Source organism: Mycobacterium sp. 236(2023) (genome assembly GCF_029623955.1).
Taxonomy (GTDB): Bacteria; Actinomycetota; Actinomycetes; order Mycobacteriales; family Mycobacteriaceae; genus Mycobacterium.
Genome location: NZ_JARSBP010000012.1, coordinates 1 through 57,671, shown reverse-complemented (window position 1 = coordinate 57,671; position 57,671 = coordinate 1). Strand labels below are relative to the sequence as shown.

Below are 57,671 nucleotides of genomic sequence, written 5' to 3'. Positions count from 1 at the left end.
ACGTTGGTTTCGCCGAGTGACGGCAGCACCCGCCCGATGTGGCGCAGAAACGCCGAGTTGGGTCCGACCACGAGCACGCCGTGGCTCTCCATCCGTTTGCGCTGGGTGTAGAGCAGATACGCGACGCGGTGCAGCGCGACGACGGTCTTGCCGGTGCCGGGACCACCTTCGATGACGAGCACACCGGGGTGATCCATCCGGATGATCGCGTCCTGTTCGGCCTGGATGGTGGCGACGATGTCGCGCATGCCCTCACCGCGCGGCGCGTTCACCGCTGCGAGCAGGGCCACGTCGCTGGAACTGCCTCGCTGGCCTTCGGTTTCGTCCGCGCCGGGCCTACCGAACACCTCATCGGTGAAATCGATGAGACGGCGTCCGATGCTGCGGAACTGCCTGCGCCTGCGCATGTTCTCCGGGTGCGCACCCGTGGCGACGTAGAACGCGCGGGCGGCGGGGGCGCGCCAGTCGATCAGCAGCGGTTCGTAGTCGTTCGTATCGTCGAGCACGCCGAGGCGGCCGATGTAGATCCGCTCCCCGTCGACGCTGTCGAGGCGGCCGAAGCAGAGACCGGCATCGGCGACATTGAGCCGATCCATCTGGGCGGAGGTCGCGCGCACCTCGGCGTCGCGATCCACCAGGGTCCCGCCGTCCTGGGCATCGACGGGAGCCCCCAGCGCCGCGGCGTACCTGCGCTTGACCCGCTCGCGCTCGGCATCGACCCGCGCATACAGGGCTTCGATGTAGCTGCGTTCCGACTGCAGCTCGGTGTCGTAGTTCGTGTGCATCATCTGACTTGACATGTGCCCCTTAGCAAATTGCGCGACGGCTGCGATTTTACAGCGGGTTGCTTGACAGCATGTCGAACATATGTTCGCATAGCTTATGCGTTGGGCGGGGCAGGCAATCGACGTCGACGACGGCGCGCTGCCCGGCCTGCAGCGTATCGGTTTGGTCCGCAGCGTCCGGACGCCGCAGTTCGAGGGCATCACCTTCCACGAGGTGCTCTGCAAGTCGGCGCTGAACAAGATCCCCGCCGCGTCGATGCTGCCGTTCAAGTACACGGTGAACGGTTATCGCGGATGTTCGCACGCGTGCCGATACTGTTTCGCCCGGCCCACCCACGAGTACCTCGACTTCGACTCCGGTCGCGACTTCGACAGCCAGGTGGTCGTGAAGACCAATGTCGCCGAGGTCCTTCGCCGCGAACTGCGCAGGCCGTCGTGGACGCGGGAAACCGTTGCGCTGGGCACGAATACGGACCCCTATCAGCGTGCCGAGGGCCGCTACGCGCTGATGCCGGGCATCATCGCCGCGCTGGCCGATTTCGGTACCCCGTTCTCGATTCTGACCAAAGGCACGCTGCTACGGCGGGACCTGCCGTTGCTCACCGAGGTGGCGCGCCGGGTCGATGTCAGCGTGGCGGTCTCGCTGGCTGTCGGCGATCCGGAGATCCACGATCGCGTCGAGCCGGGCACGCCGACGCCTGCGGCGCGGCTCGGTCTGATCTCGGCGATCCGCGACGCAGGCCTGGACTGCCACGTCATGGTGGCACCCGTCCTGCCCATGCTCACCGATTCCGAGGAACACCTGGACGACCTGCTGGGCAGGATCGCCGCCGCAGGGGCGACCAGCGTCACCGTGTTCGGGCTGCATCTACGGGGCAGCACCCGCGGCTGGTTCATGGACTGGCTGGCGCAGGCCTACCCCGACCTGGTCGGGCAGTACCGGCACCTCTACCGGCGCGGGGCCTACCTGCCGGCGGAATACCGGTCGATGCTGGCGCAGCGCGCCGCCCCGCTGGTGGCCAAGCACGGATTGGCGCGAGACGGTCGCGCGTTCCGTGAGGCGCCCGCCTCCGCACCGCCCGCCGCAGCGGAGGACGCGTTTCAGCCGGCCCTGTTCTAACTCTTGTTGCGCTTGACCTCATTGAACGGAACACCACGGTCGGCGGCCGCCTCGCGCGGGAAGCCGAGAATGCGTTCGCTGATGACATTGCGGGCCATTTCCGAACTGCCGCCGCCAAGGGAGCCGGTCTGCCGGGACAGGTACCGCACCCCGATCTCCGCGAAGTCGCCGAGGGCCGGATCAGCGTCGGAGCCTTCGTCGATGACGCCCGCGGTGCCCGCGATGGCGAGCGCGGTGTCGACCTCGAGCTCAGTGGTCTCGGCGTGGAAAAGGCGGATCAGCGTGCCGGCGTTCGGTGGCAGCGAGCCGTTCGAGATCGCATGGAACACATGGTCGATGAGCTGTTCCTTGACGATCCGGCGGGTCAGGGCGCGGCCGGCCAGGTCCTGGATGCGCGGATCGTCGCCCTGGCCCGTCGCCTCAGCGAGGCCGACGTGGTCGGGCGGCATCTCGCTGGCGTTCTCGGCGGCTGTGCCACTGGCGAACTCGGAACCTCCGCCGACGGCTCGGCGTTCGTGGTGCAGCTGGCGAGTCGCGACCTCCCAGCCCTTGTTCACCTCGCCGACGACGGCGTCCTCACCGAGTTCGAGGCCGTCGAAGAACTCCTCACAGAATTCCTCGTTGCCGTTGACCTCCTTGATTCGGCGCATGGTGATGCCGGGGGAGTTCAGCGGCACGAGGAACATCGTCAGGCCCTCGTGTTTGGGCACGGTCCAGTCGGTCCGGGCCAGCAGCAGGCCGTAGTCACCGGCGAAGGCACTCGTGCTCCAGGTCTTGGCGCCGTTGATGACCCACTTGCCGTCCTGGTGGTCGGCTCGGGTGATGACGCCCGCCAGGTCGGATCCGCCACTGGGCTCGCTGAGCAGCTGAACCAGGATCTCGTCACCGCGGATCGCCGCCGAGATGCGTTCGCGTTTCTGGGTTTCGCTACCGACGTCGAGGATCGTCGCGGCGCAGATCGTGAACGTCGGGACGTTGAGGATCAGCGGCATCTCGTAGCTGCGGCACTCGGCGTTGAATGCCCGCTGGTAGGCGTGGTCCAAGCCCAACCCGCCGTACTCGCGCGGGAAGCAGATTCCGGCGAACCCGCCCTCGTGCAAGCGCTTCTGGAGTTCCTTTGCCCGATCCCAGGACTCCTGTTCTGCGCGCACCGAGAACGGCGGGTGCTCGGGATCGATGCGCGGCATGTTCTCGGCCAGCCAGTTGCGGGCGCGGGCCGCGAACTCGGCCACCGACTCGGTCGTCTGTGCGGACGTCACAGTGTCGGTCATGCCGGAACCTCGGCCTTCTTGCTCAGTTGGTAGACAGCGCGGTGATGGTCTTCGGGCGATCCGAACACGGCCCGGTACAGCGCCACCCGGCGCAGATAGAGGTGCAGGTCGTGTTCCCAGGTGACGCCGATGCCGCCGTGCAGTTGAACGCACTCCTGCAACATCACCGGGGCACGCTCGGCGACATAGGCTTTCGCGACGCTGGCCAACATCGGGGCCTCCGGTGAGCGCTCTGCGACCGCCTTGACGGCTCCGGCCGTGGTGCCGCGGCACGCCTCGAACCAGAGCTTCATGTCGGCGGCGCGGTGCTTGAGCGCCTGATACGACGACAGCGGCCGCCCGAAGCTGTGCCGGTCGGACAGCCATTGGTTGGTCATCGCCAGCACCGAGTCGAGGATGCCGACGATCTCGGCGCACTGCAGGACCAGCGCGATCTGCCGCTGACGTTCGATGATCGCCGCGGTCTGCTCGGCGGTGCCGACGGCAGCGGACTCGTCCACGTCGACGCTCTCGAATTGCATTCGCGCGTAACGTTTCACCATGTCGACGGAGTTCTGGGTCGTGACGGAGACGCCCGGCGCGTCCGTCGGCACCAGGAACTGACGCAGCTCACCGTCGCATGTGGCCACGACCAGCACAGCATCGCAGTCGGTGCCCGCCTCGACGCGATCTTTGACGCCGTCGATGCAGTACCCGGAGTCGGTGCGGGTCGCCGTGGTGGCTGCCTGCGCGGGGGTGAACGGACGCCGAGGTTCGTACACCGCCCACGATGCGATCAGCTCGCCGGCGATCAGTCTCTCGATCGAATCCTCGTGTCCCTCCGGCGCTTCGACGAGACCCGCCAGGACGACGCTGACGGGATGCAGCGGGCCGGGCGCGACAGTATGGCCGATCTCCTCGGCGACCAGCGCAAGGTCGGCCACGCCGTCTCCGGAGACACTGCCACCGCCCAGATCCTCGGGCACGAGCAGGCTGGTCCAGCCCAGTTCGGCGGCGCGCTGCCACCATTCGCGCTGAAACGACGTACCCGAGGCGTGCAGGCCGCGCACATGCGTCAGGGACGCCTGTTTCTCCAGGAAGGTCTGGGTGGTCGAGGCGAACAGCAGCTGTTCCGGATTTGCCAGGTCGGTCATACGAGTTGTTCTGCCTCTCAGGCGATGACGAGTGCGGGCACGTCGGGTTTGTAGACGACCTTGTTGTCCACCCCGAACAGATCAACCATGTTCTTGCCCATCACCTTTCGGACGCCCTCGTCGTCGAGGCCGTGAGCCTCGAGATCGGAGACCAGGTTGATCGGGTCGGCGAGGCCTTCGGGATGCGGCCAGTCGGAGCCGAAGATCGTGCGGTCGATACCGCACAGTTCGGAGATCTGCTTGAAGTCGTCCTCCCAGAACGGCGCCACGTAGACGGCGCGCTTGAACGCCTCGACGGGATTCTCCGGAAATGCCTGCGGCATCTTGGAGTACACGTCTTCGAACTGGTGGAACAGGTACGGCACCCAGGATGCGCCGTTCTCGATAGACAGGATGCGCAGATCGGGATTGCGTGTCAGCGCGCCGTGGCACACCAGCGCTGCCATGCTGTCCTCGATCGGACGCTTGCCCATCGACACCATGCGGAATGCCGTCGGCTTGAATGGCAGGTACTCGTCGGCGGGTTCCCAGTCGTTGAGGTATTCGGCGTACCCGCTGTCGGAGGCGTGCATGGCCACGGGGATGCCGGCTTTGACGCAGGCCTCCCAGAATGGGTCGAACTCTTCGGTGCCGAATGACCGCGTGCCGCGGAACCCGGGGACCGGTGCGGGCCGGACCAGGACGGTCTTGGCGCCCCGCTCAAGACACCATTCGAGCTCTTCGAGGGCGCGGTCGACGATCGGCAGCGTGATGACCGGCGTCGAGAAGATTCGGTCCTCGTAGTTGAATTGCCAAGTCTCGTACATCCATTCGTTGAGCGCATGGACGATGTCGTGGATGAGCTCGGGATCGTCTTTGAGGCGTTCTTCGACCAGCGAGGCGAGCGTGGGGAACATCAGCGTGTAGTCCAGGCCGAGCCCGTCCATCACCTCGAGGCGGGCCTCGGGGTTGCGGAATGCCGGGATCGCCTTCATCGGCTTGCCCATGACCTCGCGGAAGCTCTTGCCACCGCTTCCGTGTCGGAAGTACTCCTCCTGGGCGCCCGGGCGGGCGACCACCTCGAACGTCGGGTTCGGGATGTAGTCGCTGATGTGGTTGCGCACCATGATCTTGGTGCGGCCGTGAACGTCGATGTAGTCGATGACGCCTCTGCGCTTGTCCGGAAGGAACTTGGTCAGCGCTTCCTTGGGTTCGTAGAAGTGGTTGTCGGCGTCGAACACCGGATAGTCGAGGATGCGTGACGGCATGGTGGGCTCTCCTGGCGCGTCGTATTTGCATGAAGCGGTAATGGCATTACCGTTAGTGGTAACGACATTACCACGCGGAAGTGTAACGACGCCAGACCGTGTTTTAGCTGTTCAGCGGGCTATCGCGCCAGCCCGCGCAGGCAGAACGTGTGCACGTGGATTCCCTCGATGGGCACATCGTTGAGCTCCGCGCCGAGGTCGCGCATCCGCAACGCGCCCAGCACCGTCTGCATCAGGATCGCCGCGTCGGTGTCGACGTCGAGGTCGGCCCGGAACGCGCCCTCGGCGATGCCGCGTCGCAGGATGTCGGCGATCAGCCGATGCAGCGGAGTCAGCACCTTGGCGAACTCTTTGGGCCGCGTCTCGAGCAGATGATCGTTGTAGTAGGTCAGCCCACGGTTGATGCTGTCCTGCGTGCTCGACTCCGCGGGGGCACTGATCCGCTCGATCAGCAGCCGCAGCGCATCGCCACTGGACAGCGAATCGGCCTCTACGCGCCACCGTTCGGTGGCGTCGGCCATGATCCGCTCGACCAACGCAAGCAGCAGTTCGTCCTTCGTGGCGAAGTGTTGATAAAAGGATCGCAGGGAGGTCTTCGACCGCTCGACGACCTCGAGAACCGTGAAATCGGTGCGGCCGGTCTCGCCCAGAATGTCCAGCGCAGAGCGCATGAAGCGATTGGCGCGGGACTCGGTGTCGGTGGCGGCGAGCGCCTTTGGTTGAGACTTGGCAGCCATCGCGCACCACCCTTTCCTGTCCGGATCCCCGATGGTAATGACGTTACCGCTTTCGGGGAACCTCAGTTACTGTTCTCTCCGACGGTCACCGAGTGGAGGCGATGAGCACATGACACAGGCGCAATGGACGGTCCAGGCACTGCTCGACCTGTTCGATGCCGAATCGGCGGGGGAGGCCACTTTCACGGCGCAGACGGGTCCGGCCGGTGAGGACGAACGCCAGGTCGTCGAGGGCACCCAGGTTCTTGCGCAGTCGATTGTGGCTGCGGCCAAGCGATTTCCGGATAAATCGATCCGGTCGGTCTACTCGGTGTTCGCGCGGGCCGTCATGGTGGCGGCCGGCCCTGTCGAGTTGGAGATCGACGTGGTCAGCGAAGGCCGTTCCACGGCAACGGCCATCGTGACGGCCAAGCAGAACGGCAAGCGGTGCATCACCACGACGGTGCTCGCCGACGTGCCGACCGACGACGTCATCCGCCACCATCTGCCCAAACCCGACGTGACGGCACCGGCCGACTCTAACGAGTCGCCGATGCCGATGGCGGGGCGTGAACTTCGCCTCGTCGACGTCGTCGACGTCAACAGCCCCGACGAGGTCGGCCCGCCCGAGTTGTATGCCTGGTTGCACTACGACCCGATTCCGTCGCGGGACGATCTGGCGAAGGCGTTGATCGCGTATTTCACCGGACACCTTGGTATCTCGACGACGATGCGGGCGCATGAGGGCATCGGGACAAGCCAGTCGCATGTCACCGTCTCGACTGCGCCGATGACGGTGTCGGTCAGCTTCCACGAGCCGGTGCGCTGGGACGGTTGGCTGCTCTACACCCACGAGAGCACGCAGGTCGGCGCGGGCATGTCCTATGTCCGGGGTGCGGTGCACACCGAGGAAGGTGAGCTGATCGCATCGTTCACCCAAGATGCGCTGATCCGCCCGCTGCGCACCACCGACACTGCGATCAAAGAGCAATCGCGGCTCTAGGCGAGCGCCGACCGCAGCACGTCCAGCGGAAGGCCGCCGAGATCGAGGGCGCGGCTGTGGAAGTCCTTGAGGGACACGCCGCGGGCCAGCGTCTCGTCGCGTAGTTGCTGCCAGATGCGTTGGCCGATGGCATACGACGGCGCCTGGCCTGGCCACCCCAGGTAGCGGTCCAGCTCGAATCGAAGATTCTCCTCGGCCATGGCGCTGTGGGCCTGCAGGAACGTCCACGCGCGCTCGGCGTCCCAGACGCCGCCGTCGGGTGCCTTCAAGCCGCAGTGAACGCCGATGTCGATGACCACGCGGGCAGCCCGGAAACGTTGGGCGTCAAGCATTCCCATCCGGTTACCGGCATCTTCGAGCCAGCCCAGCTCGGCCATCAGGCGTTCCGCGTAGAGCGCCCATCCCTCGCCGTGGCCGGACACCCAGCAACCCAGCCGCCGCCACCGGTTCAACTGGTCGGCCAGCACGACCGCGCGGCCGATCTGCAGGTGATGTCCCGGCACACCCTCGTGGAACACCGTGGTGGTCTCCTGCCAGGTGTGGAACGTGTGCACGCCTGGCGGTACCGACCACCACATCCGTCCCGGCCGGGACAGATCTTCGGACGGCCCGGTGTAGTAGATCCCGCCGGTCTGCGTCGGCGCGATCCGGCACTCAAGATTGCGCAACTCAGGCGCGATGTCGAAGTGTTTGTCGGCCAACGCTTCCACGACGCGGTCGGAGAGCTCCTGCATCCACTGCTGCAGCGCGTCGGTGCCGTGGACGAGGTAGCGGTCCTCGGTGTCGAGCCGGCGCAACGCCTCGGCCGCCGGCGCACCCGGATACAGCCGGTTGGCGATCTCGTCCTGCTCGGCGACGATGCTGCGCAACTGGTTCATTCCCCAGTCGTAGGCTTCGTCGAAATCGACGGCGGCACCGAGGAACGTGCGCGACATCACCGCGTACGCGTCACGCCCGCATCCGTCGACATCGCGGGCGTGCGGACCGATTTCGTCGCGCAGCAGCGTCGTCAGCGACGCGTAGGCATTCGCGGCACCCTCGGCGTGCTGGCGGATTTCGGCCGCCAACATGGGATTGCCGGGTGCGGAGTCCGCCACCATGTCGATGAAAAGGTTGGCGATCTGTCCCGCCTGCTGGATACCACGGCGCACCTGCCGGGCAGCTGGAGCATGGCCCGAGGCGGCAGCCTTTCTCAGGGCGTCGGCGTACCCGGCAACCCGTTGCGGGATCACGGCGAGCCGCCGGCCGAACGTGGCCCAGTCGTCCTCGGTGTCGGTGGCCATCAAGTCGAACACGTCGCGCATCGTCTGCAGCGGCGAGGCGATGACGTTCAGTTCGCCGACATCGAGCCCTACATCGTGCATGTCGACGAGGACGCCGAGCCGCTCGCGCATCGCGGCGATGGTCACGACGTCGACGGCGTCCGCGGGTTGGGTCGTGTCGAGTTCGCGCAGCGCGGACTTGGCGGCGTCGACCCTGGCAGTCACGCCTTCGGGCGAGTAATCGGTGATTTCGTCATCGTGGCCTGCGATACCCGATTCCGTTGCCGCACAGGGATCGAGGGCAGCCGACACATCGAGGTACCGCTCGGCGAGCGCATCGACCGCGGTGGTCGGCCTACCCAAGGTTGTTCGTCGCGAACGTGTCGCACTTGGCCGGATCTCCGGTCTGATAGCCGGTGGTGAACCACTTCTGCCGCTGCTCGGACGATCCGTGTGTCCACGATTCCGGATTCACCCGACCCGTGGCCGCCTCCTGGATCCGATCGTCGCCGACCGCTGAAGCGGCCGACAGCGCATCGGCGATGTCTTTGTCGCTCAAGGGATTCAGAAAGGGCACGTCGGTGCCTTCCTGATTGGTGATCGACGCATAGTGGGCCCACACGCCGGCGTAGCAGTCGGCCTGCAGCTCGGTGCGGACACCGCCGCCGGTCGGGCCGGTCGGGTCCTGTTGGGCGCGGCCCAACACGCCCTGGAGATCCTGGACGTGGTGGCCGAACTCGTGAGCGACGACGTACTCCTCGGCAAAGGGCCCACCGCTGGACCCGAATTGGTTCTTGAGGACGTCGAAGAAGCCGGTGTCGAAGTACGCGGTCTGGTCGCCGGGGCAGTAGAAGGGGCCGACGGCGCTGTCGGCGAAACCGCAGCCGCCGGTGTCGACGCCTCCTTCGAACAAGCGGACATGGGGTCGCGTATACCCCGGCATCAGGTCTGCCCACACTCCGTCGAGTGAATTGCCGGTGGCGACGACACGACATTGGACGATGTCGTTGGCGTCGGCGCCCGTCTGGCACTGGCTCAGGTCGAACCCGGGTGCCTCGACGCCCTGGGTGTCCATCTGCTGCTGTGGCAGCACCGAGCTGGGGTCGACGCCGAGGAACAACGCGACGACGACGATCACCAGCCCGCCCAGGCCGCCGCCGATCGCGATTCCCCGCCCTGGGCCGCGGCCGCCGCCACTGCTCGATGTCGTGCTGGTGTCGATTCGCATGCCTTCGTTGAAGGTCATCGCGCCACCTCCGATCGATGCTCGCAGGCCCGGCTGGCGTCCAGGCGAGTCCAGCTTCGCACACTAGGATTTCGGTGTGGCCTTCGTCGAGGGAGATGTCGCCGGAGATTCGGTGGTTCTGTCCACTCCCTCAGGGGACCTCCGGGGCGACACCGAAGGCGGCATCCGGGTGTGGCGCGGTGTTCCGTATGCAGAGCAGCCGGTCGGGGAGCGCCGGTTCCTGGCGCCGGAGGCGCTGAAACCCTGGGCGGGAGTACGTGACGCGACCGAGCACGGGCCGCTGCCTCCGCAGGCGAAGTCGTTCGTCGGTGGTGGGCGCGACGACCCGAAGCAGCGTGACGAGGCGTGCCTGACGTTGACGGTGTGGTCGCCGGACACCACTGCCGCGTTGCCGGTGATGGTGTGGATCCCCGGCGGCGCGTTCGTCTACGGAGCCGGGCAGTTCCAGCTGTACAACGGGTCGCGGCTGGCCGCCAACGGTGACGTCGTCGTGGTCAATGTGACGTACCGGATCGGGGTGTTCGGCGGGTTCGAGCTGAGCGACCTCGGTGACGGATTCGACGACAACCTGGCGTTGCGCGACCAGATCGCAGCACTGCGCTGGGTGCAGGACAACATCGCGGCCTTTGGCGGGGATCCCGACCAGGTCACGGTGTTCGGGGAGTCGGCGGGGGCGACGTCGGTGCTGGCGTTGATGGCCGCGCCCGCGGCGGCCGGCTTGTTCCACCGCGCGATCGCGCAGAGTCCGGCGTTGCCGTTGATCGCCGATCGGGAGTTCCGCGCGGCCAACACGCATGAGTTCGTGCAACGGCTGGGGGTCGATGTCGCCGAGGTGAAATCTCTTCCCCAGCGCCAATTGCGCCGAGCCGCCGGGATCCTGCAGTTGAAAAGCGCCAAGACCACGCCGACGCTGGCCTACGGACTGACGCACGGGACGGACTTGCTGCCGCTGGAACCCGTGGAGGCCGCCCGGCAGGGCCGAATCGCGCGTGTGCCGTTGATCATCGGCACGAACAGCCACGAAGCGTCGATGTTCGCGTGGACGAAGCCGCCCATGCTGCCGACCACGCAGGCTTCCATCGACGGCTTCTTCGACAGGGTGGCACCCGACGCCAAACAGCAAGTGCTGCAGGCATATCCGCAGTATCCCCGGCGTGGCGCGCTGATCGCGCTCGGCTCCGACGCCATGTTCGGTGGTCCGGCCTGGGCGTTCGCCGACGCCTACGGTGAGCACGCGCCGACGCGGATGTACCGGTTCGACCACTTCGGGCTGAGCCTGCGCATGCTCGGGCTGGGTGCCACGCACGGCAGTGAGATCGTGCACATCCACCACAGCTACGCGTCGTTCATCGGCCGCAAACTGCACCCGCTGGGCCGTCGCATCCAGCCCGACGTCGGACGCCGGATGCAACGCACCTGGCTGGATTTCGCCCGCGACACCGAGGACGTCGACGCCGACCACTGGCCGCTGTACGAGACCGGCGAACGTCTGACCCGTCTGATCACGTCCACCCGCGACGTCGTGTCGTCGGATCCCGACAGCGACCGGAGGTCGGCCTGGTCGGCCGTTTACTAGGCGGAGTCGGCGGACGCGGTGAATCTCTCGTCGGTGTACGTCCGCAGTTTGTGCAGGAAGCTCTGAAACATCCGGCCCATGACCGGCCGCCCGACGAACAAACCGAACCGGCCTGCGAGGCCGTTCGGTTTCATCGCCATGATCCAGGTGAGGTGGCACCCTTGCTCGGTGGCGACGATGCGATAGTCCTCGGCGAACGCCGAGATGCTGCCGGTGGTCGACGCGTTGAAGCGGAAAGCCATGCGCGTGAACGGTTCCCATGCCAGAAAAACTTCGTCGCCGGTGATCCCGCCGCGCATGTCGACGGTGCGGGTGGTGCCGATGCCGCGTGGTTCCGGGCTCGTCCAGGCGACCTTGGTGATGACGCTGGCCCACTGCGGCCACGACGTCTCGTCGGCGAGGACCTCGAAGAGCTGTTCGGGGGTGATCGCGAGGTCGACCGTGCTGACGAACCGGTAGGGGGCGGTGTCGATGAAATCGAGGCCGACGCGCTCGCAAGCATGCATGGCCATACACGTTAGGGCATGGTGGTTGGTCTGCACCCCGGGCGCTGCCCGGCAGGGCGAATCGCGCGGATCCTGCCCCTCTAGACTGGTCACTCGCCGCGATGCTTTCCCCGTCGCTGCCGCTCGCCCCCGGTCCATCCACGAGGAGTTTTTGTGCTGCGCACCCGCACCGCCGGTTCATTGCGACCTGCCGATGCCGGTCAGACGGTGACGCTGGCCGGTTGGGTCGCGCGTCGCCGCGACCACGGCGGCGTCATCTTCATCGACCTTCGGGATGCGTCGGGGGTGGCGCAGGTGGTGTTCCGCAGTGGTGAGGTGCTCGAACAGGCGCATCGCTTGCGTTCGGAGTTCTGTGTCGCGGTCACCGGCGTCGTCGAGATTCGTCCTGAGGGCAACGCGAACGCCGAGATTCCGACCGGCGAGGTCGAGGTCAACGCAACATCGCTGACGGTGCTGGGTGAGAGCGCCGCGCTGCCGTTCCAGCTCGACGAGACCGCCGGCGAGGAAGCGCGGCTGAAGTACCGCTACCTCGATCTGCGCCGCGAGGTGCCGGGCAACGCAATTCGGTTGCGTTCCAAGGTGAATGCCGCAGCACGCGGTGTTCTCGCCGAGCATGACTTCATCGAGATCGAGACGCCGACGTTGACGCGGTCCACGCCGGAGGGTGCGCGCGACTTCCTGGTGCCCGCTCGTCTGCAGCCCGGATCGTTCTATGCCCTGCCGCAGAGTCCGCAGCTGTTCAAGCAGCTGCTCATGGTGGCGGGCATGGAGCGGTACTACCAGATCGCGCGCTGCTACCGCGACGAGGATTTCCGAGCTGACCGCCAGCCCGAGTTCACGCAGCTGGACATGGAGATGAGCTTCGTCGAGGCCGACGACGTCATCGCGGTGTCCGAGCAGGTCCTGCGGGCGATCTGGGCGCTGATCGGTTACGAGCTGCCGCTGCCCCTGCCGCGGATCAGCTATTCCGAGGCGATGCGACGCTTCGGTTCCGACAAGCCAGATCTACGGTTCGGCCTCGAACTGGTCGAATGCACCGATTTTTTCAAGGACACGACGTTCCGGGTGTTCCAGGCGCCCTACGTCGGTGCGGTCGTCATGCCCGGCGGCGCGTCGCAGCCGCGGCGCACACTGGACGGCTGGCAGGAGTTCGCCAAGCAGCGCGGCCACAAGGGGTTGGCCTATGTGCTCATCGGCGAGGACGGCGAACTGGCCGGTCCCGTCGCCAAGAACCTGACCGATGCCGAGCGCGACGGACTGGCGGCCCACGTCGGCGCCAAGCCGGGTGACTGCATCTTCTTCGCGGCGGGCACGCCCAAGGCCGGCCGGGCGCTGCTCGGTGCCACGCGCATCGAGATCGCCAAACGCCTCGATCTCATCGACCCTGCGGCCTGGGCGTTCACGTGGGTCGTCGATTGGCCGCTGTTCGAACCCGCCGACGATGCGGCCGCGTCCGGCGATGTGGCCGTGGGCTCCGGCGCGTGGACCGCGGTGCACCACGCATTCACGGCGCCGCAGCCGGCATCGGAGGCGACGTTCGACACCGATCCGGGCACCGCGCTGGCCAACGCCTACGACATCGTGTGCAACGGCAACGAGATCGGCGGGGGTTCGATCCGTATCCATCGCCGCGACGTCCAGGAGCGGGTGTTCGCGATGATGGGCATCGACAACGCCGAGGCCCAGGACAAATTCGGATTCCTGTTGGACGCCTTCACTTTCGGTGCCCCTCCGCACGGCGGCATCGCCTTCGGCTGGGACCGCATCGTCGCGCTTCTGGCCGGACTGGACTCCATCCGCGAAGTCATCGCGTTCCCGAAGTCCGGCGGCGGTATCGATCCGCTGACCGAAGCGCCGGCCCCGATCACGCCGCAGCAGCGCAAGGAATCGGGCATCGACGCCAAGCCGGGCAACAAGGATGGCGCCAAGGGCGCGTAGTCACCGGATTCCGGGGACGCACCACGGTACGATCCGCGCGTGCAGCCCGACGCGGAGCCGGCCCGTTCGCGATCAGGCCGCAGAACCGTCCTGACGACGGTGCTCGCCATCGTTGCGATCTACATCGGATCGCTTGTGGGCTACAACGTGCTGGACCCGCCGCCACACCACTTCGAGTTCTCCGAATCGGCGGTCACCGGTGAAACGGTGGTCATCATCAGGCTGCGCGACGTCGCGGCGGCCGAGAACAACCTGCTGGTCGACGTTCTCGTCCATCCCGGAACCGACCTGCAGATCGCGGCGGCCGGCCCGCCGCCGGTGTACACCGTCCGCCTCAGTTCGTGGACCGAGACGGGCAAGCTGATCTACGTCCACGACGATCTGGTGGGCAACGAGTCGAGTGCGACGCTGGTCGCTGTCGGAGACCCGGACACCTACCCGCTGGACCACTACTCGACCGACACCATCGGGGTGCAGTTGTCAGTCGGCACCGGGTCGGAGCAGCGCCGTATCGACGCTCCCATCGTTGTCGCGGGAAATGTCAACGGGTGGAACATCGTTGGTGAGATGGGCACGCTGGACGCCTCCGAGGGAGAGCTGCAGACCGTGCTCTTCTCGATGGAGCGGACGCGCGGCGCGCTCGCGGTGGACATCGGCATCCTGCTGGTCCTGCTCGCGCTGCCCGCGACAGCTCTGTTCGTGGCCATCGAGATGGTGCGCAACCGGCGCAAGTTCCAGCCGCCGTTCATCACGTGGTTCGCGGCGATGCTGTTCGCCGTCGTCCCGTTGCGTGGGTTGTTGCCGGGCAATCCTCCCTCGGGCGCCTGGATCGATCTGGCCATCGTGGTCTGGGTGCTCACCGCCCTGGCCGCCGCGATGGTCCTCTTCATCGCCGCGTGGTGGAAACAGACCAAGGCCGAACCCGGAATACTCAACCCGCACGAGAAGCTGGACAAGAAATGACAGATTCGCAGGATGCCGCACCCATGTCGGACACCGACAAGGCGAAACTGGTCGCCGACACTGCGGCGCTGGACGACTTCAACCGCAACATCGTCGAGGAGTTCCGCGCCAACGGCGGCAAGGTCGGCGGCCCTTTCGAAGGCGGCACGCTGTTGCTGCTGCACACCACCGGCGCGAAGTCGGGCAAATCGCGGCTCTCGCCATTGGCCTACCTGATGATCGACGGCAAGATGATCATCGTCGGCTCGTATGCCGGTGCGCCGAAGCATCCGGCCTGGGTGCACAACCTGCGAGCCACCCCGAAGGCATACATCGAGGTCGGCACGGAGGCCTATGACGTCGACGTCCGCGAGCTGCCCGATGACGAGCGCGAGGCGACGTACCCGAAGCTCGCCGCGCTCGCGCCCGTCTTTTCCGAGTACCAGGCCAAGACCGAGCGGGCCATCCCGCTGTTCGAGCTGACCCGGGCCTAGGGCTTCTCCCCAACGTGGGGCTTATGTACGCGAATTCGTGTAATTGCGTACACACGCCCCACGTTCGGCGGGCTCAGAGCCGTTCGATGATGGTGGCGTTGGCCATGCCGCCGCCCTCACACATCGTCTGCAGCGCATAGCGTCCGTCGCGCTGCTCCAGGGCGTTGACCAGCGTCGTCATGATGCGCGCGCCGCTGGCGCCGAGCGGGTGCCCGATGGCGATCGCGCCGCCGTTGACGTTGGTTTTTGAAAGAAGGTCGGAGTCAGATCGTCCGCCGATTTCTTTCGCCCAGGACAGCACCACGGGCGCGAATGCCTCGTTGACCTCGAACAGGTCGATGTCCGAGAGCTTCAGGCCCGAACGCGCCAGCACCTTCTCGGTCGCCGGGATGACGCCGGTCAGCATGTACAGCGGGTCGGAACCGACCGCGACCGTCGTGTGGATCCGCGCCAGCGGACGCAGACCGAGCCTGCGGGCCACCGCGCCGCTGGTGATCATCACCGCGGCACTGCCGTCCGACAGCGGCGACGAGTTGCCCGGCGTGATCTCCCAGCCGATCTGCGGGAAGCGCGTGCCGATCGCCTCGTTGTAGAACGCGGGCTTCAGCCCGGCCAGCGTCTCCACGGTCGTGTCGGGGCGGATGATCTCGTCGTGGGTCAGCCCCGCGACAGGGGCCAATTCGTTGTCGAAGAGCCCGTCCTTGGTTGCCCGGGCCGCCTTCTGGTGGCTTTCGGCGGAGAACTCGTCGAGCTGGGTGCGCGACAGGTTCCACTTGGCCGCGATCAGCTCGGCGCTGATGCCCTGGGCCACCAGGCCGTCGGGGTAGCGCGCGGCCATGTCGGCACCGAACGGGTTGCTGCCCGGCAGCACCGACGATCCCATCGGGACACGGCTCATCGATTCCACGCCGGCTGCGATGACGATGTCGTAGGCCCCGGCGAGCACGCCCTGGGCGGCGAAGCTGATCGCCTGCTGGCTGCTGCCGCACTGGCGGTCGACGGTGGTGCCGGGCACGGTCTCGGGGAAGCCGGCGCCGAGCAGCGCGTTGCGGGCGATGTTGACGGCTTGGTCGCCGACCTGCGTCACAGCGCCTGCGATGACGTCGTCGACCTCGGCCGGGTTCACGCCGGTGCGCTTGATGAGTTCACGCAGGCTGTGGGCGAGCAGGTCGGCGGGCAGCACGTCATGCAGTGCGCCGCTGGCCTTTCCCTTGCCGACGGGTGTGCGGACGGCACCGACGATGACGGCGTCGCGGTCTGAATATTCAGCCATGTTCTTCTCCTAGGCGACTCGGCGCTGAGTACTGCTCTCTATACTTAGATGTAACACCTAGGTTTAGTCGGAACAACCCAGCCGTGGAGTGATGTACATGACAGTCCTGCAAGGCGTGCTCGCCGATCGCACGAAGTGGTCAGCCGTCGGCCGCTGCCCGATCGAGAAGACGATGGCGCTCGTCGGCACCAAATCGGCGATGCTGATCATGCGTGAGGCCTACTACGGCACCACCCGGTTCGACGACTTCGCGCGGCGCGTCGGCATCACCAAAGCGGCGACGTCGGCGCGGCTCTCGGAGCTCGTCGACGCCGGCCTGCTCACCAAACAGCCGTACCAGGAGCCGGGCCAGCGCGTCCGCGATGAATACGTGCTCACCGAAGCGGGGACGGAGTTCATGCCGGTCGTGTGGTCGATGTTCGAATGGGGTCGCAAGCACCTCGACGACACCTCGTTGCGGATGACCCACCTGGGCTGCGGAGCCGAGGCGAGCGTCGAGATCGTCTGTGCCGACGGCCATCCGGTTCCGCCTGAGGAGCTGGGGGTGAAGCTGATCAGGCGGAACCGCGACGAGCCGTGATCACATGAGGCCGGCGCGGAACTCCCTGGCGGCTCCCATGAGCTCTTCGACGCGAGACTTCTCGGCGGCGTTGGCGAACACGCCGTCCTTCTTGAAATAGGTGCCGACGACGGCACCGTCGGCAATGCCGAGCTGCGTCGCGACGTTCTCGGCCCGCACACCGGTGTTGACGAACACCGGAACGTCCCCGGCTGCGGACTTGACGATCCGCAGCGCCTCGGTGTCCGTCGGCGCACCCGCGGTGGCACCCGAGACGCAGATCGCGTCGGGCAGCGTCGCGAACACCGTCGTCCTTGTGATCGACGCGAGGTCACGGTCGGCGAGGTACTGCGCGGACTCCGGGACGATGTTGAACAGCAGCTTCACATGGGATCCGCCGACGCGGGCGCGGTGCCGTGCGACCTCGCCGACGTTGGTGTTCCACAGCCCGAAATCGCTGGCGTACACGCCGGTGAAGATCTCGCGCACGAACTTCGCGCCGGTGGCGACCGCGAGGTCGATCGACGCGCGGCCGTCCCACAGCACGTTCACGCCGTAGGGCACCGAGATGTCGGGCAGCAGTTCGCCGATGATGCGGGCCATCGAGATCGCCGTGATGGGTTCGGTTTTCGTCAGGTACGGGAGGCTGAACTCGTTGCTGATCATGACGCCGTCGACGCCGCCGCTCTGCAGCGCTTCGAGTTCGGTGCGCGCCCTGTTGACGACGGCGGCGATGCCGGCCGCGGAGTCGAATCCGGGATCGCCCGGCAGTGCGGACAGGTGGAGCATGGCGATGACGGGCTTCGTGACGTTGAAGACCTCGTCGAGCCAGGTGGTGGTCACTGAAGGTGCCTTTCTCTAACAGGTGAATCGTGGTGCGGGCGTGGTCAGTCCATGTAGGCGCCGCCGTTGACGGCAAGGGCCTCACCGGTGATGAAGCGGGCGTCGTCGGAGAGCAGGAACGCCACGGCTCGGGCCACGTCGTCGGGCTGCTCCAGTCGCCCGAGCGGGGTGTCGGCGATCATCATCGCCCGCACCCCGTCGGGCGTGGCGCCACGCAGCGTGGCTTCCCACTCCAATTCCCGTGACTGCATCGGCGTTTCGACGAAACCGGGGCAGACGCAGTTGACGGTGATGTTGTGCTCGCCGAGTTCGTAGGCCATGGCCTGGGTCAGCCCGACCACGCCGAACTTCGAGGCGACATAGTCCGACAGATAGGGCACGCGACCCTGCTTGCCCGCCATCGACGCGGTGTTCACGATCGCGCCCGGTTTCCCGGCCCGGACCATTTCCCGCGCGGCAGCTTGGCCGCAGACGAACACGCCCTTGAGGTTGACGTCCATTGTCTGGTCGTAGCGCTCGATCGGGGCATCGAGAAAACGGTGCATGAACGAGATTCCTGCGTTGCTGACCCACGCGTCCAACCCGAACCGCTCCGCGACATCGGCAGCCACGTCGGCGGCGGGCACGACGGCGGTGACGTCCAGCTGCGCAGATTCGTGGCCGGCAGCCGGATTCGGCAGTGCCGCTGCCACTTCCGCGGCCGCCCCGGCGTCGATATCGGTCACCACCACCCGCCAATCGCGTTGTGCGAGTGTGTTCGCGATCGCCCGTCCGATACCGGAACCCGCTCCGGTCACCACGACAGTTCTCGTCATTTGTACTTCTCGTTCCTATCTCGTTGTGTCAGCCGCCGACACGACGGCCGGTGGTGGGGTCGAAAAGGTGGATGGCTCCAGGGCGGGCGGCGAGATCGACGGGGGCGCCTTCACTGATCCCGGCCAGTCGCGGGGTCTCGACCACACTGGTCAGTTCGGTGCCGCGGGCGTCGATCGTGACGATCGCGCGGGGGCCGAGATGCTCGATGAGGACCACCCGCGCGGCCGCGTCGCCGCCCGCGACCGTCGGCACGAGATCGTCCGGTCGCACCCCGAGGGTCACCGGGCCGGCGGTGGCAGCGGTGTCAACGGTCAGGCTGAAGCCGCCCGCGTGAGTGAACGTGGTGCCCGAGAGCGTGCCGTCGACGAGGTTCATCTTCGGGCTGCCGACGAAGGCCGCCACGAATGTGTCTGCGGGACAGGCGTACACCTCCTGCGGGGTGCCCTGCTGAGCGATGCGGCCGTCGCGCATGACGACCATGCGGTCCGACAGCGTCATCGCCTCTTCCTGGTCGTGGGTGACGTACACCGACGTGATACCGAGGCGCCGCTGGATCTGCAGCAGTTCCGTGCGCGTCTCGACCCGCAGCTTGGCGTCGAGGTTGCTCAGCGGTTCGTCGAACAGGAAGACCGACGGCTCGCGGATGATGGCGCGGCCGATGGCGACGCGCTGCTGCTGACCGCCACTGAGGTCTTTGGGCTTGCGGCCCAACAGCTTTCCCAATCCCAGGGATTCGCCGATCTCGGCGGCTCTGGCCAGCGCCTCGCGCCGCGGGGTCTTGGTGGCACGCAGCGGGAACGCGATGTTCTCCGCCACCGACAGGTGCGGGTACAGGGCGTAGTTCTGGAACACCATCGCGATGTCGCGCTCACGCGGCTCCATATTGGTGACGTCGCGGTCGCCGATGGTGATGGTGCCCGACGTGATGCTCTCCAGACCGGCCAGCATCCGCAGCGACGTCGACTTGCCGCACCCCGACGGCCCGACGAGGACGGTGAACGAGCCGTCGGGCAACTCGAGGTCGAGATCGCTGACGACAGAGGTGGTTCCGTACGCCTTGGTGACGCCGGAGAAACGGACTTGCGCCATGTGCCTTCCCTAGAACTTCACCGCGCCACCGCTGATGCCCTGCACCAGCTTGCGCTGGATGAAGAAGCTCGCGATGACGACCGGGACGACCGCGATGAGGATCGCAGCGCTCATTGAGCCGATCTGCACCCCGCGGAATGTGTTGAACCCTGCGATGGCCACCGGCAGGATCGCGGCTTTGCCCGGGGCAAGGATGAGTCCATAGAACAGGTCGTTCCAGGACAGCGTGAACCCGAAGATGGCGGCCGCGCCGATGCCGGGGAGTACCTGGGGCAGCACCACGAGGCGGAACGCGGCGAACCGCGTGAAACCGTCCACCTGGGCCTGCTCCTCCAGCGACCGGGGGACCGCTTCGAAGAAGCCGATCAGGAACCAGGTCACCACGGGCAGAACGAAACTCAGATGCGCGAAGATCACCGGGACCAGCGTGTCGGTCAGGCGCAGCGCGTACGCCATCGTCAGGAACGGAAACACCAGCACCGCCGGTGGAAGCACCTGCGCTGCGAGCATGCCGAACCGTGTGAGTGTGCCACCGGCCCGGTAGCGCGCGATCGCGTACGCGCCCATGCTGCCGACCACGACGCTGATACCGACCGTCACGAGCGCCACCACCGCGCTGCGGCCTGCGGCGCCGAGAATCCCCGAGGCGAGCACGTTCTGCCATGCGGAGAAGTCGGGCGTGAACGACAGCAGGAACGGATCGTTGAGCTGCTCAGGCGTTTTCACGCTCGCCAGCGCGATCCACACGATCGGGAACAGCACCGAGATTCCGGCGGCCCACAGCAGGGCCGACCGCAGGACGGTGAGGAGAGCGGACCGGTTCATCGCTGTCCCTCCGCCCGGGCTTTGTCCATCCGGCGAAACGCGATGACGATCACCGCGAGGACGAGCACCAGTACGACGAACGCCATCGACGATGCGGATCCGAGCCGGAAGAACTGGATCCCGGTCTGATAGATGAAGTACTGCAACGTCTCTGTCTCGGTGCCGGGTCCACCCCTGGTCGTCGCGAAGACGTACTCGAAGACTTTCATCGCGTCGAGTGACCGCAGCAGGATCGCGACGACAAGCACCGGCGCCAGCAGCGGCAGCGTCACGCGCCGTAGGACATACAGTCCGCCTGCGCCGTCGACGCGTGCGGCGTCCAGCGGTTCCTTCGGGATCGACTCCAGGCCGGCGAGCAGCAGTAGGACCATGAACGGCGTCCACTGCCACACGTCGATCAGAGCCAGCGTGAACAGCGCCTTGCCCGGTCCGAAGAAGTCGTAGGAGATGCCGATCGTGTCCAGCATCGCCGGGATCGCGCCGAGTTGGTCGTTGAGCAGAAACCGGAACGTCAGCCCGACGGCGATGGGCGTGATGAACATCGGGGCCAGCAGCATCGAACGGGTGAGATCCTTCGCCCACTTCTGCTTTTGGAGAGCCAGTGCGATCGCCAGGCCGACGGCGAGCTCGAGGCCGACGGCGATGGCGACGTAGAGCGCCGTCGTGCCGAAGGCGTTCCAGAACGCCCCGTCTTCGAACGTGGCGACGAAATTGTCAGCACCGACTATCGCCGGGGTTCCGCGATCGGTGAGCTTGTAGTCGGTGACGCTCAGGTACGCCGCATATCCCAGTGGGAAACCGACCACCCCGACGAAAAGGGCGACGAGGGGGGCGACCATACCGTGCTGAAATCGCATGCCGGATTTCATAGTTGGTCTCGCTCCTTTCGTGGGGTGGTCGGTTTCCGGATCGGGGGGCGGCTAGCCCTGGATCTTCTCCGCTTCGGCCTGAGCGGCAGCGAGTGCGTCGTCGACGCTCTTGGTGCCGGCGACGGCTTCGTTGAGCTCGGTGCCGACGGCCTGGATCATCTCTTCGCCGCTGGGGCCCTGGCTCAGTGGCGCGGCGTTGTCGAGTAGCTGCTCGACGGTCTTGTAGTACTCCTCGCCGAACTGGCCCTGCAGGACAGCCGGATCCTGCAGCGTGCTCTGCCGGATCGCGGCGCCGCCCTTCTCGGTACGCACAACATCATTGGGCTTGGCGGTGATCCACGAGACGAACGCCCACGCGGCATCCGGCGTGGCGGAGTTGCTCGGGATAGCCCAGCTCCACGAGCCCAGTACCTGCTTGCCGCCGGGGATGGTCGCGAGCTTGATCTTGCCTGCTGCGGGGCCCGAACCCGGCTCGTTGAGCGCCGGCAGCTGCCAGTTGTAGTTGATCATCGACGCGGCCTGGTTCGCCGACACCGACCGCTGAGCCTCGTCCATGCTCCAGTTCAGGCTGTTGGCGGGTGCGGCGGTGTTGTAGGTGTCGATGTAGGCCTCGAGTGCGCGCTTGGCCTCAGGCGTGTTCAGCGTGATGTTGCCGTCGGCGTCATAGATCGAACCGCCGGCCGCGAAAAGCCAGTTGCCCCACTCCTCGAAGATCTTGTAGCCGCGCTGTGGCTGCATCGCGATGCCGGCCCGGTCGCCGGACTTGAGCGCCTTGCTGGTGGCGACCAACTCGTCGAGTGTGGTGGGCACCTGCTGGTTGGCCGCTGCGAGATCGTCGGTGTTGTAGAGGTATCCGAGCGCGTAGTTGTAGAACGGCACACCGTAGCGGGCGCCATCGACAGTGGTGATGTCGGTCAGCGGCTTGAAGAAGTCGGCGGCGTCGTAGTCCGGCGTGCTGTCGATGCGCGCGTCGAGGGGCTGGAGGAACTTGGCGTTGGCGAAGTCCACCATCCACGGGTTGTCGGCGACGATCAGGTCGTAGGTGGGTGAGGACGACTGGAATGACGACACCAGCTTGTCACGCATCTGATCGAAGGTCAGCGATTCGATGTCGATCTGGACGCCGGGGTACTCCTTGTTGAAGTCGGCGACCATCGACTTGACGATGTCGGTGTCCGGCACGTTCTCCATCAGGATCCGCACGGTGCCCGACACGTCGGCGGACACCTCACCGGTTCCGGTGGCCTCGGCCTGCTCGGGACCGCCGGAGCCGGCACATGCGGACAACAGGAGGGCGGGGACGGCGACGGCGGCGACAAGCGCGGCGCGGACGCGTCCTCGCCGCGCTGATGTGGGGTTTTTGGCGAATCTCATGGGGCGAGTGTTCCTTTCATCGGGTGGTGCGGGCGATGGTGTGGGAGATCGGGGTCATGGCGATGCCGAGTTCGCGCCATGTCGCATAGGCGAGGTCATAGGCGTCGACACGGTCGGGATCCGGGGTGAAGGGCTCGTCGAGGGTGACGAAACGGGCGGCGTCGGACCAGTCGTCGAGCGCCCCGATGCCGATGGCGGCGATCACTGCGGCGCCGAGGGATGCCCCCGGATGGCCGCTGACCGGATGCATCTCGGTACCGAGGACATCGGCGTGGATCTGCTTCCACAGAGTCGATTTCGAGCCGCCGTTGGTGATCATGACGCGCTCGAACGGGATGCCGATCTGTCCGAAGACATCGACGTGGTGCCGGAACCCGAACGCGATGGCCTCAAGCACGGAGCGGTACATGTCGGCACGGGTGTGTCCGAGATGCATTCCCGCGAAGACCCCACGCAGATCCGGATCGTGGATCGGGCTCTTCTCGCCGAGAAAGTACGGCAGACAGAAGATCTCGGCAGGAGGCCGCGAGGCTGCCTCGTCGTCGAGCGCCGTCAGATCAGCGCCCCCGACGAGGGCCTGGAACCAGCGGATCAGACTGCCGCTGGTGGCCATGCATCCGTTCGGCAGCCAGTGTCCGGGCACCGGATGGGCGTCCAGGTACAACCGGGCGTCGGTGACCGGGGTGTCGCTGGCGACCAGGATGTCGCCCGCCCCACCGAGTTTGACGAGGGCATCGCCGGGATTGTTGACTCCCGCGGCGTAGGCGGACAGCACGTGGTCGGCACCGCCGACGACGAGCGCGGTGCCGGCCCGCAAGCCGGTGGCCTCAGCGGCGGCCGCGCTGAGCTCGCCGAGGTGAGTACCCGGACGATGGACGGGCGCCAGTGCCCTCGGGTCGAGTTCCGCGGCGACCAGCACGGCCTCGGCGACGTCGCCGTCGACGGTGAACAGGCCTGACTCCAATGCCCAGTTCTGCTCCACGTGTACCGGGGCGCCGAGCGCCGACAGCACCCAGTCGTAAGAACCGACCCAATGGGCGGTGCGCCTGTACACGTCGGGTTCGTGGTCGCGTAGCCACACCATGGTCGGCGCGACGGACTGCTGGGTCATCGCGGATCCGGTCAGCGTCACCAGATCGGTTTCCGACAATTTCGCCGCGAGATCGGCGACCTCGCGGTGCGCCCTGGCGTCATTCTGAAGGATGGCGCGCCGCAGCGGGTTTCCGGTGTCGTCGACCGGGATGACGGCGGGCACCATGCCCGAGGTGGCGACGGCGCCGATCTGCTCGGGTGCGACTGCGCTGTGCGACAACACTTCCCGGATGGACTCGACGACGTTGCGGTACCACTGCGCTGTGTCGGCCTCGGCGAAGCCGGGGGCGGGGGAGTGCAACGTGGTTTCCCGTGACGCGGTCGCGACGATCCCGCCCGCGGTGTCGAGCAGCACCGTCTTGGTGCCCGTGGTGCCGATGTCGATGCCGACGGTGTAGAAGCTCCCGCTCGTGTGAGAAGTCACAGTGCGCTCACCTCGGCCGAATCATTCTGTCCGGCAACGCAGATGACCTCGACTCCCATGCCGCGGGCAGCCACCAGCGCGGGATGGTCGGGTTCGCCGTCGCTGACGATCGTCTGGATCTGCGACAGCGCGGAGATGCTGACGAACGTGACCCTGCCGAGCTTGCTCTTGTCGGCGGCGACGATGACCCGGTCTGCGCGACGGCTGGCCGCGCGCTTGACCCGGCTTTCGGCCTGGTGATAGTCGGAGATCCCACGTTCACTGTCGATGCCCGCCACACCCATGACGTAGGTGTCGCAGTTGTAGTTGGCGAGAGTGTCCTCGGCGCTGGGCCCGATGAGGCTCAGCTCGCCGGACCGCAACTCGCCTCCGGTGAGCACGACGGTGGTGTCGGGTTCGTCCACCAGCGCCAGCGCAGCGAGGACGCTCGGCGTCACGACCGTCAGGCCCAGACCGCGCCCCTTCAGAGAGTTGGCAACGGCCAGGGCGGTGCTCCCGGAGTCGAGGATCAGCGTCTCGTTCCGGCCGATCAGGTCGGCGACGACGTCGGCGATGTGGATCTTCTCCTGGGCGGCGTCGGCCATCCGGGTCGCGAACGACGGCTCGGTGTCCTTGCCCTGCACGGCGATTGCGCCGCCCACCACCCTCCGGAGCACGCCGAGCGTTTCGAGTGCTTCGACGTCACGCCGGATCGTCATCTCGGACACGTCGAACTCCGTAGCCAGGTCCGCGAAATTGATCTCCCGGGCGGACCGAACGCGCGCTTCGATCCGGTCCCTACGGGTTTTCACGTCAACGGCCACCAAGCCACCAGACCCTCACCTGTTGAAAATTCACAGATATCCGCCAGCTTTGGCGGGTTTTGGCGCCGCATCGGCGTCAGTCATGTGAATCTATAACACGAAGTTGTGGAGTGCCCACATTTAGCCGCCATCGGTTCATTTCCGGTGCACCAGGCGGTTACCGTGCGCCGGTGCTGCATTTGCGGGTGATCACTCCCAACGACCTGCGTGAAGATGTGCTTGCCGTGCTCCGCGACGAGGTAGGTGTCGCCAACATCGCGCTGCACCCCGACGCGGCGCTGGAACCGGCAGGCGACGAGATCACCGCCGACATCGCCAGGGAATGCGCCAACGGCGTCATCAAGGCGCTCAAAGCCCTCGACGTTCAGCACCGCGGCGCGATCACCCTCGAAGTGCTCGACACCATCTTGTCGACACGAGCGCACCGGGCCGAGGATGCGGCGGCCGGCGATCCGGCCGACGCGGTGGTGTGGGACGAACTCATCGGTCGCACTCGCGAGGAAGCCACGCTGTCGGTCACCTTCGTTCTGTTCCTGACCCTGGCGTGTTTGCTCACCGCCATCGGCGTGGTGACCGATTCGACCGTCACCATCGTCGGGGCGATGGTGCTGGGACCCGAGTTCGGCCCGCTAGCCGCGCTGTCGGTCGCCCTCGTCCAGAGACGCATGGTCCTCGCCCGTCGGGCCGCCACGGCGTTGGTCGTCGGCTTCCCGATCGCGATGGGCATCACCGCGTTGGCCGCCTGGGTGGCGGAGAGCTTTGGCTGGATCACGCTGGACAGCGTCGCCCACGTCGAAGAAGTCGACTTCATCTTCGAAGTCGGCCCTCTGTCGTTTGTCGTGGCGCTGCTCGCCGGAGCGGCAGGCATGCTCTCCCTAGTCTCGGCCAGGTCGGCGGGGCTGGTCGGCGTCTTCATCTCCGTCTACACGGTCACGGCAGCCGGATTCGCCGTCGTCGCCGCGACAGTCGGCGCATGGGACGTCGCGGCAAAATCGGCGCTTCAACTGGTCGTCAATCTCGCAGGCATCGTGCTCGCGGGCGTGCTGGTGTTGGTGTTACGTCCCCGCGGCAATCTCATCCCGCGCAGAGCGCAGACCTGACGCGATCTGCGTCGCACTGTCCGGTGTGGTGGGATTTACCGCTATGGGTATCAAGGTGGCCCTGGAGCACCGCACCAGTTACACGTTCGACCGTCTCGTCGAGGTCCATCCGCATGTCGTCCGACTGCGGCCGGCCCCGCACTCGCGCACGCCCATCGAGGCGTACTCGTTGCAGGTCGAACCGGCCGATCATTTCGTCAACTGGCAGCAGGACGCCTTCGGAAACTTTCTGGCACGGCTGGTGTTCCCGACCCGCACCCGCAGCCTGACCATCACCGTCGGCCTGATCGCCGACCTCAAGGTCATCAACCCGTTCGACTTCTTCATCGAGGAGTACGCGGAGACGTTCCCCTTCGAGTATCCGAAGAGCTTGCTGGAGGACCTGAAGCCCTACCTGCGGCCCGTGGACGAGGATGGCGAAGGGTCCGGCCCCGGCGACCTGGCGCAAGCCTGGGTGACGAATTTCTCCATCGCCGCGGGCACCCGCACCATCGACTTCCTCGTCGCGCTCAACCGCGCCGTCAACGCCGACGTCGGCTACTCGCTGCGGATGGAACCGGGCGTGCAGACGCCCGACTTCACCTTGCGCACCGGGATCGGATCGTGCCGCGACAGCGCCTGGCTGCTGGTGTCGATTCTGCGCCAGATGGGTCTGGCCGCGCGCTTCGTCTCCGGCTACCTCGTGCAGCTGACATCCGATGTCGAAGCCCTCGACGGGCCGTCGGGGCCCGCCGCCGACTTCACCGACCTGCACGCCTGGACCGAGGTGTACGTCCCCGGCGCCGGCTGGATCGGCCTCGATCCCACCTCCGGGCTGTTCGCCGGCGAGGGGCACATCCCGCTGTCGGCGACCCCGCATCCCGAGTCGGCGGCACCCATCACCGGCGCAACGGACAAGAGCGAGACGACGCTGGAGTTCAGCAATGTCGTCACCCGCGTGCACGAAGACCCGCGGGTCACCCTGCCGTACACCGAGGCGTCGTGGGCGGCCATCACCGCGCTCGGTAAGCGGGTGGACGAGCGGCTCGCCGCGGGCGACGTGCGTCTGACCGTCGGTGGGGAACCCACGTTCGTCTCGATCGACAACCAGGTCGACCCGGAATGGACGACGGACGCCGACGGACCGCACAAGCGCGAAAGAGCCTCGGCACTCGCCGCGCTGCTGAAGAAGGTGTGGGCGCCCCAGGGGCTCGTGCAGCGCAGCCAGGGCAAGTGGTATCCGGGAGAACCGTTGCCGCGCTGGCAGATCGGGCTGTTCTGGCGCGCCGACGGCGAACCGCTGTGGACCGACGGAACTCTGCTCGCCGACCCGTGGGACGAAGACCGCGAGCACAGGGCCATCTCGCCGGACGCGGGGCGCGAACTGCTCGCGGCCGTCGCCGAGGGCCTCGGGTTCCCCGACAGTCAGGTCCGCCCGGCCTACGAGGATGCGCTCGCCCGCCTCGCCGGTGCCGTGCGGCAACCGCAGGGCGATCCCGTTGCCGCCGAAGACGACCTGGAGAACGACAGCGTCGATGCTCGCGCCCAGCTGCTGGCGCGGCTCGATACGCCCGTCGACGACCCCGCCGCATTCGTCCTGCCGCTGCACCGCGCGGACGGTGAGGACGGCTGGGCCAGTGCGAATTGGACATTCCGCAGGGGTCGCATCGTCCTGCTCGAGGGCGATTCGCCCGCGGGACTGCGACTGCCGCTGAACTCGATCAGCTGGCATCCGCCCCGGCCGTCCTTCGATGCCGACCCGATCCAGCGGCGCCCCGCGCTGCGTCCCGGAGCCAAAGGTCCGGCGGTGGCAGCTCCCGCGTCCGATCCGCACGACGACGAGGACGCCGAGTGGGTGCCGACGACGGCCCTTGTCAGTGAGATCCGCGAGGGACTGCTGTACGTGTTCCTGCCGCCCATCGACGAACTGGAGCACTTCGTCGACCTGATCGAGCGCATCGAAGCGGCTGCCGCGTCGATCGCCTGCCCGGTGGTCATCGAGGGGTACGGCCCACCCAACGACGCCCGCCTCGAGACGATGACGGTCACCCCGGATCCCGGCGTCATCGAGGTCAACGTGGCGCCCACCAAGAGCTTCGCCGAACAGTCCGCGCAACTCGAAACCCTCTATGCGCAGGCACGTTTGGCGCGACTGTCGACAGAGCAATTCGATGTCGACGGCTCCCACGGCGGCACGGGCGGCGGTAACCACATCACCCTTGGCGGCATCACCCCCGCCGACTCGCCGATGCTTCGGCGGCCCGACCTGCTGGTCTCGCTGCTGACGTACTGGCAGCGGCACCCGTCGCTGTCCTATCTGTTCTCGGGACGCTTCATCGGCACGACATCGCAGGCGCCGCGCGTCGATGAAGGACGGCCCGAATCGATCTACGAACTCGAGATCGCCTTCGCCGAGATCGCGCGGTTGGCCAAGGCGCCCGGCGGAGCGAAGCCCTGGCACACCGACCGGGCGCTGCGTCATCTGCTGACCGATATCACCGGCAACACCCACCGCGCCGAGTTCTGCATCGATAAGCTCTACAGCCCCGACAGCGCGCGGGGCCGGCTCGGCCTCCTGGAGCTCCGTGGCTTCGAGATGCCACCGCACCACCAGATGGCCATGGTGCAGTCATTGTTGGTGCGGTCACTGGTGGCGTGGTTCTGGGATGAGCCACTGCGCGCTCCGCTGATCCGGCACGGCGCGAACCTGCACGGCCGCTACCTGTTGCCGCACTTCATCATTCACGACATCGCCGAAGTGGCTGCGGATCTGCGCGCGCACGGCGTCGACTTCGACACCAGCTGGCTGGATCCGTTCACCGAGTTCCGCTTCCCGCGGATCGGGACGGCCGTGTTCGGTGGGGTGGAGATCGAGCTGCGCAGCGCGATCGAACCGTGGAACGTGTTGGGGGAGGAGGCCACCGCCGGTGGCACCGCACGCTACGTCGACTCGTCGGTGGAGCGGCTGCAAGTACGGCTGATCGGTGCGGACCGGGCGCGCTACATCGTCGCTGTCAACGGTCACCCGATACCGATGCTGGCCACCGACAACCCCGACGTCCAGGTCGGCGGAGTGCGGTACCGGGCCTGGCAGCCGCCCAGCGCCCTGCACCCGACCATCACCGTCGACGGTCCGCTGCGCTTCGAGTTGATCGACGCGGCCACCGGGGTGTCCCGCGGCGGATGCACCTACCACGTCGCCCACCCGGGCGGACGCGCCTACGACAGCCCGCCGGTCAACGCCGTCGAGGCCGAGTCGCGCCGCGGCCGACGCTTCGAAGCGAGCGGCTTCACGCCGGGCAAGGTGGACCTCGCAGGCTTGCGGGAGAAACAGGCGCGTCAATCGACTGATGTGGGCGCGCCGGGCATCTTGGATCTGCGGCGAGTGCGTACCGTTCTGCAGTAATGGCCGTCCCCGCAACGCCTCCGACGCCCCGTATGGGGGTCGGGGCGACCGACTTCGACAACCCGCTGGATCCGTATGGCACCCTGCGGGCGCAGCAGGCGCTGTTCGACGTGCAACCGCTGTTCAGTGGGCCGACGACCGGATATGACGAATTCGTCGACGCGGCAGGGCATGTCAGGCCCGCCTGGCAGGAGCTTGCCGACTGCGTGCGCGAGCGTGGCCGCGACGGGCTGGACCGGTTGCGCGCCGTGGTGCGCGGTCTGGTCGACAACGACGGCATCACCTACGTCCAGGTGGACAACCCCGGCGAGCCGGGCAGATTGCCCCGTGGTGATGCAATCACCAACGGCGACGGCACCGCGGTGCCGGGGCCGTGGCAGCTCGACGCGCTGCCCCTGGTCGTCTCGGCGGCGGACTGGGACACCCTCGAAGCCGGCCTGGTGCAACGATCACGACTGCTCGACGCGGTCCTCACCGACCTGTACGGAGCGCGGCGCTCGATCACCAGCGGGATGCTGCCGCCTCAACTGCTGTTCGCCCACCCCGGATACGTCCGCGCCGCCCGCGGTATCGAGGTGCCGGGCCGCCACCAGCTGTTCCTGCACGGGTGCGACATCAGCAGAGACACGTCCGGGGAGTTCCTCGTCAACGCGGACTGGACGCAGGCGCCGTCGGGTGCCGGGTACGCGCTGGCCGACCGCCGCGTCGTCGCGCACGCGATCCCCGACCTGTACGAGCAGATCGGCCCGCGTCCCGCGTCGCCGTGGGCGCAGGCGCTGCGCCTGGCGCTCGTGGATGCCGCTCCGGAGTCCGCCGAGGAACCGGTCGTCGTCGTGCTGAGCCCCGGCATCCACTCGGAGACCGCGTTCGACCAGGCGTATCTGGCCAGCGTGCTCGGCCTGCCGCTGGTGGAGAGCGCCGACCTGGTGGTGCGCGACGGCAAGTTGTGGATGCGCTCGATGGGCACCCTCAAGCGTGTCGATGTGGTGTTGCGCCGCGTCGACGCCGAGTATGCCGACCCACTCGATCTGCGGCCGGATTCGCGACTCGGTGTCGTAGGCCTGGTGGAGGTGCTGCGCCGCGGCGCGGTGACGGTGGTCAACACTCTGGGCAGCGGCGTGCTGGAAAGCGCTGGGCTGCTTCGCTTCCTGCCCGAACTGGCCCAAGAATTGCTCGGCGAGAAACCGTTGCTGCAGACCGCGCCGCTGTACTGGGCGGGCATCGACGTGGAGCGGTCACATCTGCTGGCCAACCTGTCGGAGCTGCTCATCAGGCCGGTGACAGGGGAGGAGCCGATCGTCGGCCCTGAGCTGTCGCTGGCACAACGGGAGGCGCTCGCGGCACGCATAACGGCCACGCCGTGGCAGTGGGTGGGTCAGGAACTACCTCAATTCTCTTCGGCGCCTTCGGATTACCTTCCGGGCGGGTTGTCCTCGTCGAACGTCGGCATGCGGTTGTTCACGGTGTCCCAGCGCAGTGGGTACGCGCCGATGATCGGTGGGTTGGGCTACCTGCTGGCCCCGGGGACCGCCGCCTACCATCTCAAAACTGTTGCCGCCAAGGATATTTGGGTCCGTACGCCGACCCGGGTCACGGCCGAGAAGATCTCGGTCGAGCTCACCGCGCCCGACGTCGGGCGGCTGCCCGCACTCGCGACCTCGAGCCCGACCCAGGAGGTCAGCTCGCCGCGCGTGCTGTCCGACCTGTTCTGGATCGGGCGGTATGCCGAACGCGCCGAACACATGGCGCGAGTGCTGACCGTGACGCGCGAGCGTTACCACGAATATCGCTACCGCCGAACGATGGACGGCAGCGAGTGTGTGCCGGTGCTGCTCACCGCGCTCGGGGACATCACCGGGACCGACACCGGCGCCAGCGGCGACTACGCCGAGATGGTTGCCACCGCGCCGACCACCCTGTGGTCCTTGACCGCCGACCGGCATCGCGCCGGGTCGCTGGCCCAGTCGGTCGAACGGCTCAGCCTGGCCGCCCGGGCTGTGCGCGACCAGATGTCCAATGACACCTGGATGGTGTTGTCCGCACTGGAGCGCGCGCTGCTCTATGGCGCGGATTCCCCGCCTGATTCGCAGGCCGAAGGCGACGCCTTCCTGGCGGCGACGAACACGCAGACGCTGGCAGGAATGCTCGCGCTGTCCGGCGTCGTCGCCGAGTCGATGGTCCACGATGTGGGCTGGACGCTGCTCGACATCGGTAAGCGGATCGAGCGCGGTCTCGCGCTGACGGCCCTGCTGCGCGCGACGCTGACGACGGTGCGCACGCCGGGCGCCGAGCAGACGGTCACCGAGTCGACGCTCGTGGCGTGCGAATCGCTGGTCATCTACCGCAGGCGAAACCCGGGCAAGATTAGTGTGGCCGGCGTGGCCGAGCTGGTGCTCTTCGACGTGGGCAACCCCCGCTCGCTGGTCTACCAGCTCGAGAAGCTCCGCACCCACCTGAGATCGCTACCAGGTTCGTCGGGTTCCTCGCGTCCGGAGCGGATGGTCGACGAGATCGCGGCACGCCTGCGCCGCATCGAACCCGACGAGCTCGAAGCGAGCACCGCGGAGGGTAATCGCGAAGAGCTGGAAGGGCTGCTGCGTGGGATCCACCGCGACCTGCGTGAGCTGTCGTCGGTGATCACCGCGATTCACCTGTCACTGCCCGGCGACATGCAGCCGCTGTGGGGTCCCGACGAGCGCCGGGTGGTCCCGTGACGGCATTTCCGGACGGGCCGACCGCGTCCGGGTCCAGCCGGTGCTACGAGATCACCCATCGCACGATGTACCGGTACTCCGACGTCGTCACCAGCTCGTACGGCCGCGGCTTTCTGACCCCGCGCGACTCGGCCAGACAGCGCTGCCTGTTTCACGAACTGGTCCTCGATCCGGAGGCTGCCGACAGTTCCACCAGCCGTGACGGTTACGGCAACATCAGCTCGTACTTTCATGTCACCGAGCGCCACGAGGCGCTGACGGTCACCAGCCGCTCGGTGGTCGAGGTCGATCCGCCCTCGTGGGATCTCTACGACGGCCCGTCCGCCCGCGCGCCGTGGGAGATCGCCCGGCCGGTCGGCGCGGACGGCGCACTCGCCACCGAGTTCACATTGGACCTCCTGCCGCCGGAGATCACCGACGAGGTCCGTGCCTATGCCGCACCGAGTTTCGCAGCGGCCAGACCGCTGATCGAGGTCCTGCGGGACCTCACTGCGCGGATCTACACCGACTTCACCTACAAGTCAGGTTCCACCACGGTGTCCACACAGGTGAGTGAGGTTTTGGCGGCCCGCGAAGGGGTATGTCAGGACTTCGCGCGGTTGGCGATCGCCTGCCTGCGCGCCAATGGTCTGGCCGCCAGCTATGTCTCGGGATACCTGGCGACGGATCCACCCCCTGGAAAGGAACGCATGGTGGGAGTTGACGCGACGCACGCATGGGCGTCGGTGTGGACACCGCAGAATCAATGGCTGGGCCTGGATCCGACCAACAACCAGATGGTCGACGAACGCTATGTCACCGTGGGCTTCGGCCGTGATTATGCCGACGTCCCGCCGCTGCGCGGCATCATCTACACCGATTCGGAGAGCAGCGTCATCGACGTGTCCGTCGACGTCGCGCCGTACCACGGAGGAGTTCTCCATGCGTGATTTCACCTGCCCCAATTGTGGTCAGCGGTTGTCGTTCGAGAACTCGGTGTGCCTGAACTGCAAGAGCGCACTGGGATTCTCGCTCGACGACATGGCGCTGCTGGTCATCGCCCCGCCGGAGGAGAGCGAACACGCGGGCGCGGTCGACGAGAGCGAATACCAGCTGTGCGCGAATCTTCATCTCGCCGAATGCAATTGGCTTGTCGAGAAGGGTCCGATCGCGAAACTGTGTGTGTCGTGCGCACTGACCCGCACCCGGCCCAACGACGCCGACCTCATCGCGCTGGCGGCGTTCGCCTCCGCCGAGAAGGCCAAACGGAGGCTCATCGCGGAGTTGCACGAGCTGAAGCTCCCGATCGTCGGACGCGATCTCGACCCGCAGTACGGGCTGGCCTTCGACCTGTTGTCGAGTCAGTTCGAGAAGGTGTTCACCGGCCACGAAAACGGGGTCATCACACTCGATCTCGCCGAAGGCGACGACGTCCACCGCGAGCAGCTGCGCATCTCGATGGATGAGCCGTACCGCACGCTGCTCGGGCATTTCCGCCACGAAATCGGGCACTACTACCAGTACCGGCTGGTCGGGACGTCGGAAGCCTATCTGCAGCGCTACCACGAGTTGTTCGGGGATCCAGAAGCCGACTACCAGGCCGCTCTGGACCGGCACTACAGCGAGGGCGCGCCTCCCGGGTGGGAGCAGGACTATGTGTCGTCCTACGCGACCATGCATCCCGCAGAGGACTGGGCCGAGACCTTCGCCCACTACCTGCACATCCGCGACACCCTGGACACTGCGGCCGCCTTCAGTTTCGCGCCCGCCACCGCCACATATGAGCGACGAGCGTTGGGCCCCAGCGGGTTCGACACGCTCATCGACCTCTGGCTGCCGTTGTCCTGGGCGCTCAACCAGGTGAACCGGTCGATGGGCAAAGAGGACGTCTACCCGTTCGTCCTCCCGCCGCCCGTGCTGGAGAAGATGAGGTTCATCCACACCATGATCGACGAGATCACCTCCAACCCGGTCAAACTCGCCGAAGTCGGCGCACCGGTCGAGGACCAGGGCCAGCAGCTCGATTAGCCGGCCGGCCGCTTCAGTCGCCGAGGTCGGGCGCCCAGGCCACGCCGTTGATGTGGCCGCCGCCGTCGACGAACAGGGTGTTGCCGGTCAGGTACCGGGACGCTTCTGAGGCCAGGAACACGGCGACGGGTGCGATGTCGTCGTACGGGTCGCCCATGCGTCCCATCGGATTCGCCGCGTCGGCGAGCGCCTCCAGTTCGGGGTTCTCGCCGAGCGCGCGGAAAAAGGCCTGGCTCTTGGCTGCCGGGCACAGAGCGTTGACCGTGACGCCGGTCGGCGCCCACTCCCGGGCCGCGGTGCGGGTCAGCGCGCGCAGGGCCTCCTTGGCGGCGTTGTACTCCAGCGAGCCGACGTGCGCGTTCACCCCGTTGAGGCTGCACAGGTTGATGACGCGGCCCCAGCCCTGCGCCTTCATGTGCGGGTAGGCGGCGCGCATCGCCCAGAACGGGCCGTAATAGCCGACCGCGACCCCCGCGGCGAGAGCTTCGTCGGTCTTGTTCTCGACCCGGCCGATGCCGCCCCCGCCCCACGCGTTGTTGACCAAAACGTCGACCGAACCGAACTCGGACAGCGTTGTCGCGACGGCGTTCTCGACCTGATCGCGGTCGGAGACATCGGTGCCGACGAACAGTCCACCGATTTGCTCGGCGGTTTCCCGGCCGGCTACCTCGTCGTACTCAGCGACGACGACCCGCGCGCCTTCATCGGCGAACCGCCGGGCGATGCCCTCGCCGATGCCGGCGCCCGCTCCGGTCACCAACGCGACCCGGCCCTCCAGGGCGCCGCTCATGCCAGTGCTGCGGTCGAAAGCAGCCGGCGTGCTTCGACTGTGCCGTCGAGGGCGTGGGTGGTGCGGCTGGTGATCTGCCACCGCCCGTCGATGCGTCTCAGTCGGAACAGGTTGGCTCCCGCCCGCCCAACGGCGAAGCGGCCCTCGCGGTGCACCAGCAGCGTCGATTCGCACACCGCGACGGCGTCGTCGCCATCGACGGTGGCCACCGCGGGACCGAGGAAATGGCAACAGCCGCGGCCGATCAGACCCTGGTGGTCCGGGGAGCGCACCATCGCGGCGACATCGGCTCGGCTGCGCATCTCCCAGCCTTCGACCACGTACGTGCCGTCCTCGGCCCACAGCGAGGCAACGGCGTCGGCCTCCCCGGCGTCGACAAGCGGCCCGTAGCGGGCGATCAGCCGTTCGATCTCGCGTTCGTCCTCGATCCGTGCGAGCCGCCGTTCCAGATCGGCCAGTCGGTCATCGCTCATCAACGGTCACCCATCAGTTGTTTCATGAACCGGTGCGCGCCCAGCACCACCTCGGCGCGGTCGGGATTGTTGCGCCGCGCGACGTCGTCGTCGTTGCCGCCCGCGATGTGCACCGGGCCGAACGGCAGCCGATCGAGTCCTTCGGCGGCGACGTCGGCGGGTTCGGCGACCCGCATGCCGGGGACGTCGAAGTTGAGCCCCACCCGTTCCATCGCCGGAGTTCGGGTGACACCGAGGACCAGCTCGAGCACGTGAACGTCGTACTCGCGCAACTCAAGCCAGAGACCCTCGGCGAAGATCCGGCCGAACGCCTTCACGCCGCCGTACACCGTGTGGCGGGTCGAGCCGAGATAACCGGCCATCGAGCCGACCATCAGGATTCCGCCGCGGCGTCGATCCCGCATCGGCCGGCCGAAGTGCGCAACCAGTGCCATCATCGCGGTGATGTTGAGGTCGATGACACGGCCGAATTCGGGCAGCGGAGCGTCGAGAAACTCCTCGCTGCAGGTGTTCGCACCGGCGTTGTAGATCAGCAGCCCCACCTCCAGGTCTGACGTCGCGGCGATCACCTCGTCCACGCCGTCGACGAGATCGATTGCCAGCGTTCGAGTTTGCACACCCATCGCACGGCAGCGGGCCGCGGTGGCTTCCAGCTGCGCCGGCTTGCGCGCGATCAGCACGAGGTTGACTCCGGCATGGGCCAGAAGTGCGGCGAATTCAGCGCCGACCCCCTCGGATCCGCCCGCGATCACCGCCCACGGTCCGTAGGTGCTCAGGTCTGTCACCGCTCGATCATGACCCAACGTCGACTGCTCGGTGCCCGGTTTACCCGAGCCGGGCTGTGGCCCGATTGAGCAACACACGGGCGATGTTAGGCGGTGACGGCCGCGATCCTTCCTAGGATCACCGGGTGGCTGATCGCTATGGCGCCGACATCCTGTCCAACAATCCGCACCAGGCCCGCAGACCCCGGTCGACGGAGCAACCCATCGAGATCGGCATGGTCGTCGAAGATGCCCAGACCGGCTTCGTGGGCGCGGTGGTGCGCGTCGAATACGGCCGGATGGAACTCGAAGACCGCAACGGGCGTACCAAACCGTTCCCGGTCGGCCCCGGCTACCTGATCGACGGCAAGCCGGTCATCCTCACCGCGCCCAAGAAGTCTGCACCCTCGGCTCCGACGCGGACCGCGTCGGGTTCCGTCGCGGTCAAAGGTGCGCGCGCGAAAGTCGCTCTCGCCAGCCGCATCTACGTCGAGGGTCGTCACGACGCCGAGCTCGTGGAGCAGGTCTGGGGAGAGGACCTGCGCATCGAAGGTGTCGTCGTCGAATACTTGGGCGGCGTCGACGACCTCGCCGCGATCGTCAAGGACTTTCAGCCGGGACCGGGGCGCCGTCTCGGCGTGCTCGTCGACCACCTGGTGCCCGGATCGAAGGAAGCGCGGATCGCGGACGCGGTCCGACGCGGGCCGGGTGGTGAGCACACGCTGGTGGTCGGGCACCCGTTCATCGACATCTGGGAAGCCGTCAAACCCGAGCGCATCGGCGTGACGCAGTGGCCGACGATTCCAAAGGGGCAGGACTGGAAACACGGTGTGTGCGAGGCGCTCGGGTGGCGGCACCGCGACCAGGCCGATATCGCCGCGGTGTGGCAGAAGATCCGGGGTCGGGTGCGGGACTGGACCGACCTGGAACCCGAGCTGATCGGCCGGGTCGAGGAGCTCATCGACTTCGTCACCGCACCCGTGTAAGCAGGGAGCGTGTCCGACAGTCTGTTCGACGTTCCCGGAGAGATTCCCGCGCCCAGCGGGGTCCCGGTGCCCGGTGCGTCGTCACCACTGGCGGTGCGGATGCGTCCGGCGTCGCTCGACGAAGTCGTCGGGCAGGGGCATCTGCTCAAACCGAACTCGCCGCTGCGTCGCCTCATCGAAGGCTCCGGCGCAGCCTCGGTGATCCTCTACGGGCCGCCGGGTACCGGCAAGACGACCCTGGCGTCGATGATCTCGCAGGCCACCGGCCGCCGGTTCGAAGCGCTGTCGGCGCTCGCCGCCGGCGTCAAAGAGGTCCGTGCCGTCATCGATGTGGCGCGACAGGCCTCGATCCGCGGGCAGCAGACCGTGCTCTTCATCGACGAGGTGCATCGGTTCTCCAAGACCCAGCAGGACGCGCTGCTGGCCGCGGTCGAGAACCGCGTCGTGCTGCTGGTCGCGGCGACCACCGAGAACCCGTCGTTCTCCGTCGTCGCGCCGCTGTTGTCGCGCTCGCTGATCCTGCAGTTGCAGCCGCTGACCCCGGCTGACATCGACACGGTGATCCGGCGCGCCATCGACGACGAACGGGGGCTGGGCGGCAAGGTCACCGTCAACGACGACGCGGTCGACCTGCTGGTGCAGCTGTCGTCGGGCGATGCGCGCCGGGCCCTGACGGCGCTGGAAGTGGCCAGCGAGTCCGGGGAAGAGGTGACGGTCGAGGTCGTCGAGCAGTCACTCGACAAGGCTGCTGTGCGTTATGACCGCGACGGCGACCAGCATTACGACGTCATCAGCGCGTTCATCAAGTCCGTCCGCGGGTCGGATGTCGATGCCGCGCTGCACTACCTCGCCCGGATGCTGGTCGCGGGGGAGGACCCGCGGTTCGTCGCACGCCGGCTGATGATCCTGGCGAGTGAGGACATCGGGATGGCCGACCCGACGTCGCTGCAGATCGCCGTCGCCGCCGCGCAGACCGTGCAGCTGATCGGCATGCCGGAGGCACAGCTGACGCTGGCGCACGCGACGGTGCACCTGGCGACGGCACCGAAATCGAATGCCGTGACAACCGCGCTGGGTGCGGCGATGGCCGACATCCGGGCGGGCAAGGCGGGCCTGGTGCCTGCACACCTGCGCGACGGCCACTACTCCGGCGCCGAGAAGCTGGGCAATGCGGTCGGCTACAAGTACGCCCACGATCAACCGGGTGGCGTTGCGGCGCAACAGTATCCGCCGGACGAGCTGGTCGGGATCGACTACTACCAACCGACTGCCCATGGCGTCGAGCGCGAGATCGCGACCCGGCTGGAGAAGCTGCGGGCGATCATTCGCCGCACGCGCTGACGAGATCCGATCATTGACTCTGCCGCGCACTGCTACTACCGTCGTAGTCAACCAAAGGGTTGATCAATGGAGAGGTTGTTTATTGGGAAGTGACGAGGACGCAGAGGCTCGACTCGATCGGGCGTTCATGGCCCTGGCGGATCCCGTGCGACGCGCGATGGTGGCGCGGCTGTCACGAGGCCCGGCGACGGTCAACGAGCTGGCCGCTCCGTTCGACATCACGAAACAGGCGGTGTCCAAACACATTCAGGTGCTTGAGCAGGCTGGTTTGGTCACGAGGACCCGAGATGCGCAGCGCAGGCCCGTGCATCTGGATGCCGCAGCACTTGAGGAGCTCACGTCCTGGATCGACAAATATCGCCTGGACGCCGAACGCAACTATCGCCGGCTGGACGCTCTGCTGGCCGCAATGACCGAGAAAGGACAATCATGACGAAGGCACTGGATCTCACCGCACCTGTCGACACGCTGGCCATGGAGTTTTCGCGCGAATTCGACGCGCCCGTGGACGCGCTGTACCGCGCGCACGCCGAACCCGAGCTGGTCAAACAGTGGCTCGGCCCGCACGGTCTGAAGATGGACATCACCGAGTGGAACTTCGCCGACCACGGCGGTTACCGCTACTCCCACACCACCGAGCACGGGACGTTCGGCTTCAACGGCACGTTCCACACCGTGCGGGCGGGCGAATTCATCTTGCAGACCTTCGAATTCGAGGGCGCCCCCGACATGGTCAACATCGAATTCCTGTGGTTCGAAGATCTCGGCGGCGGACGGTCCCGGCTGCGGGGCCGTTCGATCTGCCCCAACGTCGGGGCGCGCGACGCGCTGCTGGCATCAGGGATGGAGGGCGGCATGACCGAAGGCTACGAAAAGCTCGACGCCCTGCTGAAAACCCTGTAGACCCCGGAAAAGAGGCGATCCCGACTGGTCGGGGGCCCAGCCGGGATCACCAAGGGTGGCGTTTTCGGGATGTCAGCGCATGATTCCGGAGCGCCGGCGTCCCATCAGGCCCGTCTTGCGACGCCCCATGAGTGCCGCGACCAGGGCGACGCCGGCAGCAGCCACCACGACCTGGACGAGCAGTTCGAGCCAATCGATTCCTCCGGTGACCGTGGGAATTCCGATGGCGCGGGCCAGCGCAGTGCCGATGAACGCGGACACGATGCCGACCAAGATGGTCAGCAGCATGCCGATCGGCTGCTTGCCGGGCAGCACGAGACGGCCGAGCGCGCCGACGACGATGCCGATAAGGATTGCGGTGATGATGCCGGTGATGGTCATGTCTTCCTCCAAGGAATGGGCAGCTGACAGAGGGCTACCCTCGCCTCAATTCCAATAAACGCCTGCGTCAAAGCCGGTTCCGCAGGACCTTCTCGTACCCTCGGAGCCATGTTCACCGAGCTGCTCGACGTCGACACTTCGCGGCGCCGCATCGTCGACCTCACCTCAAAGGTGCGTGAGTTCTGCGCCGCCGAGCGGGACGGCCTGTGCAACGTGTTCGTGCCGCACGCGACGGCCGGGGTCGCGGTCATCGAGACCGGTGCCGGCTCCGACGACGACCTCATCGAGACGCTCGAACGTCTGCTGCCGCGTGATGACCGCTACCGCCACGCCCACGGCTCGCCCGGGCACGGCGCCGATCACGTGCTGCCGGGTCTCGTGTCACCGTCGGTCACGGTTCCGGTGGCCGACGGCGAACCGCTGCTGGGCACGTGGCAGAGCATCGTGCTGGTGGATCTGAACAGGGACAATCCGCGCCGATCGGTGCGGTTGAGCTTCGTGTCGGGCTAGTAATTTCGACGCGTGTCCAAACGGTACTGTGGTGCGGTCGAGTATTCGCAGGTGAGACCGAAGGACAACAGGACGTGCAGACACACGAGATCAGGAAGCGGTTCCTTGATCATTTCGTGAAGGCGGGCCACACCGAAGTGCCCAGCGCTTCGGTGATCCTCGACGATCCGAACCTCCTGTTCGTCAACGCGGGCATGGTGCAGTTCGTCCCTTACTTCCTGGGACAGCGCACCCCGCCGTACGACACCGCCACCAGCGTGCAGAAGTGCATCCGCACCCCGGACATCGAAGAGGTCGGGATCACCACCCGGCACAACACCTTCTTCCAGATGGCCGGCAACTTCAGCTTCGGCGACTACTTCAAGAAGGGCGCCATCGAGCTGGCGTGGTCGCTGCTGACCAATCCTGTCGATGCCGGTGGCTACGGGTTCGATCCCGAGAAGCTCTGGGCCACCGTCTATCTCGACGACGACGAGGCGATCGAACTGTGGCAGGAGGTCGCCGGGCTGCCGCTGGAGCGCATCCAGCGCCGCGGCATGGCCGACAACTACTGGTCGATGGGTATCCCGGGACCGTGCGGCCCGTGCTCGGAGATCTACTACGACCGTGGCCCCGAGTACGGCATCGAGGGCGGCCCTGAGGCCAACGAGGACCGCTACATCGAGATCTGGAATCTCGTGTTCATGCAGAACGAGCGCGGTGAGGGCACCTCCAAGGAGGACTTCGAGATCCTCGGACCGCTGCCGCGCAAGAACATCGACACCGGCATGGGTGTCGAGCGCATCGCGTGCCTGCTGCAGGGCGTCGACAACGTCTACGAGACGGACCTGGTGCGCCCCGTCATCGACCTCGTCGCGAGCATCGCCCCGCGCGGATACGGGCAGGGCAACCACGAAGACGACGTCCGCTACCGGATCATCGGTGACCACAGCCGCACCGCGGCGATCATCATCGGCGACGGCGTCACCCCCGGCAACGAGGGCCGCGGCTACGTGCTGCGCCGGTTGCTGCGCCGGATCATCCGCGCCGCCAAGCTGCTCGGCGTCGAGCGTCCCATCATGGGCGAGCTCATGGCGACGGTGCGCGACGAGATGGGTCCGTCCTATCCCGAACTCGTCACCGACTTCGACCGCATCAACCGCATCGCGGTCGCCGAGGAGACGGCGTTCAACCGCACCCTGACCGCCGGTTCCCGGCTGTTCGAGGATGCGGCCGCGGCGACCAAGAAATCCGGTGCCAAGGTGTTGTCCGGCAGCGACGCCTTCACGCTGCACGACACCTATGGATTCCCGATCGACCTGACGCTGGAGATGGCCGCCGAGGCCGGTCTGTCCGTCGACGAAGCGGGCTTCCGCGGCCTGATGGCCGAGCAGCGCAAGCGCGCCAAGGCCGATGCGGCCGCGCGCAAGCAGGCCCACACCGACCTGTCGGCGTACCGCGAGCTCGTCGACGCCGGACCCACCGAGTTCACTGGTTTCGACGAACTGACCACCGAGGCAACGATTCTCGGCATCTTCGTGGACGGCAAGCGGGTACCCGTGGTGTCCCACGACGGACTCGAGGCGGATCGTGTCGAGCTGATTCTCGACCGCAGCCCCTTCTATGCGGAGTCGGGCGGCCAGATCGCCGACGAAGGCTCCATCACGGGCACCGGCGCGTCCGAAACCGCCAAAGCGGCCGTCACCGACGTCCAGAAAATCGCGAAAACTCTGTGGGCGCATCGCATCAACGTCGAGTCGGGCGAATTCGTCGAAGGTGACACGATCGTCGCCTCGGTTGATCCGCGGTGGCGTCACGGCGCCACCCAGGGCCACTCGGGTACCCACATGGTGCACGCCGCGCTGCGACAGGTATTGGGCCCCAACGCCGTTCAGGCCGGCTCGCTGAACCGTCCGGGCTACCTCCGGTTCGACTTCAACTTCCAGGGCGCACTGACAGCGCAGCAGCGTGACCAGGTGGAGGAAGTCACCAACGAGGCGGTCCAGGCCGACTTCGCGGTGAACACCTTCAACACCGAGTTGGACAAGGCCAAGGCGATGGGCGCCATGGCGATGTTCGGGGAGAACTATCCCGACGTGGTCCGGGTGGTCGAGATCGGCGGGCCGTTCTCGCTGGAGCTGTGCGGCGGAACGCATGTGGGCAGCTCCGCCCAGATCGGGCCGGTCACGATCCTCGGGGAGTCGTCAGTCGGTTCCGGTGTGCGCCGCGTCGAGGCGTACGTCGGGCTGGACTCGTTCAAGCACCTCGCCAAGGAGCGCGCGTTGATGGCGGGGCTGGCGTCCTCGCTGAAGGTGCCGTCGGAGGAAGTGCCCGCCCGCGTCGCGACCCTCGTGGAGCGACTGCGCGCGGCCGAGAAGGAACTCGACCGGATGCGGCTGGCCAGCGCGCGTTCCGCGGCGGTCAACGCTGCCGCGGGTGCCGAGGAGATCGGCAAGGTGCGCCTCGTCGCGCAGCGCATGGCCGGTGGCATCTCCGCGGGTGACCTGCGATCGCTGGTCGGTGACATCCGGGGCAAGCTCGGCAGCGACCCCGGTGTGGTCGCGCTGATCGCCGAGGGCGACGACGACAGCGTGCCGTTCGTGGTCGCGGTCAACCCGGCCGCGCAGGACCTCGGGATCAGCGCCAACGACCTGGTCAAGGTGCTGGGCGCAGCCGTCAACGGCCGGGGCGGCGGCAAGGCCGACCTCGCGCAGGGCTCGGGCAAGGGGGCGGCGGGTATCGACGCCGCGTTGGCGGCGATCCGCGCGGAGCTGGGCCGGAGCTAACCGCGTGCCCGACACCGACTGGACCAGCCGTGTGCCCGACCGGCCCGGCGATCCGAACGCGGCCCCGGATCCGGGGCGCGGACGTCGGCTCGGGGTGGATGTCGGAACGGTCCGCATCGGAGTGGCCGTCAGCGATCCGGACGGGATCCTGGCCACCCCGGTAGAAACGGTGCAGCGCGACAAGCGTTCGGGCCGGCACGTCAAGCGGCTCGCTGCGCTGGTGGCCGAGTACGAGGCCGTCGAGGTCGTCGTCGGGCTGCCGCGGACGCTGGCCGACCGTGCCGGATCGTCGGCGCAGGACGCCGGCGAGGTCGCCGAGCTGCTGGCGAACCGCATCGCCCCGGTGCCGGTGCGCCTGACGGACGAGCGGTTCACCACGGTGACCGCACAGCGCGCTCTGCGGGAGGCAGGAGTACGAGCCCGCGGTCAACGATCGGTGATCGATCAGGCCGCGGCGGTGGGGATCCTTCAGAACTGGCTTGACCAGAGGCGGGCGGCGTTGCCCGCACACGGAGAGGTCTTGGATGACTGACGACTGGCAGAGTGACCGCGCGGAGCCCTTGGCGGTGGGTCCACCGCGACGGCGGCTGACGCGGCGGGAGCGGGCCCGCGAGGAGCGGTACCGCCGCAGGCGCAAGACGGGGCTGGTGATCGCTCTGTCGATGCTCGTCGTCGTCGCGGTGGTGGCGGTGTTCCTCGGCTCGAAGATGTGGCACTCGTTGTTCGGTGGATCCAGCACCGACTACGCCGGGGAAGGCATCAACGATGTCGTCATCCAGGTGCACGACGGCGATTCGACGACGGCCATCGGTCAGACGCTGCACGACAGCAACATCGTCGCCAACGTCACGACGTTCGTTCAGGCGGCCGACGGCAACACGGCCATCACGGCGATCCAGCCCGGTTTCTACAAGATGCGCACGGAGATTCCCGCCGCCGACGCGGTGGAACGACTCGCCGACCCCGCGAGCCGGGTCGGCAAGCTCGTCATCCCCGAAGGCAGACAGCTCGACGACGTCAGCGACGTCAAGACAAACGCCGTCACCGACGGCATCCTGACGCTGATCTCCAACGCGTCCTGTGTGGACCTCGACGGCGAGCGGCGCTGTGTGTCCGCCGACGACCTCAAGAACACGGCGGGCGCAGCCAATCCGGCCGATCTGGCGGTGCCGGAATGGGCCACCGGCGCAGTCGACAATATGGGGTCAGACCATCGCAGGCTTGAGGGCCTGATCGCACCGGGGTCCTGGAACATCGACCCGTCGGCAGAGCCGCAGGCCATCCTGGCGACGCTGATCTCTGCAAGCGCCGCGCAATACGAGCAGAGCGGCCTGCTCACCACGGCCACCGCGCTGGACATGTCGCCGTATGAAATCCTCACGGTCGCTTCGCTGGTGCAGCGCGAAGCGACCCCGGAGGACTTCTCGAAGGTGGCCCGCGTCATCTACAACCGGCTCAACGAGAACCGCACGCTGGAGTTCGACTCGACGGTCAACTACGGGCTGGACCGCATCGAGATCGCCACCACCGACGGGGACCGGGCCCAGTCCACGCCGTGGAACACCTATGTGCGCCCAGGGTTGCCCGCGACGCCGATCTGCTCGCCCGGGGCACCCGCGCTTCTGGCCGCAGAGCAGCCCGAGCCCGGGGACTGGCTGTACTTCGTCACGGTCGACATGCAAGGCACGACGTTGTTCACCCGCGAGTACGAGCAGCACCTGGCGAACATCGAGATCGCCAGGCGCAACGGCGTTCTCGACTCCGCACGATGAGTCGGTAGCAGTGATGAGCGCTCGCGCGAAGAACAGATGACGGTGGTCGAGGGTCCCCGCCGGGCCGCGGTGCTGGGTTCTCCGATCGCGCATTCGCGGTCCCCGCAGCTGCACCTGGCGGCCTACCGGGCGTTGGGTCTGCACGACTGGACGTATGACCGTATCGAGTGCACCGAGGACGAACTGCCCGCCCTGGTATCCGGTTTCGGCCCGGAATGGGTCGGCGTATCGGTGACGATGCCCAACAAATTCGCTGCGCTGCGGTTCGCCGACGAAGCCACCGACCGCGCACTGCTGGTCGGTTCGGCCAACACACTGGTGCGTACCGACGCCGGCTGGCGCGCCGACAACACCGATGTCGACGGAGTGGTCGGGGCGCTGGAATCCGTGATGGGTTCCGCGGCCGTCGTGGGATCCGGCGGCACCGCACCCGCGGCCGTCGTCGCCCTCGCCGCGCTCGGCGTCACCGACGTCCAGATCGTGGCACGCAACCCCGAGAAGGCGGCCTCGCTCGTGGCACTTGCCGAGAACATCGGCATGGCGGCCCGGTGGTTGGAGCTCGGCGAACCCCTTACCCGTGTCGCCGCGGTGGTGAGCACCGTACCCGCCGATGTGGCTGCGGCGCATGTGAAGTGGATCTCCGCGACACCTGTGCTGCTGGACGCCATCTACGACCCGTGGCCCACGCCGCTGGCGGTGGCCGTGGAGCGCGCGGGCGGCCGGGCGATCAGCGGGCTGCACATGCTGCTGAACCAGGCCTACACGCAGGTCGAACAATTCACCGGCATGCCGGCTCCCAAAGAGGCGATGAAGGCTGTCCTGCGGCGGGCTTAGCCTGATCGGATGGGGGTGGTCGCCGCGGCTGCGGCGTGTCTGGCGGTGGCGTGGATGGGGGCGCTGTCGATCTACGACGTGCGGTATCACCGGCTGCCCAATGCGCTGACCCTGCCCGGCGCGGTCGTGGTGTTGATCGCCACCGCGGTGTCCGGTCACGGTGGCGCCGCATGCACCGGCGCCGTCGCACTGACGGCGCTCTATCTCGTCGTGCACCTGATGTCTCCGTCCGGAATGGGGGCCGGAGACGTCAAGCTGGCGATTGGACTCGGCGCGCTCAGCGGCGCTTTCGGGCTGCACGCGTGGCTGTTGGCAGCCCTCGGCGCGCCGGCGTTCACGGCGGTCGCCGGACTGGTCGCCCGTCGGCCAGCGCTGCCCCACGGCCCGTCGATGTGCGCTGCCACCGCACTCGCTGTGGCGGCAGTTTGCTTACCTCCGAGGTAATCGCCACGCCGCACCCGGGCGGCAATACTGAAGTGCATGGCGAATCCACCGATTCTGTTGCTGCACGGCATCTTTGGTAGGCCCTCCCTGATGGAGCCCTGGGTGCGCTTCTTCACCGACGCCGGATTCCGTTGCCACGTACCGGCATTGCCCGGACGGGAGCCGTCCGACGACGCCGTGCTGAGCCGCACGAGCGTCTCCGACATGGTGGACGTCGCGCTGAAGGCCTACGACGCGATCGGCGAACCGGCGATCGTCGTCGGGCACAGCATGGGCGGCCTGCTGGCGCAGAAGGTGGCCGCCGCCCGGGACCCGCTTGCGGTGGTGCTGCTCGCGGCGATCCCGCCGGGTGTGCTGTGGCCGCAGATCAAGGTTCTTCCGCACTTCGTCCCGCTGATGCCGATGGTGCTCGCCGGACGTCCGTTCCTGCCGTCGCCGGAGGTGATGCGCGTGGTTCCGCTGAGCACGCTGCCCCGCGACGAACAGGACCGGCTGATCCCGCTCTTGGTCCGAGACTCCGGCCGGGCCTTCCGGGCTCTGCTGCTCGGGGCGCCGGTCACCCGCGTCGCCGCATCCGACGTGAGATGTCCGGTGCTGTGCGTCAGCGCAGGTTCGGACCGCAACGTCGCCCCGTGGATGTCGCGGCGGATCGCCGAGCGCTACGGCGCCGAGCACCAGATACACCCCGGCCTGCCGCACTGGATCATCGCCGAGTCGGCACTACAGCAGGTGGCGCCGCCGGTGCTGGACTGGCTGCGCAGGACGCTGCGCCTGGGGTGAGCACCGTCGCCGTTTAGGGACGGCGCACCTGTCGTGCGAAAATGGGACGCGTGTTGCGATGGACGACTGCAGGTGAATCCCACGGCCGGGCGCTGGTGGCCATGGTCGAGGGCATGGTTGCCGGCGTCCATGTGAATTCGGGTGACATTTCGGAGCAGCTGGCCCGCCGCCGCCTCGGCTACGGCCGCGGCGCCAGGATGAAGTTCGAACAGGACCAGGTGACCATGCTCACCGGCCTGCGGCACGGCGTCACGCTGGGCGGGCCCATCGCCATCGAGATCGGCAACACCGAATGGCCCAAGTGGGAGACGGTGATGGCTCCCGATCCCGTGGATCCCGCGGTGCTCGCCGACAGCGCCGCCCGCAACGCGCCGCTGACCAGGCCGCGACCCGGCCACGCCGACTACGCCGGCATGCTCAAGTACGGCTTCGACGACGCCCGGCCGGTGCTGGAGCGCGCCAGCGCCCGCGAAACCGCGGCCCGCGTGGCAGCCGGCACCGTGGCCCGCGCGTTCCTGAAGCAGGCGCTCGGAGTCGACATCGTCTCCCACGTCGTCTCCATCGGAGCCTCGAAGCCCTACGACGGTTTGCCGCCGATGGCGTCCGACCTGGCCGCGGTCGACGACAGCCCGGTCCGCGCCTTCGACAAGACCGCCGAAGAACTGATGATCGCCGAGATCGAAGCGGCCAAACGCGACGGCGACACCCTCGGCGGCGTCGTCGAGGTCGTCGCGCACGGACTGCCCGTCGGCCTGGGCTCCTTCACCAGCGGTGACAACCGGCTCGACAGCCAGCTGGCCGGCGCGGTGATGGGCATCCAGGCCATCAAGGGCGTCGAGATCGGCGACGGATTCGAGACCGCCCGGCGCCGCGGCAGCGTCGCCCACGACGAGATCTACCCCGGAGCCGACGGCATCATGCGGTCCACCAATCGCGCGGGCGGCCTTGAGGGCGGCATGACCAACGGGCTGCCGGTCCGCGTGCGCGCCGCGATGAAACCGATCTCCACCGTGCCCCGTGCGTTGGCCACCGTCGACATGACGACCGGCGAGGAAGCCGTGGCGATCCACCAGCGCTCCGACGTGTGCGCCGTCCCCGCCGCGGCCGTCGTCGTCGAGACGATGGTGGCGCTGGTGCTCGCGCGGGCCGCGCTCGACAAGTTCGGCGGCGACTCGCTGGCCGAGACCCGCGCCAACATCGACAGTTACCTGCGCGCGGTCGCCGAGCGTGAGCCGTCCACCAGCGCGGCGACGGCATCCGGCTGATGGCTCCGAAAGCGGTTCTGATCGGGCTGCCCGGTTCGGGCAAGTCCACGATCGGGCGGCGCCTGGCCAAGAGCATGGATGTTCCGTTGCTGGACAGCGACATTGCGATCGAGAAGACCACCGGCCGCACGATCGCCGACATCTTCTCCACCGACGGCGAACCTGAGTTCCGCCGTATCGAAGAGGACGTCATCCGCGACGCGCTGGCCACCCACGACGGTGTGCTGTCGCTGGGCGGTGGTGCGGTGACCACCGAAGGTGTCCGCGAGGCGCTTTCCGGGCACACCGTGGTGTACCTGGAAATCAGTGCCGCCGAAGGCATTCGGCGCACCGGCGGATCGACGGTCCGGCCGCTGCTTGCCGGACCCGATCGCGGCGAGAAGTACAAATCACTGATGGCCGAACGTGTTCCGCTGTACCGGCAGGTGGCCACCATTCGGGTCAACACCAACCATCGCAACCCGGGCGCCGTCGTGCGCTACATCGCCAACCGGCTGGAAAACCCCGGCGCCAGGCCCGACCGTCGGCGTCGGCGTCCGGTGTGGCGCCGTGCGCCGCTGTCGCTGACTGCATCTCCCTCCACGGAGGCCCCGCCGAGCCCGGCCGTGGTCGCGGCCAAGAAGGGCAGAGGGTCCTCCTGCGCTCGAAAGGACGCCCAGTGACAGAGCCGGTGACGGTCGATGTGCACACCAATCCGCCGTACCCGGTGATCATCGGGACCGGGCTACTCGGCGAGCTGGCGCGTGTTCTCGAGGGCAGGCACAAGGTCGCGATCCTGCACCAGCCGACCCTGACCCAGACTGCCGAGGCCATTCGTAACCACCTGGCCGACAAGGGAATCGATGCCCATCGCATCGAGATTCCGGACGCCGAAGGTGGCAAGGAACTGCCCGTCGTCGGCTTCATCTGGGAGGTGCTCGGCCGGATCGGCATCGGGCGCAAGGACGCGATCGTCAGCCTCGGCGGGGGAGCGGCCACCGACGTGTCCGGCTTCGCCGCAGCCACCTGGCTGCGTGGTATCGACATCGTTCACGTGCCGACGACGCTACTCGGCATGGTCGACGCCGCGGTCGGCGGCAAGACCGGCATCAACACCGACGCAGGCAAAAACCTCGTCGGCGCGTTCCATCAGCCGGCCGCGGTCCTCGTCGACCTCGCCACGCTGGAATCGTTGCCGCGCAACGAGATCGTGGCGGGCATGGCCGAGATCGTGAAGGCCGGATTCATCGCCGACCCGGTGATCCTCGACCTGATCGAGGCCGATCCGGAGGCCGCACTCGACCCCTCGGGCACCGTGCTGCCCGAGCTGATCCGGCGGGCCGTCGCCGTCAAAGCCGAGGTCGTCGCCGCCGACGAGAAGGAATCGGCGCTACGCGAGATCCTCAACTACGGCCACACCTTGGCGCATGCCATCGAGCGCCGGGAACGCTACCAGTGGCGCCACGGCGCCGCCGTGTCGGTGGGACTGGTGTACGCCGCCGAACTCGGTCGGCTGGCAGGCCGGCTCGACGACGCCACCGCGGCACGGCACCGCGAGATCCTCACCTCGCTGGGGCTGCCCGTCAGCTACGACGCCGACGCGCTGCCGCAGCTGATGGAATCGATGCTGGGAGACAAGAAGACCCGCGCCGGAGTGCTGCGGTTCGTCGTGCTCGACGGCCTCGGCAAGCCGGGCCGGCTGGAAGGTCCCGATCCGGCGCTGCTGGCCGCGGCCTACGCCGAGGTCGCTCGCTAGTTGTCGCGCCTGTCGACCGGACGCGTCTCGTCGTCCTCGGCGACCGCCACCGACGACGTCTGCTGCTCGGATTCCGTGCCCGTCGGCTGCGTCTCGTAATCCTGGACATCCCGGTCGTCGCGGACCGCGGCGAAGACGTCGGTGTCGGCGCGGTCGTCGTCCTCACGACGACGGGGCTGATTCGGCGTCTTGCGGTCGACCAGCCAGTGCCCGAGCGCGACGCCGACGATGGCGAAGATGAACACCAGCAGCGCAGTGAACGCCGCGAACGTCGTCACCTCGTTGATGAAACCCTCGACGTACAGGTTCTTGTAGAACAGGCCGATGAACGAGGCAACCGCTCCGCTGACGACGCCCGCGAACAGTCCGGCGAGCAGCCAGGTCATCGCCAGGTCGTCGCGGCGGTCGGGATCTGGGTTGTTGCGGGCGTCGGCGCGACCGTCGGCATAACCCCAGATCAGCGCGACGAGCGCGTACAACGCGACGAGGACCGCGCTGATGAGACCGGCTTTGGTCTCCCACGCGTTGATCATTGCGCCCTGCAGCAATCGGACGATCACCATCAGGCCTGCGAATACGAGTCCGCGCACCAACCACTTGCTCATGGGGCCTCACCTTAGCGAGTAGCGTCAGCCGCTGTGACGATATCTGCGCGCCGCGATCGGCTGCGTCAACAGCTGACCGCCAAGGGACTGGACGCCATCTTGGTATCAGACCTGGTCAACGTGCGTTATCTGTCCGGGTTCACCGGTTCGAACGCGGCTCTGTTGGTGCTCGCCGACGACGAAACGCCGGTGCTTGCCACCGACGGTCGCTACCGCACGCAGGCCGCACATCAAGCGCCCGACGCCGACGTCGTCATCGAACGGGCCGTCGGGCCGCATCTGGCCGGCAGGGCCGCCGAGGCAGGGGTGGGCAAGCTCGGATTCGAAAGCCACGTCGTCACCGTCGACGCGTTCGCGGCGCTGACGAAGGCGGCGGGCGCGGGCTGCGAGTTCGTCCGTGCCGCGGGCGCGGTCGAAAGTCTGCGGGAGGTCAAGGATGCCGGCGAGGTCGCGTTGCTGCGGCTGGCCTGCGAAGCGGCCGATGCTGCACTGCGGGACCTGGTCGAGCGCGGAGGTCTGCGCGCCGGACGCACCGAGAAAGAGGTCCGCAACGAACTGGAAGCGCTGATGCTGGACCACGGCGCCGACGGGGCGTCCTTCGAGACCATCGTCGCGACCGGCGCGAACTCGGCGATTCCGCATCACAGGCCCGCCGACGCCGTGCTCGCAGCCGGTGACTTCGTCAAGATCGACTTCGGCGCGCTCGTCGCCGGCTACCACTCCGACATGACGCGAACCTTCGTGCTCGCGCCGATCGCCGACTGGCAACGCGACATCTACGCCCTGGTCGCCGAGTCTCAGCGCGCCGGCCGCGAGGCGCTTGCGCCCGGCGTCACCCTCAAGGACGTCGACGCCGCATCGCGGCAGGTCATCGCCGATGCCGGGTACGCCGACAACTTCGGTCACGGCCTCGGCCACGGGGTCGGGCTGCAGATCCACGAAGCGCCGGGGATCAACGCCTCAGCCGCCGGTACACTGCTTGCTGGCTCCGCGGTGACCGTGGAGCCCGGTGTCTACCTGCCCGACCGCGGCGGTGTCCGCATCGAGGACACGCTCGTGGTCGACAAGCACCCAGAACTACTCACCCGGTTCTCCAAAGAACTGGTGATTCTTAGCTAGTTGAACCTTATGCTTGACCTGCGCAAACAGGGAAAACAGCTAACCGCTGAGCGTGGATTATCTTGGGGATCAGCTAATGCGACACGCACTGGGCCCGAGCGGTCAGGTAACCTGCTAGAAACACGCAAATGGCAGGAGATGTCAAATGACATACGGATACGAAATCGAAGGCCTAGCTGATACCGCCGCGCGACTCGGAGTGACAGTCGGTCGGCCCATCACAGACATCGTGAACGCGTATGCGGTTGGACTGCCCATCGACGCAGCGCATGTCGTCCAGACCGGCAACCGTACGTTCCGCGTCTATTGGGTGTCGGGCAATTCCCTCGTGGTCCTGGAGAACCTGCAACCCGAACACGGCGCAGTCGGATTCTCCGTCCAAGCATCCGCCAAGGTCTACCCACTCCGAACTGCCCGGGTGAGTATCGAAGCGTTGGCATTCCAGCTAGAGGCTCCAGCGCAAGAATGGGACGTGGCACGCACGCTACATCTGGAGTTTGCGGAGGAGGACGAGACGATAACCGTGACCCTGCCTGACCCGCTCAGCCTACCGCTCGATAACGACAAGAAGCGTGCCCAAGCCGGGGACCTATTGAACGCGGTACTGAGGGCTATCAACACCTGAGGCTTCTCTAGACATGGTGAAGTCCCGCCGAGCGCGTATCAGAACACTCAAACGGGACTGTGCCCCTCTCTGTCAGGGCGCTCACCAGGCGGATAACCGGTCACCTGGAAACCTGGAAAACAACGAACCCCTCATCCGGGAGACTTCCGGGTGGGGAAGCGGACAAGGGGGTGTTGCGCGGTGTCTTTGGTCTCACCACTTCGAACGCTGGCGGAATTGTAAGTAACCAGCGGTCGCAAAAACATTTCAGGCTGACGTAGCAACAACCTCAACCCAATAATATTCGGGCAGAGTGCCCGTCAGAGTGTTCGGGAAGTCCCACTTACGCAGGGAAACGACCTTCCACCAACTGCCGTCCACCTGGGACAACGTCACTGGCAACTGTGTCGGCATTACCGACCCGTACACAATCTCCAGACGGTCGTCCTGCTGCACAATGATGTTCGACGTCTGTCGGCGCGGAATCCCGAATTCACCTTCAGTAGACACGACACCAGGGAAATTTCTTCCCATAGGCTGCGCTGACTCGCCGCCGAGCACGACACCTTGAAGCTGCCCCAAGAGGATGCGGCTGTCGGCTTTCATGCCGTAGAAACCCTTTTCGGTAGCCCGATGGACGTTAACGATCACTTCGCACGCTCGCGAAAATTGTTGAGCACAAACAACTCTGGGATGCTCCAACCGGAGAACGAGCCGCGAAACGACACACTCTCAGGACCGCGAGCCTCCGCCATGTCGATACCGCGAGGGTTCGCTACGAGCCTGCACGCCGCTGACACGATCACCCCGGCAATCTCTTCACACGGGATACCGTTCACAAATCCTCTGCCTCTGGTGTACGAGCGTGCCATCAGAGTGACGTTGTGCAGGGCGGCTTGCCCATGCAATTGCTGCACAGGTCGATTCAGCAGATTTTCAAGTTCTGCCACCGTTGGAGCCGCCATAACTCACGCCTGAGTCAACAAAGTGACAGCCTTGCTCTGAAGCAATGCTGTGTCGAAACGAGCGGTAACCCTCACGCCGATAGAGTCTGAATTGCCATAGGTCTGATCCAAAATAGCTACGCTAGGATTCTGATCGCGGGCAACGACAACCTTGCTGAAGTCCACCAAAGCCACACGAGCCTTACCAGAAACGTTCGCAATATTATCGGAAATGATCACAGGAATCCCGAATAGCTGGAAACTCACACCATTCTGAATAGTATTAGGTTCAATAACGTACCTGCGGTCAGTGGTTCCAACCTTGACCTTCCTAATGCTAGCAAAGCTTGCTGGCGTCATCACCCAATGCGTAGGGGAAACCTTATTACCCTGAGCAACAGCCAAACCGTCAATCAACGAATCAGGGTCCGCCAAATCAAGCACACCAGTCTGAACACCCGTAGCCCTCAGAATTCCCTTGATAGTGTCAGATGCACCCGTACCGTCAAATAGGCTGGCGTCCAACACATTCGACACATCAGTGACAAGGCGAGTGCTGACAACCTGATCCAAAGCCCCCACAGTGTGAGTAGCCTGACGGACAAGCTCATTAGACAAAATCGTCAACGACTTAATGCCCTTCAACGACGAAGGAAGCAACTGCACCTCATCGAAATTCACATTACTGTCGGTGATCGGCGCACCCGCAGCGTAGAAGCCAGCAGTAGCACCCGAAGCGATACGCGGAACACGAAGCGGACCGGCAGTATCAATAATCTGAGGACCAGCGCTTAGGAATGTGGATTCCTGCTCAAGAGGCTGAACCAAAAGGTTAGCGACCTCGGCGGCGGTCAATGTGGGCTGTGTAGCCGCAGTCTGAACGACCATTATCTATATCCTTAAATAGCAACATGAAACGCTGCCATCAGGACAGTCGAAATGGAGTTGGGTATCAGACCCGAAAAAGAGGCGAAATCAATTCGCTTATCTACCTACAATTTTATCAGACGCTTTGTTGCAAACGCCCTAGAAGAGAGAACTTCTCCTCACGCTTACCGGTAACACCCTGCCCAACGGAACCCATCACTTTTCGTGCTGCCAAATGCGGCTTACGGGTAATCAGTTCATCAACCGCAGCGGTCAACTTATCGGCGTCGGCCAACAGCTCGGCGTCGTAATCCAAGTCTTCGGGGTCAGCCAGCTTGCCGGTTGCCGTTACCTGCGCGGTGAATAGTTGGCGCAGCGTCGCGTCTAGGTTCTGTTCAGCAGTTTCCGCCCTATGGCGGTGGTCCTTCGCTTCAGTTCGAAGCTGCGAGATGTAGGAACGCTTAACGGTCATATCCTCGTCAGCGGCATCATCTTCGGTCACATCTACGTCGTCGGTGACATCATCGGTCACATCATCAGCGGTCGTATCTTCAACAGTCATATGTCATCTCCAATAGGTCTAAAACAGGCTGTACGCGACGCACAGCCACGAAAACAAGGTCAGTCAGGGATTAGCGCGGGATTCAACTTCTGAGCCTTCACGCGCACACCGTTGTCACTGACGAACCCCAGCGAAGCCGCCCGCTGAGCGTCATGAGCCCTCACCGATAAGAACTCGTCATCGAGCAGCAACTCAAGCTCACGGTCGATATCGTCATCACGGAACCCTAGGCGCTTCAATGTTGTTGTCCTAGAAAGCAACCCAGCAGCATGCAGCTTCACCGAAGAATCAGCCGACTGAGCTTCCGAACGGGTATCCGCAGGGCTCCACTTAATCCTCGCCGTCACATCATCGGCATCAACACCGTCACGGATACTCACCAGACTTTGGGCTACCGACTCCCACCCAACCCCATACTGACGCTGTCTTGCCTCGGCACGTGCCACCAAAGCGCTCTCAGCAGCTCTAAGAGCGTCCGCGCTCGTCACTGAATCCTGCAACAAACCCACATAGTGCGCCGGAAGCCCGGAAACCATCATCGCCTGAGAAATTAACACCCGAATGCCCGACTCAAACTGCTTTAAGTCCGCTGAAGGTATTGCACCGAAACGACTTTCAGGGTTTTCGCTCGTCATCATTTCATTCTCGTCAGGGAACGGATTCACGGCTTCGGTCACGATCTCGCCCGTCACAGGATCAGTCACCGCGACACCCTGATCATCAACGACCGGCGTTTGAACCAACTCGATCCCAGTGGCGAAACGACGCGGGCGACCGGCGTACTCAGAAGCAACCATCATGTCCAACAGCAACTTATTGATCGCATCCTGGATGGTCAGCAGATCGTCAATGACCGACGCCTCATCTTCATGACCGATAGCGTGCACCGGGACGCGACCCAAGTCATGGGGAACCGTCTCCACCAGTTCATAGCCCGCATTCCCGGCAGATGGAGTCTTCGCGCTCCAATGCTCCACACGATCCCGGTAGTACACCCATGCTTCGGTGGTCTTGGCGGCGCGGACACGCTTGACAGCCTTCGTGACATCGCGGGTGACCGGATCACGGGACACACACACTTCACGAGGGCTTTCCACAGTGGCGCGAGGCTTACCCCGCGTATCGGTCCAGCACAGCACAAAGCCAACCCCGTACAGCAGAGCATCCTTATGCACCTGTGCCGAAACCTGGTCAAGGTTGGAGTATTCGAACAGCCCCCAGGCATCGCAGCCGTCCACACCGGAAGGGCGCAATCTCTCCGCTAGCGACACCACAGCAGTACGGCAGAGGTTCGAAGACAGCTGATCGAAGTGGCGTAGAGCCAACTTCGCGGACGGGCTCAGGAAGCTCAGCGGGCTGGCACCCTGGTAGTAGCGCTCCAACAAGCCGTATCGGTACTGGTGGCTGTCCAACAATTGAAGCAGCTCAATTAGGTCATCGGTCATATTTCATCTCATCTTTGATATCGGAACGAGGCAGCGCGGAAACGCTTCTTACGGTGAGTCGCCAACCAATACGCACGGCTGTAACCCATAACGGCAGTGATCGCGGCATCAATACGACCCGCATGACGGCTACGGGATTGCTTCACCAACCGACCGCCGCGAGAATCCTCAGTCAGCACCGCGTTACCCAGATGCTCAGCCATCACCGGGTGACCCGAATGAGACACCTGACCGTTGCGGCACGCCGTCAGAAACTCAGCGGTCGCAGCGCTCATCCGCGACACCGTTTGAGGGAACTTCACCACCGGCAACCCCTCGGACTCCAGAACGGCTAGGGAACGCTGCCAGCGGTAGTCATCAGCGGCAATCTCTTTGACCTGCCAGCGGCGGCACGCATCCCGAATCGCCTGCTCCACTTCCAGAATCGGAACTTTCCACTCCGTATCCGAGTAGTTGGGACGCGCCCACACCTGCACTACATCAAGATGCGGCTGAGTCGAAACAGTCGCGACTGTAAGCACCGTGGCATCAGTGCCCGAATAACTCCCGTCGAAAGACAGAACAACCTCGGCACCATCAGGCACGCCCTGACCCGTCGATAGATCAGCCCATAAGCCACCAGGCAGGATCGGGTCTGCGTTACCGGTTACCCATTGCACCAAACGTGTTCTGCGGAAGTGAGATTCGCTCATCTTCGGCGGCTGCAAAGCCGTCAACGCATCCCTGTGCAAGAAGTCGTCCAACGCAGGATTCGCCAACGCCCAGCAATGCTCACAATCGGTGCCGTGATCCTCAAACCCCGACGCGGAGAACTCCCGATACACCTGCGATGCGTCCTCAGGATGCTCGCTGGCATGCTGCCGGAACTGCGCCAACACGTTGTCAGGGTTCGGTCCCGGAGTGCCGATCAGCAACACCAAGCTCTCAGGACGCTTACCGCTCGCCAACGCGACGACCTCATACACTTCCCGGTCAACCCTGCCGCCCTCATCCACAATGGTGCACAGAGCGTTCCTGCCCTCCAAAGCCGCCGCAGTAGCAGGAAGACATGTCAACTCAGCTGCGCGACTGGGGATTACAAGGCGGTCCTTGAAGCACTGAATGCGCTTCTCAAGCTCAGGATGACGTGCCACGAACCTGACGCACATACCGAAGACAATCCCGGCTTGCCTCTCATCCACCGCGACAAGGTCAACCATCGCGTCCACGCCGCCCGTCGCGAACTTGAAAAGCGCCATCGCAGCCGCCAACTGAGACTTACCGTTACCGCGACCGATAGCCCACGCGGCTAATCTGGGAGCAGGTTCGGCATCCCACACAGAGGCAACTAGATCCTTCTGCCACTGCCTCAAGATGAACGGCTTGCCGTC

Annotated in this window: 55 protein-coding genes and 1 pseudogene (1 of these 56 running past the window's edge); 28 read left to right on the top strand and 28 right to left on the bottom strand. The window is 66.2% G+C overall.

What is annotated here, in order from left to right; all coding sequences use genetic code 11:
* On the bottom strand, positions 1–800 hold the 5' end (the start) of the coding sequence (gene helR / locus P9A17_RS31030; RefSeq protein ID WP_278042641.1) for an RNA polymerase recycling motor ATPase HelR. The gene continues 1,429 nt to the left of window position 1, outside the view; 800 of the gene's 2,229 nt are visible here — the first part of the coding sequence; its start codon is at positions 798–800; its stop codon lies off the left edge, out of view.
* Positions 801–882: 82 nt separating this feature from the next.
* Between helR and P9A17_RS31025 the strand changes: the two genes are divergently transcribed.
* The gene (locus tag P9A17_RS31025; protein ID WP_278042640.1) at positions 883–1,905 is read left to right on the top strand and encodes an Rv2578c family radical SAM protein; all 1,023 of its coding nucleotides are present in this window, start codon (positions 883–885) and stop codon (positions 1,903–1,905) included.
* On the opposite strand, the gene P9A17_RS31020 is transcribed toward P9A17_RS31025, so the two are convergent.
* The 4 genes from P9A17_RS31020 to P9A17_RS31005 form a co-directional block, all read right to left on the bottom strand.
* Positions 1,902–3,176: an acyl-CoA dehydrogenase family protein gene (locus tag P9A17_RS31020; RefSeq protein WP_278042639.1), complete on the bottom strand. Its 1,275-nt coding sequence runs from the start codon at positions 3,174–3,176 to the stop codon at positions 1,902–1,904. The genes P9A17_RS31025 and P9A17_RS31020 overlap by 4 nt on opposite strands.
* Positions 3,173–4,309, bottom strand: coding sequence for an acyl-CoA dehydrogenase family protein (locus tag P9A17_RS31015; protein WP_278042638.1), 1,137 nt, complete (start codon positions 4,307–4,309; stop codon positions 3,173–3,175). Before P9A17_RS31015 ends, P9A17_RS31020 begins: the two co-directional genes overlap by 4 nt.
* A 17-nt stretch (positions 4,310–4,326) precedes the next feature.
* Entirely contained in the window at positions 4,327–5,556 is a 1,230-nt protein-coding gene (locus P9A17_RS31010) for an amidohydrolase family protein (protein ID WP_278042637.1), read from the bottom strand.
* A 119-nt stretch (positions 5,557–5,675) separates the two neighbouring features.
* Positions 5,676–6,293, bottom strand: a complete 618-nt coding sequence (locus P9A17_RS31005; RefSeq protein WP_278042636.1) for a TetR/AcrR family transcriptional regulator — start codon at positions 6,291–6,293, stop codon at positions 5,676–5,678.
* A gap of 109 nt (positions 6,294–6,402) precedes the next feature.
* Between P9A17_RS31005 and P9A17_RS31000 the strand changes: the two genes are divergently transcribed.
* Positions 6,403–7,275, top strand: a complete 873-nt coding sequence (locus tag P9A17_RS31000; protein ID WP_278042635.1) for an acyl-CoA thioesterase domain-containing protein — start codon at positions 6,403–6,405, stop codon at positions 7,273–7,275.
* On the opposite strand, the gene P9A17_RS30995 is transcribed toward P9A17_RS31000, so the two are convergent.
* Positions 7,272–8,900: a DUF885 domain-containing protein gene (locus P9A17_RS30995; protein WP_278042634.1), complete on the bottom strand. Its 1,629-nt coding sequence runs from the start codon at positions 8,898–8,900 to the stop codon at positions 7,272–7,274. The two genes, P9A17_RS31000 and P9A17_RS30995, sit on opposite strands and share 4 nt — an antisense overlap.
* Positions 8,893–9,783, bottom strand: coding sequence for a neutral zinc metallopeptidase (locus P9A17_RS30990; RefSeq protein ID WP_278042633.1), 891 nt, complete (start codon positions 9,781–9,783; stop codon positions 8,893–8,895). Before P9A17_RS30990 ends, P9A17_RS30995 begins: the two co-directional genes overlap by 8 nt.
* A gap of 76 nt (positions 9,784–9,859) precedes the next feature.
* Between P9A17_RS30990 and P9A17_RS30985 the strand changes: the two genes are divergently transcribed.
* On the top strand, positions 9,860–11,359 hold the full coding sequence (locus P9A17_RS30985; protein WP_278042632.1) for a carboxylesterase family protein: 1,500 nt from the start codon (positions 9,860–9,862) through the stop codon (positions 11,357–11,359).
* On the opposite strand, the gene P9A17_RS30980 is transcribed toward P9A17_RS30985, so the two are convergent.
* Positions 11,356–11,871, bottom strand: a complete 516-nt coding sequence (locus P9A17_RS30980) for an SRPBCC family protein (protein WP_278042631.1) — start codon at positions 11,869–11,871, stop codon at positions 11,356–11,358. The genes P9A17_RS30985 and P9A17_RS30980 overlap by 4 nt on opposite strands.
* A gap of 147 nt (positions 11,872–12,018) precedes the next feature.
* Between P9A17_RS30980 and aspS the strand changes: the two genes are divergently transcribed.
* The 3 genes from aspS to P9A17_RS30965 are packed head-to-tail and all read left to right on the top strand — an operon-like array spanning position 12,019 to position 15,239.
* The gene (aspS, locus tag P9A17_RS30975; protein ID WP_278042630.1) at positions 12,019–13,803 is read left to right on the top strand and encodes an aspartate--tRNA ligase; all 1,785 of its coding nucleotides are present in this window, start codon (positions 12,019–12,021) and stop codon (positions 13,801–13,803) included.
* 39 nt (positions 13,804–13,842) lie between these two features.
* Entirely contained in the window at positions 13,843–14,766 is a 924-nt protein-coding gene (locus tag P9A17_RS30970) for a DUF4436 family protein (RefSeq protein WP_278042629.1), read from the top strand.
* A gap of 23 nt (positions 14,767–14,789) precedes the next feature.
* Positions 14,790–15,239 (top strand): nitroreductase family deazaflavin-dependent oxidoreductase, encoded by a 450-nt coding sequence (locus P9A17_RS30965; protein WP_278042688.1) that lies wholly within the window; start codon positions 14,790–14,792, stop codon positions 15,237–15,239.
* Between the two features lie 73 nt (positions 15,240–15,312).
* Here P9A17_RS30965 and P9A17_RS30960 read toward each other — a convergent pair whose 3' ends face one another.
* Positions 15,313–16,512 carry a thiolase family protein gene (locus P9A17_RS30960; protein ID WP_278042628.1) on the bottom strand — a complete coding sequence of 400 codons (1,200 nt, stop codon included), beginning with the start codon at positions 16,510–16,512 and terminating at the stop codon, positions 15,313–15,315.
* A gap of 97 nt (positions 16,513–16,609) precedes the next feature.
* Here P9A17_RS30960 and P9A17_RS30955 point away from each other — a divergent pair, with 97 nt between their 5' ends.
* Positions 16,610–17,092, top strand: a complete 483-nt coding sequence (locus tag P9A17_RS30955; protein WP_278042627.1) for a helix-turn-helix domain-containing protein — start codon at positions 16,610–16,612, stop codon at positions 17,090–17,092.
* On the opposite strand, the gene P9A17_RS30950 is transcribed toward P9A17_RS30955, so the two are convergent.
* The 8 genes from P9A17_RS30950 to P9A17_RS30915 form a co-directional block, all read right to left on the bottom strand.
* Positions 17,093–17,914 carry a BtpA/SgcQ family protein gene (locus P9A17_RS30950; protein ID WP_278042626.1) on the bottom strand — a complete coding sequence of 274 codons (822 nt, stop codon included), beginning with the start codon at positions 17,912–17,914 and terminating at the stop codon, positions 17,093–17,095.
* A 44-nt stretch (positions 17,915–17,958) separates the two neighbouring features.
* The gene (locus P9A17_RS30945) at positions 17,959–18,729 is read right to left on the bottom strand and encodes an SDR family NAD(P)-dependent oxidoreductase (protein WP_278042625.1); all 771 of its coding nucleotides are present in this window, start codon (positions 18,727–18,729) and stop codon (positions 17,959–17,961) included.
* A gap of 28 nt (positions 18,730–18,757) precedes the next feature.
* Positions 18,758–19,819: a sn-glycerol-3-phosphate ABC transporter ATP-binding protein UgpC gene (gene ugpC / locus P9A17_RS30940; protein WP_278042624.1), complete on the bottom strand. Its 1,062-nt coding sequence runs from the start codon at positions 19,817–19,819 to the stop codon at positions 18,758–18,760.
* Positions 19,820–19,828: 9 nt separating this feature from the next.
* Positions 19,829–20,644: a carbohydrate ABC transporter permease gene (locus tag P9A17_RS30935; protein WP_278042623.1), complete on the bottom strand. Its 816-nt coding sequence runs from the start codon at positions 20,642–20,644 to the stop codon at positions 19,829–19,831.
* Entirely contained in the window at positions 20,641–21,501 is an 861-nt protein-coding gene (locus tag P9A17_RS30930) for a sugar ABC transporter permease (protein ID WP_278042687.1), read from the bottom strand. The genes P9A17_RS30935 and P9A17_RS30930 overlap by 4 nt, the downstream gene beginning before the upstream one ends.
* Before the next feature lie 63 nt (positions 21,502–21,564).
* Positions 21,565–22,887 carry a sugar ABC transporter substrate-binding protein gene (locus P9A17_RS30925; RefSeq protein WP_278042622.1) on the bottom strand — a complete coding sequence of 441 codons (1,323 nt, stop codon included), beginning with the start codon at positions 22,885–22,887 and terminating at the stop codon, positions 21,565–21,567.
* Between the two features lie 16 nt (positions 22,888–22,903).
* The gene (locus tag P9A17_RS30920; RefSeq protein WP_278042621.1) at positions 22,904–24,403 is read right to left on the bottom strand and encodes an FGGY-family carbohydrate kinase; all 1,500 of its coding nucleotides are present in this window, start codon (positions 24,401–24,403) and stop codon (positions 22,904–22,906) included.
* Positions 24,400–25,206 (bottom strand): DeoR/GlpR family DNA-binding transcription regulator, encoded by an 807-nt coding sequence (locus tag P9A17_RS30915; RefSeq protein ID WP_278042620.1) that lies wholly within the window; start codon positions 25,204–25,206, stop codon positions 24,400–24,402. The genes P9A17_RS30920 and P9A17_RS30915 overlap by 4 nt, the downstream gene beginning before the upstream one ends.
* Positions 25,207–25,376: 170 nt before the next feature.
* Between P9A17_RS30915 and P9A17_RS30910 the strand changes: the two genes are divergently transcribed.
* Genes P9A17_RS30910 through P9A17_RS30890 form a run of 5 tightly spaced genes read left to right on the top strand, consistent with a single transcriptional unit; the run spans position 25,377 to position 34,412 of the window.
* Positions 25,377–26,306, top strand: coding sequence for a DUF389 domain-containing protein (locus tag P9A17_RS30910; protein WP_278042619.1), 930 nt, complete (start codon positions 25,377–25,379; stop codon positions 26,304–26,306).
* A 43-nt stretch (positions 26,307–26,349) separates the two neighbouring features.
* A complete protein-coding gene (locus P9A17_RS30905; RefSeq protein WP_278042618.1) occupies positions 26,350–29,691 on the top strand; it encodes a transglutaminase family protein in 3,342 nt (1,113 codons plus the stop codon).
* Complete coding sequence (locus tag P9A17_RS30900; protein WP_278042617.1) at positions 29,691–32,405, top strand: circularly permuted type 2 ATP-grasp protein; 2,715 nt, start codon at positions 29,691–29,693, stop codon at positions 32,403–32,405. The genes P9A17_RS30905 and P9A17_RS30900 overlap by 1 nt, the downstream gene beginning before the upstream one ends.
* On the top strand, positions 32,402–33,334 hold the full coding sequence (locus P9A17_RS30895; RefSeq protein WP_278042616.1) for a transglutaminase family protein: 933 nt from the start codon (positions 32,402–32,404) through the stop codon (positions 33,332–33,334). The genes P9A17_RS30900 and P9A17_RS30895 overlap by 4 nt, the downstream gene beginning before the upstream one ends.
* Complete coding sequence (locus P9A17_RS30890; RefSeq protein ID WP_278042615.1) at positions 33,327–34,412, top strand: putative zinc-binding metallopeptidase; 1,086 nt, start codon at positions 33,327–33,329, stop codon at positions 34,410–34,412. Before P9A17_RS30895 ends, P9A17_RS30890 begins: the two co-directional genes overlap by 8 nt.
* A 13-nt stretch (positions 34,413–34,425) precedes the next feature.
* Here P9A17_RS30890 and P9A17_RS30885 read toward each other — a convergent pair whose 3' ends face one another.
* Genes P9A17_RS30885 through P9A17_RS30875 form a run of 3 tightly spaced genes read right to left on the bottom strand, consistent with a single transcriptional unit; the run spans position 34,426 to position 36,460 of the window.
* Entirely contained in the window at positions 34,426–35,202 is a 777-nt protein-coding gene (locus P9A17_RS30885; protein WP_278042614.1) for an SDR family oxidoreductase, read from the bottom strand.
* Entirely contained in the window at positions 35,199–35,675 is a 477-nt protein-coding gene (locus tag P9A17_RS30880; RefSeq protein WP_278042613.1) for a nuclear transport factor 2 family protein, read from the bottom strand. Before P9A17_RS30880 ends, P9A17_RS30885 begins: the two co-directional genes overlap by 4 nt.
* Positions 35,675–36,460 (bottom strand): SDR family NAD(P)-dependent oxidoreductase, encoded by a 786-nt coding sequence (locus P9A17_RS30875; protein ID WP_278042612.1) that lies wholly within the window; start codon positions 36,458–36,460, stop codon positions 35,675–35,677. Before P9A17_RS30875 ends, P9A17_RS30880 begins: the two co-directional genes overlap by 1 nt.
* A 125-nt stretch (positions 36,461–36,585) precedes the next feature.
* On the opposite strand from P9A17_RS30875, the gene P9A17_RS30870 reads away from it, so the two are divergent.
* The 4 genes from P9A17_RS30870 (at position 36,586) to P9A17_RS30855 (ending at position 39,669) form a co-directional block, all read left to right on the top strand.
* Complete coding sequence (locus P9A17_RS30870) at positions 36,586–37,425, top strand: DUF3097 domain-containing protein (protein WP_278042611.1); 840 nt, start codon at positions 36,586–36,588, stop codon at positions 37,423–37,425.
* 9 nt (positions 37,426–37,434) lie between these two features.
* Positions 37,435–38,766 carry a replication-associated recombination protein A gene (locus P9A17_RS30865; RefSeq protein ID WP_278042610.1) on the top strand — a complete coding sequence of 444 codons (1,332 nt, stop codon included), beginning with the start codon at positions 37,435–37,437 and terminating at the stop codon, positions 38,764–38,766.
* Positions 38,767–38,893: 127 nt separating this feature from the next.
* A complete protein-coding gene (locus P9A17_RS30860; protein ID WP_278042686.1) occupies positions 38,894–39,199 on the top strand; it encodes a metalloregulator ArsR/SmtB family transcription factor in 306 nt (101 codons plus the stop codon).
* Positions 39,196–39,669 carry an SRPBCC domain-containing protein gene (locus P9A17_RS30855; protein WP_278042609.1) on the top strand — a complete coding sequence of 158 codons (474 nt, stop codon included), beginning with the start codon at positions 39,196–39,198 and terminating at the stop codon, positions 39,667–39,669. Before P9A17_RS30860 ends, P9A17_RS30855 begins: the two co-directional genes overlap by 4 nt.
* Before the next feature lie 72 nt (positions 39,670–39,741).
* On the opposite strand, the gene P9A17_RS30850 is transcribed toward P9A17_RS30855, so the two are convergent.
* Positions 39,742–40,050, bottom strand: coding sequence for a GlsB/YeaQ/YmgE family stress response membrane protein (locus P9A17_RS30850; protein WP_278042608.1), 309 nt, complete (start codon positions 40,048–40,050; stop codon positions 39,742–39,744).
* 120 nt (positions 40,051–40,170) lie between these two features.
* Between P9A17_RS30850 and P9A17_RS30845 the strand changes: the two genes are divergently transcribed.
* From P9A17_RS30845 to aroB, 10 genes and pseudogenes are all read left to right on the top strand, one after another.
* The gene (locus P9A17_RS30845; RefSeq protein ID WP_278042685.1) at positions 40,171–40,560 is read left to right on the top strand and encodes a secondary thiamine-phosphate synthase enzyme YjbQ; all 390 of its coding nucleotides are present in this window, start codon (positions 40,171–40,173) and stop codon (positions 40,558–40,560) included.
* 74 nt (positions 40,561–40,634) lie between these two features.
* Positions 40,635–43,325 (top strand): alanine--tRNA ligase, encoded by a 2,691-nt coding sequence (alaS, locus tag P9A17_RS30840; RefSeq protein WP_278042607.1) that lies wholly within the window; start codon positions 40,635–40,637, stop codon positions 43,323–43,325.
* 4 nt (positions 43,326–43,329) lie between these two features.
* A complete protein-coding gene (gene ruvX / locus P9A17_RS30835) occupies positions 43,330–43,857 on the top strand; it encodes a Holliday junction resolvase RuvX (RefSeq protein ID WP_278042606.1) in 528 nt (175 codons plus the stop codon).
* Positions 43,850–45,097, top strand: a complete 1,248-nt coding sequence (gene mltG, locus P9A17_RS30830) for an endolytic transglycosylase MltG (RefSeq protein WP_278042605.1) — start codon at positions 43,850–43,852, stop codon at positions 45,095–45,097. The genes ruvX and mltG overlap by 8 nt, the downstream gene beginning before the upstream one ends.
* A gap of 36 nt (positions 45,098–45,133) precedes the next feature.
* Entirely contained in the window at positions 45,134–45,931 is a 798-nt protein-coding gene (locus P9A17_RS30825) for a shikimate dehydrogenase (protein WP_278042604.1), read from the top strand.
* 9 nt (positions 45,932–45,940) lie between these two features.
* Positions 45,941–46,375 (top strand): A24 family peptidase, encoded by a 435-nt coding sequence (locus tag P9A17_RS30820; protein WP_278042603.1) that lies wholly within the window; start codon positions 45,941–45,943, stop codon positions 46,373–46,375.
* A 36-nt stretch (positions 46,376–46,411) separates the two neighbouring features.
* Positions 46,412–47,155 carry an alpha/beta fold hydrolase gene (locus tag P9A17_RS30815; RefSeq protein WP_278042602.1) on the top strand — a complete coding sequence of 248 codons (744 nt, stop codon included), beginning with the start codon at positions 46,412–46,414 and terminating at the stop codon, positions 47,153–47,155.
* A 50-nt stretch (positions 47,156–47,205) separates the two neighbouring features.
* Complete coding sequence (gene aroC, locus P9A17_RS30810; RefSeq protein ID WP_278042684.1) at positions 47,206–48,420, top strand: chorismate synthase; 1,215 nt, start codon at positions 47,206–47,208, stop codon at positions 48,418–48,420.
* Positions 48,420–48,920, top strand: a pseudogene (locus tag P9A17_RS30805) (shikimate kinase); the annotation flags it as partial. The gene aroC and the pseudogene P9A17_RS30805, both read left to right, overlap by 1 nt.
* A gap of 158 nt (positions 48,921–49,078) precedes the next feature.
* Positions 49,079–50,155, top strand: coding sequence for a 3-dehydroquinate synthase (gene aroB, locus P9A17_RS30800; RefSeq protein WP_278042601.1), 1,077 nt, complete (start codon positions 49,079–49,081; stop codon positions 50,153–50,155).
* On the opposite strand, the gene P9A17_RS30795 is transcribed toward aroB, so the two are convergent.
* A complete protein-coding gene (locus P9A17_RS30795) occupies positions 50,152–50,760 on the bottom strand; it encodes a B-4DMT family transporter (protein WP_278042600.1) in 609 nt (202 codons plus the stop codon). The two genes, aroB and P9A17_RS30795, sit on opposite strands and share 4 nt — an antisense overlap.
* Positions 50,761–50,793: 33 nt before the next feature.
* On the opposite strand from P9A17_RS30795, the gene P9A17_RS30790 reads away from it, so the two are divergent.
* Together P9A17_RS30790 and P9A17_RS30785 are read left to right on the top strand one after the other, a co-directional pair.
* Positions 50,794–51,879: a Xaa-Pro peptidase family protein gene (locus P9A17_RS30790; protein ID WP_278042599.1), complete on the top strand. Its 1,086-nt coding sequence runs from the start codon at positions 50,794–50,796 to the stop codon at positions 51,877–51,879.
* 145 nt (positions 51,880–52,024) lie between these two features.
* Entirely contained in the window at positions 52,025–52,504 is a 480-nt protein-coding gene (locus P9A17_RS30785; protein WP_278042598.1) for a hypothetical protein, read from the top strand.
* Positions 52,505–52,750: 246 nt separating this feature from the next.
* On the opposite strand, the gene P9A17_RS30780 is transcribed toward P9A17_RS30785, so the two are convergent.
* The 6 genes from P9A17_RS30780 to P9A17_RS30755 all read right to left on the bottom strand — a co-directional run.
* Positions 52,751–53,089, bottom strand: a complete 339-nt coding sequence (locus P9A17_RS30780; RefSeq protein ID WP_278042597.1) for a hypothetical protein — start codon at positions 53,087–53,089, stop codon at positions 52,751–52,753.
* A 41-nt stretch (positions 53,090–53,130) separates the two neighbouring features.
* A complete protein-coding gene (locus tag P9A17_RS30775; RefSeq protein WP_278042596.1) occupies positions 53,131–53,433 on the bottom strand; it encodes a hypothetical protein in 303 nt (100 codons plus the stop codon).
* A gap of 18 nt (positions 53,434–53,451) precedes the next feature.
* Positions 53,452–54,315, bottom strand: a complete 864-nt coding sequence (locus P9A17_RS30770) for a phage major capsid protein (RefSeq protein WP_278042595.1) — start codon at positions 54,313–54,315, stop codon at positions 53,452–53,454.
* 115 nt (positions 54,316–54,430) lie between these two features.
* The gene (locus P9A17_RS30765) at positions 54,431–54,856 is read right to left on the bottom strand and encodes a hypothetical protein (protein WP_278042594.1); all 426 of its coding nucleotides are present in this window, start codon (positions 54,854–54,856) and stop codon (positions 54,431–54,433) included.
* Between the two features lie 59 nt (positions 54,857–54,915).
* Entirely contained in the window at positions 54,916–56,301 is a 1,386-nt protein-coding gene (locus tag P9A17_RS30760; protein ID WP_278042593.1) for a phage portal protein, read from the bottom strand.
* Between the two features lie 8 nt (positions 56,302–56,309).
* Positions 56,310–57,671 (bottom strand): terminase TerL endonuclease subunit (locus P9A17_RS30755; protein ID WP_278042592.1); only part of this gene is annotated, 1,362 nt, incomplete at its 5' end.

Bases quoted from the DNA above. Each gene is read 5' to 3' on its own strand.
- P9A17_RS31025 (WP_278042640.1), top strand. From the start codon at position 883: ATGCGTTGGGCGGGGCAGGCAATCGACGTCGACGACGGCGCGCTGCCC.
- P9A17_RS31020 (WP_278042639.1), bottom strand. From the start codon at position 3,176: ATGACCGACACTGTGACGTCCGCACAGACGACCGAGTCGGTGGCCGAG.
- P9A17_RS31015 (WP_278042638.1), bottom strand. From the start codon at position 4,309: ATGACCGACCTGGCAAATCCGGAACAGCTGCTGTTCGCCTCGACCACC.
- P9A17_RS31010 (WP_278042637.1), bottom strand. From the start codon at position 5,556: ATGCCGTCACGCATCCTCGACTATCCGGTGTTCGACGCCGACAACCAC.
- P9A17_RS31005 (WP_278042636.1), bottom strand. From the start codon at position 6,293: ATGGCTGCCAAGTCTCAACCAAAGGCGCTCGCCGCCACCGACACCGAG.
- P9A17_RS31000 (WP_278042635.1), top strand. From the start codon at position 6,403: ATGACACAGGCGCAATGGACGGTCCAGGCACTGCTCGACCTGTTCGAT.
- P9A17_RS30990 (WP_278042633.1), bottom strand. From the start codon at position 9,783: ATGACCTTCAACGAAGGCATGCGAATCGACACCAGCACGACATCGAGC.
- P9A17_RS30980 (WP_278042631.1), bottom strand. From the start codon at position 11,871: ATGGCCATGCATGCTTGCGAGCGCGTCGGCCTCGATTTCATCGACACC.
- P9A17_RS30965 (WP_278042688.1), top strand. From the start codon at position 14,790: ATGTCGGACACCGACAAGGCGAAACTGGTCGCCGACACTGCGGCGCTG.
- P9A17_RS30960 (WP_278042628.1), bottom strand. From the start codon at position 16,512: ATGGCTGAATATTCAGACCGCGACGCCGTCATCGTCGGTGCCGTCCGC.
- P9A17_RS30955 (WP_278042627.1), top strand. From the start codon at position 16,610: ATGACAGTCCTGCAAGGCGTGCTCGCCGATCGCACGAAGTGGTCAGCC.
- P9A17_RS30945 (WP_278042625.1), bottom strand. From the start codon at position 18,729: ATGACGAGAACTGTCGTGGTGACCGGAGCGGGTTCCGGTATCGGACGG.
- ugpC (WP_278042624.1), bottom strand. From the start codon at position 19,819: ATGGCGCAAGTCCGTTTCTCCGGCGTCACCAAGGCGTACGGAACCACC.
- P9A17_RS30935 (WP_278042623.1), bottom strand. From the start codon at position 20,644: ATGAACCGGTCCGCTCTCCTCACCGTCCTGCGGTCGGCCCTGCTGTGG.
- P9A17_RS30930 (WP_278042687.1), bottom strand. From the start codon at position 21,501: ATGCGATTTCAGCACGGTATGGTCGCCCCCCTCGTCGCCCTTTTCGTC.
- P9A17_RS30925 (WP_278042622.1), bottom strand. From the start codon at position 22,887: ATGAGATTCGCCAAAAACCCCACATCAGCGCGGCGAGGACGCGTCCGC.
- P9A17_RS30905 (WP_278042618.1), top strand. From the start codon at position 26,350: ATGGGTATCAAGGTGGCCCTGGAGCACCGCACCAGTTACACGTTCGAC.
- P9A17_RS30900 (WP_278042617.1), top strand. From the start codon at position 29,691: ATGGCCGTCCCCGCAACGCCTCCGACGCCCCGTATGGGGGTCGGGGCG.
- P9A17_RS30890 (WP_278042615.1), top strand. From the start codon at position 33,327: ATGCGTGATTTCACCTGCCCCAATTGTGGTCAGCGGTTGTCGTTCGAG.
- P9A17_RS30885 (WP_278042614.1), bottom strand. From the start codon at position 35,202: ATGAGCGGCGCCCTGGAGGGCCGGGTCGCGTTGGTGACCGGAGCGGGC.
- P9A17_RS30880 (WP_278042613.1), bottom strand. From the start codon at position 35,675: ATGAGCGATGACCGACTGGCCGATCTGGAACGGCGGCTCGCACGGATC.
- P9A17_RS30860 (WP_278042686.1), top strand. From the start codon at position 38,894: ATGGCCCTGGCGGATCCCGTGCGACGCGCGATGGTGGCGCGGCTGTCA.
- P9A17_RS30855 (WP_278042609.1), top strand. From the start codon at position 39,196: ATGACGAAGGCACTGGATCTCACCGCACCTGTCGACACGCTGGCCATG.
- P9A17_RS30850 (WP_278042608.1), bottom strand. From the start codon at position 40,050: ATGACCATCACCGGCATCATCACCGCAATCCTTATCGGCATCGTCGTC.
- mltG (WP_278042605.1), top strand. From the start codon at position 43,850: ATGACTGACGACTGGCAGAGTGACCGCGCGGAGCCCTTGGCGGTGGGT.
- P9A17_RS30825 (WP_278042604.1), top strand. From the start codon at position 45,134: ATGACGGTGGTCGAGGGTCCCCGCCGGGCCGCGGTGCTGGGTTCTCCG.
- P9A17_RS30820 (WP_278042603.1), top strand. From the start codon at position 45,941: ATGGGGGTGGTCGCCGCGGCTGCGGCGTGTCTGGCGGTGGCGTGGATG.
- P9A17_RS30815 (WP_278042602.1), top strand. From the start codon at position 46,412: ATGGCGAATCCACCGATTCTGTTGCTGCACGGCATCTTTGGTAGGCCC.
- P9A17_RS30795 (WP_278042600.1), bottom strand. From the start codon at position 50,760: ATGAGCAAGTGGTTGGTGCGCGGACTCGTATTCGCAGGCCTGATGGTG.
- P9A17_RS30785 (WP_278042598.1), top strand. From the start codon at position 52,025: ATGACATACGGATACGAAATCGAAGGCCTAGCTGATACCGCCGCGCGA.
- P9A17_RS30780 (WP_278042597.1), bottom strand. From the start codon at position 53,089: ATGAAAGCCGACAGCCGCATCCTCTTGGGGCAGCTTCAAGGTGTCGTG.
- P9A17_RS30770 (WP_278042595.1), bottom strand. From the start codon at position 54,315: ATGGTCGTTCAGACTGCGGCTACACAGCCCACATTGACCGCCGCCGAG.
- P9A17_RS30765 (WP_278042594.1), bottom strand. From the start codon at position 54,856: ATGACTGTTGAAGATACGACCGCTGATGATGTGACCGATGATGTCACC.
- P9A17_RS30760 (WP_278042593.1), bottom strand. From the start codon at position 56,301: ATGACCGATGACCTAATTGAGCTGCTTCAATTGTTGGACAGCCACCAG.